Origin of the sequence: Actinomadura chibensis NBRC 106107 (genome assembly GCF_001552135.1) — a bacterium.
In the GTDB taxonomy this organism is placed as follows: Bacteria; Actinomycetota; Actinomycetes; order Streptosporangiales; family Streptosporangiaceae; genus Spirillospora; species Spirillospora chibensis.
Genome location: NZ_BCQP01000025.1, coordinates 55127 through 109988 on the forward strand (window position 1 = coordinate 55127; position 54862 = coordinate 109988).

The window sequence follows — 54862 nt, forward strand, 5'->3', positions numbered from 1 at the left end:
GGGACGATGGTCGACACGTGGGCGACCGTGGGCTCGTGCGCGCAGGTCGGCAAGAACGTCCACCTGTCCGGCGGGGTGGGCATCGGCGGGGTGCTGGAGCCGCCGAACGCCAAGCCGGTGGTCATCGAGGACGACGCCATGATCGGCAGCCGCTCCATGATCGTGGAGGGCGCGCGGGTGGGGCGCGGCGCGGTCATCGGCTCCGGGACGAACCTGTCCGCCTCGATGCCGGTCATCGACGTCGAGACGGGCGAGGAGGTCGCGCGCGGCCGCGTCCCCGACTGGTGCGTCGCGGTCGGCGGCACCCGCACGAAGGAGTTCAAGGGCGGCACGTTCGGCCTGCCCGCCGTGCTGATCCTGAAGCGCCTCGAAGAGGGCCAGCGCCACGACAAGGCGTCCCTCAACGAGATCCTGCGCGACCACGGCATCAACACTTGACCTCGGTGATCTTCAGGGGGCGGGCGGTGCGGACGGCGGCCGCGGCGGCGTAGCCGGAGCCGGGCGTCAGGTCGGCGAGGCGGACCGGGGACACGGCCGCCTCGCCCGTCCAGGAGACGACCTCGGCGGGCTCGTCCGGGGCGGACACGTGGATGTCCGACATCGGCGCGGCGAGCCCGTGGCCCGTGGATTTCAGCAGGGCCTCCTTGCGGCTCCAGTAGGCGTGGAAGCCGCGGACCTTGTCGTCCATGGCGGCGAGGGCCGCGCGCTCGGCCTCGGTGAGGACCATGTCGGCCAGCCGGTCGAGGTCGCGGTCGCGCTCCTGCTCCACGTCCACGCCGACCTCCGCGCCCTCGGCGAGGACGAGCACGACCCGGTCGCCCGAGTGGGAGAGCGAGAAGTCGACCTCGGCGCCGGGGAGGCGCGGCTTGCCGTGGGGGCCGCCGCAGTGCGGGCAGTCGGTCGTGAAGCGGATGCTCTTCGGGTCGAGGCCGACCGCCTCGGCGAGGGCGGTGCGGGCGAGGAAGCGCCCGGTGACGAAGCGGGCCTTGTCCTCGGCGAGGCGGAACCGCTCGTAGCGTTCGCGCTCGGCTTCGTCCAGCAGGTCGCGCATGTCGGGATCGTCGGCGGGCAGCGCCCACCGGACGGCGCACTCCAGCACAGGCATGTCCACGCTCGCAATGGTAGGACTTGAACATGGGCCTTGATCTGTTCTCGCACGTGACGGACCTGACCGCCGCCATCGTGGACGTCGAGTCGGTGAGCGGCGGGGAGCGGGCCCTCGCCGACGCCGTCGAGGAGGCGCTGCGGGCCGTGCCGCACCTGGAGGTGGTCCGCGACGGGAACAGCGTCGTCGCCCGCACCGGGCTCGGCCGCGCCGAGCGGGTCGTCCTCGCCGGGCACCTCGACACCGTCCCGCTGAACGGCAACCTGCCGTCGCGGGTCGAGGGCGACCGCCTCTACGGCTGCGGGACGACCGACATGAAGAGCGGCGTCGCGGTCGCGCTGCGGCTCGCCGCGACCGTCCCGGAGCCGACCCGCGACGTCACCTACGTCTTCTACGACTGCGAGGAGATCGAGGCCGAGCGGAACGGGCTGCGCAAGCTGGCCGCCGACCGTCCCGACCTGCTCGCGGGCGACTTCGCCGTGCTGATGGAGCCGACGGGCGGGCTGATCGAGGGCGGCTGCCAGGGCACGCTGCGCGCGGAGGTCACGGCGGAGGGGGAGCGGGCGCACAGCGCGCGCGCTTGGATGGGGTCCAACGCGATCCACTCGGCCGGACGGATCCTGGACGTTCTGCGCGCCTACGAGCCGACCCGTCCGGTGGTGGACGGCCTTGAGTACCACGAGGGCCTGAACGCCGTGTTCATCAGCGGCGGCGTCGCGGGCAACGTCATCCCGGACGAGTGCGTCGTCACCGTGAACTACCGGTTCGCGCCCGACAAGTCCGTCGCCGACGCGGAGGAGTACGTCCGGGGAATCTTCGCCGGCTTCCCGGTGAAGATCACCGACAGCGCGGCGGCGGCGCGGCCCGGCGTGACGCACCCGGCGGCGGCCGCGTTCGTCGCGGCGAGCGGGGCGGGCGTCCGCGCCAAGCTCGGCTGGACGGACGTCGCGCGCTTCGCGGAATTGGGCGTCCCGGCCGTCAACTACGGGCCCGGCGAGCCCACGCTCGCCCACACGAAGGACGAGTACGTCGAGATCCCGCTGATCGCGGACTGCGAGCGGCGCATGCGGACCTGGCTCGAAGGGCCCGCGACAGTGGCCCCATAGCGGTCGGGGCGCGCACTAACGTGGGCCCATGACATCGGAAACCACCTCCCACTCGCGCCGGCAGGGGCCGGCGATGCTGCGGGGACGGGCCGTCCCCCCGACCACCACCGACCAGCGCCTGCTCGACGGGCGCGGCCCGGCCGACTGGGTGCACGCCGACCCGTGGCGGGTGCTGCGGATCCAGGCGGAGTTCGTGGAGGGGTTCGGGCTCCTCGCCGAGCTGCCGAAGGCGGTCAGCGTGTTCGGCAGCGCCCGTACCAAGCCGGACAGCGCCGAGTACAAGCTCGGCGTCGAGATCGGCGCCCGGCTGCACGACGCGGGCTACGCGGTGATCACCGGCGGCGGCCCGGGGATCATGGAGGCGGCGAACAAGGGCTGCGACGAGAACGGCGGCCTGTCGGTCGGGCTCGGCATCGAGCTGCCGTTCGAGCAGCGGCTCAACGACCACCTCGACATCGGGCTGGAGTTCCGGTACTTCTTCGTCCGCAAGACCATGTTCGTGAAGTACTCGCAGGCGTTCGTGGTGCTGCCGGGCGGGTTCGGCACGCTGGACGAGCTGTTCGAGGCGATCACCCTCGTCCAGACCAAGAAGATCACCCGGTTCCCGATCGTGCTGGTCGGCACGGAGTTCTGGGGCGGGCTGCTGGAGTGGATCGAGAAGTCCATGCTGTCCAGCGGCAAGATCTCCCCGAACGACATGGACCTCCTCCACCTCACCGACGACCCGGAGGAGGTGGTCCAGATCATCATCGACGGCCACACCCGCGCCGAGCAGGAGATCGTCGAGCGGCGCTCGGTGGAGGCGGAGGCGCGGGAGGCCGGGACCGGCTGAGCCGGTTTCGGACCGCCTCCCGGCGGTAGTGATGGACGCGTGTCCGAGCGGAGCGGCGTCGAGGTCGGGGACGTGCGCGTGCACGCCTTCCGGGTCCCGACCGACGGGCCCGGCGGCGCGGAGGAGGACGGCACCCTCCGCTGGGACTCGACGACCATGGTCCTGGTGGAGGCGGACGGCGGCGGCCGCACCGGGATCGGCTACACCTACGGCGACGTCTCCGCCGCCGCGTTCGCGGAGTCGGCGCTCGCGCCGGTCGCGGCGGGCGGCGACGCGCTCGCCCCGGCCGCCGCGTGGCGGCGGATGTCCGCCGCGATCCGCAACGCCGGGCGTCCCGGGGCGGGCGCGATGGCGGTGTCCGCCGTCGACATCGCCCTCTGGGACCTCAAGGCGAAGCTTCTCGGGCTGCCGCTGTTCCGCGTGCTGCCGTCCTTCCACGACCGGGTGCCCGTCTACGGAAGCGGCGGGTTCACCAACTACCCGCTCGACCGGCTCGCGGGCCAGCTCGGCGGCTGGGTCGAGCAGGGGATAGGCCGGGTGAAGCTGAAGGTGTCCCGGCGGCCGGACGAGGACCCGCGGCGGCTGACCGCCGTCCGGGACGCGATCGGCGCGGAGGCCGAGCTGTACGCCGACGCGAACGGCGCGCTGACCCGCAAGGACGCGCTGTACTGGGCGCGGCGGCTGGCGGAGGAGTGGGACGTCCGCTGGTTCGAGGAGCCGGTCTCGTCCGACGACCTCACCGGGCTGCGGCTGGTGCGCGACCGGGGGCCGGGGCGGCTCGACGTCGCGGCGGGCGAGTACGGGTTCGTCCTGAAGGACTTCGCCGACCTGCTCGACGGACCGGCCGTCGACTGCCTGCAGGCCGACGTCACCCGCTGCTTCGGCGTCACCGGCCTCCTCCAGGTCGCGGGGCTCGCGGCGGCGCGGCAGACCGACCTGTCCGCGCACTGCGCCCCGGCGGTGTCGGCGCACGCGTTCTGCGCGGTCGAGCGGCTGCGCCACCTGGAGTACTTCCACGACCACGTCCGGGTGGAGGGCCTGCTCTTCGACGGGACGCTCCGCCCGGACGGCGGGGCGCTGCGCCCGGCGGCCGACCGTCCGGGGCTCGGCCTCGATGTCAGATGGGACGACGCGGAGCCGTACCGCGTGTGGGGTCGGCGGGCCGGGTGACGGGCGTCCGGCCCAGGTCGGTGCGGGACTCGATCGCGTGCAGGACGGCCGCCATGTCGGCGTCGCCGTGGCCGAGCGCGAGGGTCTCGCCGTAGAGGGCGTGGCAGACGTCCAGCAGCGGCGAGGCGACGCCGGACGCGCGGGCCGCCTCCGCGACGAGGCGGTTGTTGTCCAGGACGTTGACGATCGACGCCTGGACGCCGAAGTCGCGCTCGGCGAGCTTGCTCGCCTTCGCGCGGGACACGGTGCTCGCCATCGGACCGGCGTCGAGCACGTCCCGCAGGCGGCGCTCGTCCAGGCCGTGCCGGGCGGCGAAGTGGAACGCCTCCACGAGCCCGGTCACCATCGTGATCAGGTACAGGTTGACCGACAGCTTCATCAGCAGGGCGTTCGGGACCGTCCCGCACTCGAACGTCTCGTGGCACATCGGGGCGAGCAGCGGGCGGACGGCGGCGGCCGCCGCCGGGTCGCCCGCGAGCAGCGCCACCAGGCGCCCCGCCTCGGCGGGGCCGCGCGAGCCGGACACCGGGGCCTCGGCGTAGCGGCCCCCGGCGGCGCGCACGTCGGCTTCGAGGCCGCGCGAGTAGCCGGGCGACGTCGTCCCCATGTGGACGATCACGCGGTCGGCGACGTTCGCGGCGAAGGCGGGGGTGCCGCGCCCGAGGACGGCGTCGATCGCGGGGCCGTCGGCGAGCATGAGGAACACGACGCGGGACCGGCGGCACACCTCGGCGGGGCTCGCCGCCACCTGGGCCCCGGCGGCGCGGAGCGGCTCGCAGCGCGCGGCGGTGCGGTTCCAGACGACGAGCCCCGGGTGGGCGCGGGCGAGGTTGAGGGCCATGGGCTGCCCCATGACGCCCAGTCCGAGGAAACCGAGTCCGAGGGAACCAGGGTCCGATCCCACCATCGCCTCCGGCCGGGACGCAGCTTGCGGGTTATGACAACGGTCATGATAATGGCCCAGGTAAATGCCGCAAGAGGGGAATCGATGTCGTCCGAGTACGGGCCGCGCGAGCGGATGGTGTTCAGCGCGGCGCAGCTCATCCGCCGCGACGGGGTCACCGCGACGGGCCTGCGCGACGTCGCCCAGCACGCCGGGGCGCCGCGCGGCTCGCTCCAGCACTACTTCCCCGGCGGCAAGGAGCAGCTCGTCAATGAGGCCGTCGAATGGGCCGGGCGCTACGCGAGCAAGCGCGTCGCCAAGTTCATGGCGGGCATGGCGCGCCCGACGCCCGGACGGCTGTTCGAGGCCATGGTCCGGCAGTGGACCGACGAGTTCCGCACGGCGGGCTTCGCCAAGGGCTGCCCGGTCGCGGCGGCGACGGTCGACTGCGCCGACTCGACCGGCTCGACGCGGGAGGCGACCGCCGCCGCGTTCGCGAGCTGGCGGCGCCCGGTCGCGCGGGAGCTGGCCGGGATGGGCGTCCCGGACCGGCGCGCGGACGCGCTCGCCACGCTGATGATCGGCGCGCTGGAGGGCGCGATCCTGATGGCGCGGGCGGAGCGGAGCGTCCGGCCGCTGCGGGCCGTCGCCCGCGAGCTGGCCCCCTACCTGGACTCCTGCGCCGAGCCCTGAGCTCCCGCCGCGCGTGTACGCGCGCGCGTATGGAAGGCGTGAAGATCGCGTACGCGGGCGTAAGGAACGCGTCAAGAAGGGCAGGGAACAGGCGGAAAGGGTGTTTTCTGCAGGTGTGAACGGTCCCGCCCGGGCTGGGAGGATGGGCGCCATGGCGAGGGGGCAGCTCCGCATCTACCTGGGCGCCGCGCCCGGGGTGGGGAAGACCTACGCCATGCTGTCGGAGGCGCGGCGGAGGCTGGAGCGCGGCACGGACGTCGTCGTCGGGTACGTCGAGACGCACGGCCGCGCCCGCACCGCCGCGCTCCTGGACGGGCTGGAGATCCTCCCGCGCGCCACCCGGACCCACCGCGGCGCCGAGTTCACCGAGCTGGACGTCGAGGCCGTGCTGCGCCGCGCGCCCGACGTCGTCCTGGTGGACGAGCTGGCGCACACGAACGTCCCCGGCGGCAAGCACGCCAAGCGGTGGCGGGACGTCGAGGAGATCCTGGACGCGGGCATCGACGTGATCTCGACGGTGAACGTCCAGCACCTGGAGTCGGTCAACGACGTCGTGGAGAACATCACGGGGGTGCCGCAGCGGGAGACCGTCCCGGACGAGGTGGTCCGCAGCGCCGGGCAGGTCGAGCTGATCGACATGGCGCCGGAGGCGCTGCGCCGCCGGATGGCGCACGGCAACATCTACACGCCGGAGAAGGTCGACGCGGCCCTGTCCAACTACTTCCGGGTCGGGAACCTGACCGCGCTGCGCGAGCTGGCGCTGCTGTGGCTCGCGGGCAAGGTGGACGACCAGCTCGACCGGTACCGCAGCGAGCACGGCATCGGCGGCACCTGGGAGGCGCGGGAGCGGATCGTCGTCGCGCTGACCGGCGGCCCGGAGGGCGAGACGCTGCTGCGCCGCGCGACCCGGATCGCCGCCCGCTCCAAGGGCGCCGACCTGCTCGCCGTGCACGTCACCCGCGGCGACGCGCTGCGCGGCGCGCGGCCCCGCGACCTCGCCCGGCAGCGCGAGATCGTGGAGGGCCTCGGCGGGACGTTCCACCAGGTCGTCGGCGACGACATCCCGCGCGCCCTGCTGGAGTTCGCGCGCGCGGTGAACGCGACGCAGCTCGTCCTCGGGGTGTCGCGGCGGGGGCGGCTCGCGCAACTGCTGCGGCCGGGCATCGGGGTGACGACGACCGCGCGGTCCGGCGGCATCGACGTGCACATGGTCACGCACGACCAGGCGCACCGCGGCGTCATGCGTCCGGTGCGCGACGAGGGGCTGTCGCTCAACCGCCGCCTCGCCGGGTTCCTGCTCGCCGCGGGCGGGCTGCCGCTGCTGACGTTCGGGCTGGTGCACGCGCGGCCGACGCTGTCGCTGCCGTCGGACATCCTGTTCTTCCTCGCCGCCGTCGTCGGGATCGCGCTGGTCGGCGGGATGTGGCCCGCGCTGTTCACGGCGGTCGCCGGGTTCCTGCTGCTCAACTGGTACTTCACGCCGCCGATCAACCGGTTCACCGTCGCCGAGCAGGAGAACCTCGTCGCGCTCGCGGTGTTCGTGCTGGTCGGCATCGGGGTCAGCGTCGTCGTGGACGACGCCGCCCGGCGCTCGCGGGAGGCGGCGAAGCTCGGCGGCGAGGCGGGCCTGCTGTCCGCGCTCGCCGGGAACGTGCTGCGCGGCGAGCGCGCCCTCGACACCCTCCTCGGCCGGATGCGGGAGACGTTCGGGCTGACGTCGGTCACGCTGCTGGAGCGTCCCGTCCCGGCGACGCCGGACAGCCACGACGACCCGGCCGACTGGCGGATCGTCGCGACCGTCGGCGGGCGGCCGTGCACCGCGCCCGGCGAGGGCGACACCGAGATCCCCGCCGGGGACGGCCTCACCCTCGCGATCCGGGGCCGCCCGCTCCCGGCGGGGGACCGGCGGGTGCTGGAGGCGTTCGCCGTGCAGGCGGCGGGCGCGCTGCGGCAGCAGCGGCTGGAGGCGGAGGCCGAGCGGGCCCGTCCGCTGGAGGCCGCCGACCGGATGCGGACCGCCCTGCTCAACGCCGTCAGCCACGACCTGCGCACGCCGCTCGCCTCGGCGAAGGCGGCGGTCGACAGCCTCGGCACGACGTCCGTCGACTGGACGCCGGACGAGCGCGCCGAGCTGCTCGACACCGCCCGCCAGTCCCTCGACCGGCTCGACCGGCTGGTCGCCAACCTGCTCGACATGAGCCGGCTGCAGGCCGGGGTCCTCGGCATCGCCGCGCGGCCGCTCGCGCTGGACGAGATCGTCCCGCGCGCCCTGGACGACGTGAGGGACGGGGACCGGGTGAGCGTCCGGCTGGACCCCGGGCTGCCGGAGGTGGCGGCCGACCCGGCGCTGCTGGAGCGCGTCCTCGTCAACCTGATCGGGAACGCGCTGCGGCACAGCCCGCCCGGCGAGCCCGTCCTCCTCACGGCGGGCGCCATCAAGGACCGGGTGGAGCTGCGGATCGCCGACCGCGGGCCGGGCGTCCGGCCCCGCGACCGGGAGCGGATCTTCCAGCCGTTCCAGCGGCTGGACGACCGCGACAACCACACCGGGGTCGGGCTCGGCCTCGCGCTCGCCCGCGGGCTGACCGAGGCGATGGGCGGCGAGCTCGTCCCCGAGGACACGCCGGGCGGCGGCCTCACCATGATCGTCGCCCTTCCCGTACACGGGCGGGCGGCATGAGCCGGGTCCTGGTCGTGGACGACGAGCCGCAGCTCCTGCGGGCGCTGCGGATCAACCTGCGCGCCCGCGGCTACGCCGTGGACGTCGCCGCCGACGGCACCGCCGCGCTCCGCCAGGCCGGGGCGGCGCCGCCGGACCTCGTCGTCCTCGACCTCGGGCTGCCGGACATCCCGGGCGTGGACGTCATCCACGGGCTGCGCGGCTGGACGCGCGTCCCGATCATCGTCCTGTCCGGGCGGGCGGGCAGCCAGGACAAGGTGGAGGCGCTGGAGGCGGGCGCCGACGACTACGTGACGAAGCCGTTCGACATCGAGGAGCTGGTCGCCCGCATCCGCGCGGTGACCCGGCGCGTGTCGGTGGCGGGCGAGGTCGCGCGGGCGGACGTCGGCGAGCACACCGTCGACCTGGTGGGCAAGACGGTGTCCGGCGGCGTCCGGCTGACGCCGACCGAGTGGCACCTGCTGGAGATCCTCGTCCGCAACCCGGGCAAGCTGATCAGCCAGCGGCAGCTCCTCACCAGCGTGTGGGGGCCGTCCTACCAGCGCGAGACCCACTACCTGCGGCAGTACATGGCGCAGCTCCGCCGGAAGCTGGAGAAGGACCCGGCGCATCCCCGGCACCTGCTCACCGAGCCCGGGATGGGGTACCGCTTCCAGCCCTGACCAGCCCTGACCAGCCCTGACCAGCCCTGACCAGCCCGGACCCGCCCCATGCCTGATCTCCGTGAGGGGGGAAGGAACCCGTCCTGGAGGTGGGGGAGTGGACAGGAACACCAGGTTCAAGGCGGGGGCGGTGGCGGCGGCCGGGGTGCTGGCGCTCGCCGGGTGCAGCTCGGACGGCGGCGAGGCCGAGTCGACGGTCGCGCGGACGTCCGCGCCGGTCGGCGACTCGGCGTCGCAGTTGCAGGGGCAGTACGAGCGGGTCGTGGACGCCGTCCTGCCGTCCGTCGTGAAGATCGAGACGGACCAGGGGGAGGGCTCGGGCGTCGTCTTCGACGGGAACGGGAACATCGTCACGAACGCGCACGTGGTGGCCGGGGCGCGGCGGATCCAGGTGACGGCGGCGAGCGGCGGCGCCACCCTGACCGCGCAGCCGGTCGGCGCGTTCGCGGCCGACGACCTCGCCGTCGTCAAGGTCCAGGGCGGGACGCTCAAACCGGCGTCGTGGGGCGAGTCGGGGAAGGCGGAGGTCGGGCAGATCGTCCTCGCGATGGGCAACCCGCTGGGGCTCTCCGGGAGCGTGACGAACGGGATCGTGTCCGCCCTGCACCGGACGGTCTCGACCAAGGGCGAGGGCGCGTTCCAGGGCTCGACGATCGCGGACGCCATCCAGACCAGCGCGGCGATCAACCCGGGCAACAGCGGGGGCGCGCTCGTCGCGCTGAACGGGCAGGTGATCGGGGTGCCGACGGCCGCCGCCTCGGACCCGGCGATCGGCGGCGCGGCGGCCGGGATCGGCTTCGCGACGCCGAGCGACACGGTGAAGCGGATCGTCCCGCAGCTGATCCAGAGCGGGAAGGTGTCGAACTCGGGGCGGGCCGCGCTCGGCGTGACGGTGCGGACGATCGTCGACCCGGAGAGCGGGCGGCGGACGGCGGTCGCCGTCGTGCAGGTCGAGCGGAACAGCGGCGCGGCCGAGGCGGGGATCGCGGCGGGGGACCTGATCCTCTCGGTGAACGGGACGGCCACCCCCGACCAGACGGCGCTGTCGTCGGTGCTCGCGAACCTGAAGCCGGGCGACACGGTGAAGGTCGAGGTCCAGAAGCAGGACGGGACGAAGCGGCAGGTCCAGGTCAAGCTGGGCCAGCTCCCCGGCGGCTCCTGACCTCCCCCCGAACCGCTGGACGCCGGGGCCTGTACGGCAGTACAGTGTACGCGTGTACAGCCCACTGAACGCGTGTACAGGGACCCCGGATGCCGGGAGATGACCGGGCCGCGGACCTGACCGGCCGCGCCCGCATCCGCGACGCGGCGCTCGCCCAGTTCGCCGAGCTGGGCGAGCGGGGCGCGACGATCCGCGGGATCGCGAGGGCCGCCGGGGTGTCGCCCGCGCTCGTCCAGCACCACTTCGGGACGAAGGAGGCGCTGCGCCGGGCCTGCGACGAGTACGTCATCCAGGTCATCCGCGAGACGAAGGAGGAGGCGCTCGCGGGCGGGATGGGCGACTCCGGGTTCCTCGCCATCGCCATGCGGACCGCGCTGCCCGTCCAGCGGTACCTGGCCCGCGTCCTCGCCGACGACTCCCCGGCGGCGCGCACGCTGTTCGACGACGCCGTCGCCTACAGCGAGGACCTCCTCGCCCGCGGCGCGCCCGGGGTCGCCGCGCCGAACACCGACGACCCGCACGCCTACGCGACCGTGATGACCGCGATGAGCTTCGGCCTGATCGTCCTGCACGAGCACCTGTCGCGCGCCCTCGGCGGCGACGTCCTGATGGGCGACGGCTATCCGCGGATGGCGCTCGCGATGCTGGACGTCCTCGACGACCGGCTGCTCTCCCCGGAGCTGTCGGCGCAGGCCCGCGACGCCCTGAAAGCCCTCCGCGCCGCCGGAGGGCGGCCCCCCACCGAGGAGTGACGGTGACCGAGACGACGCCCCCCGTCCAGATATCCGGCCTGGTCAAGACCTTCGGCCGGACGCGCGCCCTCGACGGCCTCGACCTGACCGTCCGGTCGGGGGAGGTGCACGGCTTCCTCGGGCCGAACGGCGCCGGGAAGTCGACCACGATCAGGATCCTGCTCGGGCTGCTGCGCGCCGACGCGGGCACGGCCCGGCTGCTCGGCGGCGACCCGTGGCGGGACGCGACCGCGCTGCACCGGCGGCTCGCCTACGTCCCGGGCGACGTGACGCTGTGGCCGAACCTGTCCGGCGGCGAGGTCATCGACCTGCTCGGCCGGATGCGCGGCGGGACGAACCCGCGCCGCCGCGCCGAACTGCTCGACCGCTTCGAGCTCGACCCGCGCAAGAAGGGCCGCGCCTACTCCAAGGGCAACCGGCAGAAGGTCGGGCTGATCGCCGCGCTGGCGTCCGACGCCGAGCTGCTCCTGCTGGACGAGCCGACCTCCGGCCTCGACCCGCTGATGGAGGAGGTCTTCCAGGAGTGCGTCCGGGAGGAGCGGCGGGCGGGCCGGACGGTGCTGCTGTCGAGCCACATCCTGTCCGAGGTCGAGGCGCTGTGCGACCGGGTGACGATCATCCGCGGCGGCGCCGCGGTCGAGACCGGCACGCTGGCCGACCTGCGCCACCTCAGCCGCACGTCGATCCGCGCGGAGCTGGCCGGGCCGCCGGACGGGCTGCCGCTGCCCGGCGCGCACGACGTCCGGATCGACGGCACGACGATCACCTTCGAGGTGGACAACCCGCGGCTCGACGACGTCCTGCGGCAGCTCACCGAGGTCGGCGTGCGGAGCCTGACGAGCCGTCCGCCGACGCTGGAGGAGCTGTTCCTGCGGCACTACAAGGACGAGTTGCAGGAGACGGCCCGATGACCGGCGGTCTTGTCGGGACGGGCGGGCTGATCCGGCTGATCCTGCGGCGGGACCGGTTCCTGCTCCCGGGCTGGGTCGTCGTGATCGCGCTGATCCCGGTCAACTTCGTCGCGGCGACCGGCAGGCTCTACCCCGACGCCGCCGACCGGCTCCACTACGCGCGGACGACCGGCACGAACCCCACGTTCCTCGCCCTCTACGGGCGGCTCTTCAGCACCGATCTCGGCGGCATCGTCGCGCAGCGCTCCGGGTTCGTCCCGGTGGTGGTCGGGCTGATCAGCGCGCTGACGGTCGTCCGGCACACGCGCGCCGAGGAGGAGGCCGGACGCCGCGAGCTGCTCGGCGCCACCGTGACCGGGCGCGGCGCCGGGCTCGCCGCCGCGCTGATCGTGACGATGGCGGCCAACCTCGTCCTCGCCGCGCTGCTCACCGCCGGGACGACGGCCCAGGGCCTCCCGTTCGCCGGGTCGCTCGCGTTCGGCCTCCAGCTCGCGGCGGGCGGCTGCGTGTTCGCGGCGGTCGCGGGCGTCACCGCGCAGCTCGGCGAGAGCGCGGGCGCGGCGCGCGGCGCGGCGATCGCCGCGCTCGGCGGCGCGTTCGCGGTGCGGATGGCCGCCGACGTCGGCGGCGCGGGCAACTCCCTGTCGTGGCTCGGCTGGCTGTCCCCGTTCGGCTGGAGCAACCGGGCCCGCGCCTACGGCGGCGAGCGCTGGTGGACGTTCGCCCTGGTCGCGGCTCTGATCGCCGTCCTGGTCGCGGCGGCCGGGGTGCTGTCGGCGCGGCGCGACGTGGGCGCGGGCATCCTGCCGCCCCGGCTCGGCCCGGCCGCGGCCCCGGCCCGGCTGTCCGGGGCGTTCGGGCTCGGCTGGCGGCTGCAAAGTCGCGCGCTGTACGGGTGGCTCGCGGGGTTCCTCGCGCTCGGCGTCGTCTTCGGCGCCCTCGCCGGGGGCGTGGAGGACATGGTCAAGGACAACCCCGACCTCAAGGAGATATTCACCCGGCTCGGCGGCCGGTCGGCCATCACCGACGCCTACTTCGCCTCCGTGCTGAGCATCGTCGGGCTGATCGTCGCCGCGTACTCGGTGTCCGCCGCGCTGCGGCTGCGCGCAGAGGAGGCCGCGCAGCGGGCCGAGCCGCTGCTCGCCACCGCGACCGGACGGCTCAGATGGGCGTCCGGCCACCTGGTCTTCGCGGCGCTCGGGCCCGCCGCCGCGCTCGCCGTGGCGGGCGCCGCCGCCGGGATCACGCACGGCCTGAACAGCGGGGACGTCGGCGGGCAGCTCCCGCGCGTGCTCGGCGCGGCGATGGCGCAGCTGCCCGCCGTGTGGCTGGCCGGGGCGATCGCGGTCGCGCTGTTCGGGGCCGCGCCGCGGCTCGCGCCCGCCGCCTGGGCGGCGGTCGGGGTGTTCACGCTGATCACGATGTTCGGGGCGGGCCTCGACCTCAGCCGGTGGGCGCTGGACGTGTCGCCGTTCACGCACGTCCCGAAGCTCGGGCAGGGCTTCTCGATCGCGCCGCTCGGCTGGCTCACCGCGATCGCCGCCGCGCTGTCCGCGGTGGGGCTGGTCGGCCTGCGCCGCCGCGACATGGCCGGGCACTGACCCCGGAGGACGCGTTCACCGGGCCGTAGAATCGGCCCGGTGAGCGCTTCGAAACCCCTCGCCGTCTGCGTCTTCTGCTCCTCCAGCGGGACGATCGACCGCCGCCACGTCGACCTCGCCGCCGAGGCCGGGGCCGAGCTGGCCCGCCGCGGGCACAGCCTGGTCAGCGGCGGCGCCCAGGTGTCGTGCATGGGCGCCGTCGCCCGCGCCGCGCGGGCGGGCGGCGCCCGCACCGTCGGCGTGATCCCCGAGGGCCTCGTCGCCGTCGAGATCTCCGACGAGGACAACGACGAGCTGATCGTCACCCCCGACATGCGCGCCCGCAAGGGCGAGATGGACCGCCGCAGCGACGCGTTCCTCATCCTCCCCGGCGGCATCGGCACGCTGGAGGAGCTGTTCGAGGTGTGGACGGCCCGCGTCCTCGCCATGCACGAGAAGCCCATCGTGATCCTCGACCCGACCGGCGTGTACGACCCGCTCCGCGAGCTGATGCGCGGCCTCACCGAGCAGCACTTCGCCCGTCCGAAGATCTGGGACGCCATCGGCTGGACATCGTCCGTTCCGGAGGCGTTCGACCTGCTGGAGCGCTCCCAGCCCAGGATCGAGTTCTCGCCGGGCGACTACGCCGAAGCGGAACTCTGACCCGGCCCCCGCCGCGACCGAAGGAGACGAATGAACGCCGACGTGCCCGCCTCGCGGGAGCTCGCCGGGATCGCCGAGCTCGCCGCCCGCACCGCCGGGGGCCCGCTGCGGACCGCGTTCCGGTCCCGTCCGGAGGTCGACGTGAAGCGCGACTTCCACGACCCGGTCACCGAGCACGACCGGGCGGCGGAGGAGACCATCCGCGCGGTGCTCGCCGAGCACACGCCCGGCAGCGTCGTCGTCGGCGAGGAGGGCGGCGCGCGCGGCGGCGCGGGCTCCGACGTCCGCTGGTACGTCGACCCGATCGACGGCACCGCCAACTTCGCCGTCGGGCTGCCGTTCTTCTGCGTCTCGGTCGCCGCCGTCGCGGACGGCGAACTCGTCGCCGGAGTCGTCTACGACCCGGTGCGCGACGACATGTTCACCGCCTCCCTGGACGGCGCGACCTGCAACGGCGAGCCGATCCGGAGCCGGGGCGCGACCAGCGACGCGGCCGCCGTCGCCGCGTCGTCCTACCCCAGCGCGGCCGACCTGCGCGGCGCCGACCGCGACGAGACGCTCCGCCGCTTCGGCCGGATGGTGGACGCGTTCGCCACCCTCCGCAGGCCGGGCAGCGCCGCGCTCACCCTCGCCCACGTCGCCGCCGGGTGGACGGACGTGGCGTTCGACCCGTCCATCAACGCCTGGGACGTCGCCGCCGCGCTCCTGCTCGTCCGGCAGGCGGGCGGGACGTACCTGCCGCTCGGCGGGCGGGACGGCGACCCCGACTGGGAGGCCCCCGGCTACCTCGCCTGCGTCGCCGGGTTCGACCTCGCCGGGTCGGTGCTGACCGAGGTCGCCGGGCTGACCGCGATGGGCGCGGGCAGGTGACCCGCGCGGCCGACTGGATCGTCACCGACCTGGACGGCACGCTCGTCGAGCGCGACGGGACGATCGTGGAGCCGAGCCGCGCCGCGCTGCGCCGGTTCATGGACGCGGGCGGCACGGTCCTGATCGCGACCGGGCGCGGCGAGGAGTCCGCGCTGCCGTACTACCGGGCGCTCGACCCCGGCACCCCGGCGATCCTCTACAACGGCGCCCGCGTCGTGGACCTCGGCACCGGGGACGTCCTGCACCGGCGCACCCTGGGCGCGGCGGCGTGGACGAAGCTCGCGGACGGGTTCGGCGACCTGCCCGGCGGCGTCTGGCCGGTCGCGTTCGGCGGGGGCCGCGCGCACGCCCGTCCGGCGGACGTGGCCGCGTCGCCCGCGCTCCGCGACTACGCCCGCCGCGACGGCCTCGGCCTGCTGCCCGTCGCCTCCTGGGACGAGCTGCCGCCTGCCGACGTCATCAAGCTCATGCTGATCTGCGAGCGCCCCGAGCTGATGGGCGCGGCCGAGCGCGCCGTGACCGGGACGGTCTCCGGCGTCACGCTCGTCCGCTCCGAGACCAACTACCTGGAGGTCCTCCCGGAGGGCTCGTCCAAGGGCGCGGCGCTGCGGGAGCTCGCCGCCGCGCGCGGCGTGCCGCTGGGCCGGGTCGCGGCGATCGGGGACAACCCCAACGACCTCGACATGATCCGCGCGGCCGGGCTCGGCGCGGCGGTCGGCGACGCGGCGGAGGCCGTCCGGGCCGCCGCCGACGTCGTGGTCTCGACGTGCGCGGACGGCGGCGTCGCCGACCTCGTCGCCCGCGTCCTGCCCTGACCAGGGCGGCGGGGGGTCAGCGCTCGACGAGGGTGAGCGCGAACGAGTAGCGGCTCGCGCGGTAGACGTGCGTGCCGTACTCGATCGCGGCGCCCTTGTCGTCGTAGGCGGTGCGGGTCATGGTCAGCAGCGGGACGCCGCGCCGCTCGTCCAGCAGCCGCGCCTCGGCGGCCGTCGCGCCGCGCGCCCCGATCGTCTGGTTCGCGATGCGCAGGTTGACGCCCGTGCCGCGGAGCAGCTCGTAGAGGCCGTGCTCGGTCAGGTCGTCCCTGGTGAGCGCGATCAGGTCGCGGGGCAGGTAGTTGGTGAGCAGCGCGAGCGGCTCGTCGCCGGTGCGGCGCAGCCGCCGGATCCGGGTCACCTCGGTGCCCGCCGGGACGCCGAGCTCCTTCGCGACCCGCTCGTCCGCCGTCGCCGGGCCGAGTTCGAGGACGGACGTGCGCGGCTCCCGCCCGGCCGCGAGGAGGTCGTCGTGCAGGCTGGTCAGCTCGATCGGGCGGCGGATCTCCGACTGCACCACCTGGGTGCCGACGCCGCGCTTGCGGACGAGGAGCCCCCGGTCCACGAGATGCTGGATCGCCTGCCGTACCGTGGGGCGGGACAGCCCGCAGCGGTCCGCGAGCTCGACCTCGTTCTCCAGGCGGGTGCCGGGGGTCAGCTCGCCCGCCCGGATCGCCGCCTCCAACTGCTGGGCGAGCTGGTAGTACAGCGGCACGGGGCTGGTCCGGTCAACGGCCACCCGGGGTCGGTACACGCGGCGGCCTCCTCTCGTCCGGGGACGATCGTACCGCCGTCCGTGTGCTTAACTTATTACCTCCTAATGTCATGACAAAGGCTGGGGAGTGAGCAGATGATCAGAGATCGCGTCGCGGCCGCCCCGATCTCCTGGGGGGTGTGCGAGGTGCCCGGCTGGGGGCACCAGATGGCGCCGGGACGGGTGCTCGCGGAGATGCGCGACCTCGGCCTCGCCGCCACCGAGTTCGGCCCCGACGGCTTCCTCCCGGCGGGCGCCGCCGAGCGCGCCGCGCTGCTCGCCGCGCACGGGCTCCGCCCGGTCGGCGGGTTCGCGCCGGTCGTGCTGCACGACCCGGAGCGCGACCCGCTGCCGGAGGTGCGGCGGATCCTGTCCGGGTTCGGCGCGGAAGGCGGCAAAAGCGTGGAACGTTCCAATCCGGGGCTGACGCTCGTGCTCGCGGCGGTCCACGGCCTGGACGGCTACGACGAGCGCCCCGCGCTCGACGCCGCCGGGTGGACGGCCCTGCTCACCAACCTCGACCGGATCGCCGCGCTGGCCGCCGACCTGGGCGTCCGCGCCGTCCTGCACCCGCACGTCGGGACGATGGTGGAGCGCGCGGACGAGGTCGAGCGCGTCCTCGACGGCTCCGGCGTCCCGCTCTGCCTGGACACCGGGCACCTGCTGATCGGCGGCGTCGACCCGGTGGCGCTCGCCGCCCGCGCCACCGGCCGCGTCGCGCACGTCCACCTGAAGGACGTCGACGCCGCGCTCGCCGACGAGGTCCAGCGCGGCGAGGTGCGCTACACCGACGCCGTCCGGACCGGGATCTACCGGCCGCTCGGCGCGGGCGACATCGACATCGCGGCGATCGTCGGCTCCCTCGAAGGCGCCGGGTACGACGGCTGGTACGTCCTGGAGCAGGACACCGTCATCGACCACGAGCCCGCGCCGGGGGCGGGCCCGGCGGGCGACGTGCGCGCCTGCGTCGACTACCTCGCCGGGATGGCGGCATGAGCGGCGACGGCACCGTGTTCGACGTCATCACCATGGGACGGGTCGGCGTCGACCTGTACCCGCTCCAGTCCGGCGTGGGCCTGGACGAGGTCGAGTCGTTCGGCAAGTTCCTCGGCGGCAGCGCGACCAACGTCGCGGTGGCCGCCGCCCGGTACGGCCGCCGCTCCGCCGTCGTCACCCGGACCGGCGCGGACCCGTTCGGCCGGTTCGTCCGCCGCGCGCTCGGCGAGTTCGGGGTGGACGACCGGTTCGTCGCGGACGTCCCCGGCCTGCCGACGCCCGTCACGTTCTGCGAGCTGTTCCCGCCGGACGACTTCCCGCTGTACTTCTACCGCTTCCCGAAGGCCCCCGACCTGGAGATCCGGGCCGAGGAGCTGGACCGCGCGGCGATCGAGTCGGCCCGCGTGCTGTGGACGACGATGACCGGGCTGTGCGCCGAGCCGTCCAGGACGGCGACGCTCGCCGCCCTCGGCCTGCGCCGCGGCGCCGACATCACCGTTCTCGACCTCGACTACCGGCCCATGTTCTGGGAGTCGCCGGACGAGGCGCGGCGCTGGGCGGGCGAGGCGCTCGGGCACGCCACGGTCGCCGTCGGCAACCTCGCCGAGTGCGAGGTCGCGGTGGGGGAGCGGGACCCGGAGCGGGCGGCGCGGGCGCTGCTCGACCGGGGCGTGCGCCTGGCCGTCGTCAAGCGCGGGCCGGAGGGCGTGCTCGCGGTCGCGGCGGACGGCGCGACGGCCGAGTCGCCGCCGGTGCCGGTCGAGGTCGTGAACGGGCTCGGCGCGGGCGACGCGTTCGGCGGCGCGCTGTGCCACGGGCTGCTGTCCGGCTGGGACCTGCCGCGGATCATGGCGTTCGCGAACACGGCCGGGGCGATCGTCGCGTCCCGCCTCTCCTGCGCGGACGCCATGCCGGACGAGTCCGAGGTCACCGCGCTGATGGAGCGGGGGACCCCGGCGTGACCCTCGAAACGAACGCCGACACGAACGCGGACACGAACGCGGACACGAACGCGGACCGGGTCGCCCGGCTCGCCGAGACACGCGCGCTCCGTCCCGGCGCCATCGCCGAGGCGGCGGAGCGGCGCACGAAGCGCACCGAACCGCTCGGCGCGTCCGGGCGGCTCATGCTCGTCGCCGCCGACCACCCGGCCCGCGGCGCGCTCGCCGCCGGGCCCGACCCGCTCGCCATGGCCGACCGCGGCGAGCTGCTCGACCGGCTGTGCGTGGCGCTGGAGCGTCCTGGCGTGGACGGTGTGCTCGGCACGCCGGACGTGATCGAGGACTTGCTGCTGCTGGGCGTGCTGGACGGCAAGGTCGTGATCGGTTCGATGAACCGGGGCGGTCTGGCGGGGACGTCGTTCGAGATCGACGACCGCTTCACCGCCTACGACGCCGACGCCATCGCCGCGTCCCGGCTGGACGGCGGCAAGATGCTTCTCCGCATCGACGACTCCGACCCGGCGACCGCCCGGACGCTGGAGGGCTGCGCGCGGGCCGTGACGGCGCTCGCGGGGTATGGGCTCATGGCCATGGTCGAACCGTTCATCTCGCGCCGCGTGGACGGGCGCGTCCGCAACGACCTGTCGCCGGAGGCGATGATCCGGGCCGTGTCGGTCGCGTCCGGGCTCGGCGCGACGTCGGCGCGGACGTGGCTGAAGGTGCCGGTCGTCGAGGACATGGAGCGCGTGATGGCCGCGTCGACGCTGCCCGCGCTGCTGCTCGGCGGCGAGGTGTCCGCCGACCCGCGCAGGACGCTGGACGGCTGGCGCCGCGCGCTGCGGCTGCCGACCGTCCGCGGCCTGGTCGTCGGCCGCTCCCTTCTCTACCCCGCGGACGGCGACGTCGCCGGAGCCGTGGACGCCGCAGTGGAGGTGCTGTGAAGCATTACCTGCCCGCCGGGACGGCGGGCGACGACACCTACGACCTGGTCGTGACGCCGGAGTCGGCCGGATGGGGCTACTCGGCGCTGCGCGTCCTGAACCTGCCGGACGGCGGCGGGGTCCACGAGTTCGACACGGGCGAGTTCGAGACGATCGTCCTGCCGCTGGCCGGGTCGGGGACGGTCGAGTGTGACGGCGAGCGGTTCGCGCTGGCCGGGCGCGAGAGCGTGTTCAGCAGGGTCAGCGACTTCGCCTACGTGCCGCGCGACGCCCGCGTCCGGCTGGGCGGCCGGGGACGGTTCGCGCTCGCCGGGGCCCGCTGCGAGACGCGCCTCCAACCGCGCTACGTCCCGGCCGAGGACGTCCCGGTGGAGCTGCGCGGCGCGGGCGCGGCGAGCCGCCAGGTGAACAACTTCGGCACCCCGGACGGCTTCCCGTTCGCGGAGAAGCTGATCGCGTGCGAGGTCCTGACGCCGGGCGGGTGCTGGTCGTCGTTCCCGCCGCACAAGCACGACGAGGACCGTCCGGGCGAGTCGGTGCTCGAAGAGATCTACTACTTCGAGGTCGCGGGCGACTCGGGGATGGCGTACCAGCGCGTCTACGGGACGCCCGAGCGCCCGATCGACGTGCTCGCCGAGGTCCGCAGCGGGGACGCGGTGCTGATCCCGCACGGCTGGCACGGCCCGTCGATGGCCGCGCCCGGGCACGACCTGTACTACCTGAACGTGATGGCCGGGCCGGGGACCGAGCGGGCGTGGCGGATCTGCGACGATCCCGCGCACGCCTGGATCCGCGGCACCTGGGACGGGCAGCCGGTCGACCCCCGGCTGCCCCTGACGTCGGCGGAGGGACGATCATGAGGTTGACGGTCGGGCAGGCCGTGGTGCGCTTCCTGGCGGCGCAGCACTCCGAGCGGGACGGGGAGCGCCGCCGCTTCTTCGCGGGCTGCTTCGGGATCTTCGGGCACGGCAACGTCGCGGGGCTCGGGCAGGCGCTGCTGGAGCGCTCGGCCGACCTCCCGTACCTGATGGCGCGGAACGAGCAGGCGATGGTGCACGCCGCCGCCGGGTACGCGCGGATGCACGACCGGCTGGAGACGTTCGCCTGCACGACGTCCATCGGCCCCGGCGCGACGAACATGGTCACCGGCGCCGCGCTGGCGACGATCAACCGGCTGCCCGTCCTGCTGCTGCCGGGCGACATCTTCGCGACGCGGCGCGCCAACCCCGTGCTCCAGGAGCTGGAGGACGCCCGCTCCTACGACGTCTCGGTCAACGACTCGTTCAAGCCGGTGTCGAAGTACTGGGACCGCGTGAACCGTCCGGAGCAGCTGCCCGGCGCGCTCATGGCGGCCATGCGCGTGCTGACCGACCCGGCCGAGACCGGCGCGGTGACCCTGGCGCTGCCGCAGGACGTCCAGGCCGAGGCGTACGACTGGCCGGACGAGCTGTTCGAGCCCCGCGTGTGGCGGTTCGCGCGCCCGGTCCCGGAACCGGCCGCGCTGGACGAGGCGGCGGCCGTCCTGCGGACGGCGCGGCGTCCGCTGATCGTGGCGGGCGGCGGCGTGATCTACTCGCGGGCGACCGCCGAGCTGCGCGCGTTCGCCGAGCGCACCGGCATCCCGGTCGCGGAGACGCAGGCGGGCAAGGGCGCGCTGCCCTGGGACCACGACCGCGCGGTCGGCGCGGTCGGCGCGACGGGCTCCACGGCCGCGAACGCGCTCGCCCGCGACGCGGACGTCGTGGTCGGCATAGGCACCCGTTACAGCGACTTCACGACCGCGTCCCACAGCCTGTTCGCCGACCCGGGCGTGAGGTTCGTGAACGTGAACGTCGCCCGGCCGGACGCGGTGAAGCTCGGCGGCGTGTCCGTCGTCGCGGACGCCCGCGAGGGCATCCGGGCGCTGAACGCGGCCCTGAGCGGCTACGAGGTCCCGGTCGAGCACCGGGACAGGGCCCGCGTCCTCGCGGCCGACTGGAACGCCGTCGTGGACGACGCGTACGCCCGCGGCCACGGCGTCCCGCCCGCGCAGGCGGAGATCATCGGGATCGTCAACGCGGAGTCCGGGCCCCGGGACGTGGTCGTGTGCGCGGCCGGGTCCATGCCCGGCGACCTGCACAAACTGTGGCGCGCCCGCGACCCGAAGGGCTACCACGTCGAGTACGGCTTCTCCTGCATGGGCTACGAGATCGCGGGCGGGCTCGGGGTGAAGATGGCCGCGCCGGACCGCGAGGTGTTCGTCCTGGTCGGCGACGGCTCGTACCTGATGATGGCGCAGGAGCTCGCCACGGCCGTCGCCGAGGGCGTGAAGCTCGTCGTCGTCCTGGTGCAGAACCACGGCTACGCCTCGATCGGGAACCTGTCGGAGTCGGTCGGCGCGCGGCGGTTCGGCACCCGCTACCGGGCCCGCACCGCCACCGGGCTGGACGGCGACGTCCTCCCGGTCGACCTCGCCGCCAACGCCGCCAGCCTGGGCGCGGACGTCCTGCGCGCGGACGACGCCGACAGCTTCCGGGAGGCGCTGCGGACGGCGATCGCCTCGCCCCGGACGACGGTCGTGCACGTGGAGACCGACCCGCTCGTCCCCGCGCCGGACAGCGAGGCGTGGTGGGACGTCCCCGTCGCCGAGGTCGCCGAGCTGGACGACACCCGAGCCGCCCGCGCCCGCTACGACGACGAGCGCAAGGCCCAGCGCCGGTACCTGTGAGCGGACCGCCGGGTGGACCGCCGGGTGGACCGTGCGGACCGTCCGAAAAGAGCGGGCTCGCGGTTCCATTTGTCCGTTGAGTCAAGATTGTCCTGGGGGTTTGCCGCCCCGCCGGTGCTCGTTCACCGCCGGTTCAGGGGCGGCGACCAGGCTCCCGCGTGATGTCCTCACGTGAAGGAGTGCCCATGTCCGTGACCCGTCGCGGAGTCGTCAAGGGCGGCGCGGCCGGCGCGCTGTCCATCGCGCTCGCCGGAAGCCTGGACGGAATCTTCCAGACCTCCGCGGGCGCCGACACCGGAGAGGCGTACGGCTACGGCCCGCTGATCCCCGACCCGAAGGGCGTCCTGGACCTGCCCAAGGGCTTCTCGTACAAGACGCTGTCGGTGGAGGGCGACCCGATCTCCAACGGCGTGGTCGTCCCCGGGCACCACGACGGGACGGCGACCTTCCCCGTCCAGGGCGGTCACGGCCAGGGGCACGGCGGCAAGCACGGGAGCACGCTGCTCGTCCGCAACCACGAGCAGAGCAACAACGGCACCCGCGCCGTCGCGCCCGCCGCGCTGACCTACGACCCGGCCGCCAACGGCGGCACCACCACGCTGGAGGTCGACCGCGACGGGAACCTCGTCTCGCAGTACGTCAGCCTCGCCGGGACGGCCACCAACTGCGCCGGCGGCCGCACCCCCTGGGGGACGTGGCTGACCTGCGAGGAGACCGAGGGCTTCACGGGCCAGACCAAGTCCCACGGCTGGGTCTTCGAGGTCGACCCGTACGGGAAGAAGACGAAGCCGGTGCCGCTGACCGCGCTCGGCCGCTTCGCGCACGAGGCCGTCGCCGTCGACCCGCACACGCTCACCGCCTACCTCACCGAGGACGCGTCCAAGCCGTTCGGGCTGCTCTACCGGTTCCTCCCGCGCGCCCACCACGGCGGCTACCACGCCTACCAGGCGGGCGGGAAGCTGGAGGCGCTGAACGTCCCCGGCGTGCCCGACCTGTCGCTCGTCACCGAGCCCGGCACGCGGCTGCGCGCCCAGTGGCTGCCCGTCCCGGACCCGTCCGCCGCCGCGACCTCCACCCGCAAGCAGTTCGACACGGTCACGCGCAGCCAGAAGCTCGAAGGCGCCTGGTGGGGCCACGGCAAGGCGTACTTCGTGTGCAGCTACTCGAAGAAGTCCGACGGCGCGGCGGGCGACCACGCGGGCCAGGTCTGGACGTACGACCCGCGCGGGAACGAGATCGAGCTCCAGCTCATCTTCAAGCCGGGCGGCCGCTTCGACGGCCCGGACAACATCACCGTCTCCCCGTACGGCGGCGGCGTGATCCTCGCCGAGGACGGCGACGGCGAGCAGTACCTCATCGGCACCACGCGGAAGAACAAGCCGTTCGCGATGGCCCGCAACGCCCTCAACGACAGCGAGTTCACCGGTGTCACGTTCTCGCCGGACGGCCGCATCCTGTTCGCCAACCGGCAGTCCGACCCGGGCGCCACGTTCGCGATCACCGGCCCCTGGCACCGCCTCCGCGGCTGACCTTGTGGGGGGCGACCCCCACACCCCCGAGAAGCCGGCTGGACTCCCTCCACTCCGCTGGCGCTCCGTTCCGGGAGCCCAGCCGGTTAGGCGAGCCCCCGGCGGGCGACCGCCGGGGGCCTGACGCCCTGGATGGACGCCACCATGTCCAGCACCTGGCGCACGCCGTCCGCCTGCGCGGCGGGCACGCGGAACAGCGCCGCGCCCAGCCACGCGTAGACGGACGCGGCGGCGAGCAGCCTCGGATCGGGCTCCCGCGCGTCCGTCCCCAGCGTGACGAGGACCTCCGCGCCGGCGGCGGCGAGCCGCTCCACCTCGGCCGCCGGGGGCGCCGTTCCCGCGTCCACGGCGCCGTCCGGGACGGGCGCGTCCCATGCCACGACCTTCCGCTCTCGCAACCCCATGCCGCCAAGCGTGGCACGATCTGGGTCCGGGAATCGTCCTCGGGTAGGGGACACGGGGAGAAGGAGCTGATCGTGGTCGTGGTTCTCGTCCTGGCCGGCCTGGCCGTGCTGGGCGCCGTCGTCGCCCTCGCGATGGGCCGGGGCGGCGAGCTGGCCGGGACCCATCCCGACCATCCGCCGCTGCCGCTCGGCGCGGACGGCCGTCCTGTCACCGCGCCGGACGTCGTCCGCATCCGCCTGCCCCGTACCCTCTGGGGCTACCAGCCGCAGGTGACGGACGAGGCGCTGCGGCGGCTCGCGTCCGCGCTGTCCGAGCGCGACGCCCGGGTGGCCTCGCTCGAACGCCGCCTGCACGACATGCGCCACCGCCCGGGGGACGCCTCCGCCGAGCCGATCGGCGCGCTGCACGGGCTTGAGGATCCCGTCCCGAACGGCGCGCCGCCCGCGCCCCAGGAGGAGACGCGGGAGGACGCGCCCAGCGAGCAGGTCGGCGGGCCGGGGGAGGAGCGGCCGTGAGCGCGGTCGCCGTCCACGCGGAGGCGGTCTCGGCGGCTCCGGCCGACCGCCTCTTCGCCGTCCTCACCGACTGGCCCCGGCACGCCGACTGGATGCCGTTCACCCGCGCCGAAGGCGGCGACAAGGTGGGGGACGGGCTGCGCGCGTTCACGGGTATCGGCCCGGTCGGCTTCCTCGACACGATGGTGATCACCGACTGGCGGCCCGGCCGCCGGGTCGCGGTGAAGCACACCGGGCGGGTGGTGCGCGGCGAGGCGTGGTTCAAGGTCGTCCCCGAGGGGGCGGGGAGCCGCGTCGTGTGGGCCGAGCGCGTCGACCTTCCGCTCGGGCCGCTCGGCCGCGCCGGATGGCTGGCGGCCGGTCCCGTCGTGAGGGCGTTCATGCGGCTCGGGCTGCGCCGCCTCGCCGCCCTGGCGGAGACGCTCGACGACCGTTCTGTCGGAGGCGTGGGGTAGAACGGGACGGATGAGCACCGCGATCCCGGGCGACGACGGGCTGGCCCGCTGCCCGTGGGGCCTGTCAGCCCCCGACTACGTCGCCTACCACGATGACGAGTGGGGCCGTCCCGTCCGCGACGACGTGGGCCTCTACGAGAAGCTGTGCCTGGAGGCGTTCCAGTCGGGGCTTTCGTGGCTGACGATCCTGCGCAAGCGGGAGGCGTTCCGCGCCGCCTTCTGCGGGTTCGACCCCGAGAAGGTCGCCTCGTTCGGGCCGGACGACGTCGAGCGGCTGATGGCCGACGCGGGCATCGTCCGCAACCGCGCCAAGATCGACGCGACGATCGCCAACGCCCGCGCCGCCCTCGACCTGCCCGGCGGCCTCGCCGAGACCGCCTGGCGGTACGCCGACCCCGCCTCGCCCGCCTACACCGACATGGCCGACGTGCCCGCCTACACCGACGCGTCCAAGGCCCTCGCCAAGGAGCTGAAGAAGCACGGCTTCCGCTTCGTCGGCCCCACCACCGCCTACGCCCTCATGCAGGCGTGCGGCCTCGTCGACGACCACCTGACCGGCTGCCACCGCCACGGCGCCTACCGTCCCTGACCCCGCGCCCGGCCGGGTCACTCCGCCTTGGCGGCTTCGAGGACCGGGATCCCGGCGGCGCGGCGCGCGGGCAGCGCGGACGTCGCCAGCGTGACCGCCGCCGCGCCCGCCGTGACCAGCGCGACCAGCCACCACGGCGGGGCGGCCGAGAAGAACGAGCTGCCCGTCGCGAGGTGCATCACGAGGACGGTCCCGAGCGCCGAGCCGAACCCGAGCAGGACGCCCAGCAGCACGACCGTCGCCGCCTCCCACCGGACGATCGACCGGATCTGCGTCACCGTCGCGCCGACCGCGCCGAGCAGGCCGAACTCGCGGGTCCGCTCGCCGACGCTCATCGACACGGTCGTCGCCATCCCGAACAGGGCGAGGACGAGCGCCATCCCGATGAAGCCGTAGACGACCCGGAGGCCCTTCGTCATCCCGCTCGCGGCCGTCTTCACGTAGCCGGACCGGTCGAGCACCTCCACGCCGGGGACGCCCGCGACCGCGCGAGTCAGGCCGGCCTTCGTCCCGCCGCGCACGAGGACCGCCTGCGTGGCCGCGCCGGGGTCGAGGCCGTCCATGGTGGCCGACGACACCAGCGCCTGGTCGGCGAACAGGTGCGACGGGTCGTGGTAGGCGCCCGCCACGGTCAGCGCGACCCGGCCCCGCGCGGCGCGCACGACGATCCGCTGCCCCTTCCTGATCTTCTGCGCCTTCAGCACCGTGGAGGACAGGCCGATCTCGCCGGGCCGCAGCGGGCGCAGGTTCCCGCCGAGGTCGAGCACCGACGGCAGCGCCGCCGGGTCGGCCCCGGTCACCATCAGGTAGTACGGCTCCGGCTCCTCGTCCGGCAGCGGCTTCGGCGGCGGGTCGACGAGCCTCGCCTCCGTGGTCGTGAGCGCCATCGCGTGCGACACGCCCGGCGCGGCGGCGGCCCTGTCGGCCGTGTCGCGGGGCAGCGGCGCCGGTCCGGACGACGTCATCCCGGTCGCGGCGATCGCGTGGTCGGCCCGCATCACCCGCGTCCCGGCCTCCTCGAACCGGTCGTTCACCGACAGGACCATGAGCGCGGTCGTGGAGACCAGCGCGACGCCGAGCATCAGGGACGACGCCGCCGACGACACCCGGCGCGGGCTGCGGGTGATCGTGGCGCGGGCGAGCCGCCCGGCCTCGCCGCTGACCGCCGTGCCGATCCGGCCGACCAGGCCGCCGAGCGGGCCGACGAAGAACGGGGCGAGGACGGCGAGCGCCGCCACCACCGTCATGCACCCCATCAGCACCAGCATCGACGTGCCGACGGTGCGCTCGGGTCCCGGCGGCTCCTCGGACCGGATCGCGAAGATCGCCCCGAAGAACGTCCAGGAGCAGGCGAACACGGCGAGGGCGCCGAGCAGCCGGGGCCAGCGGCGCCCGGCCGTGTCGGCGGCGGCGGCGCGCAGCGCCCGCATCGGCGAGATCCGCGCGGCGCGGCGGGCCGCCCGCCACGCGGCGAGCTGGGTGACGAGCACCCCCGCCGCGGCGGGCGCGGCGAGCGCGATCCAGCCGAACTGGACGTCGGCCGCGCTGATGTCGAAGCCGTCCTGCGCGAACAGCCTCGTGAGCAGCCCCGCCACCGGGTACCCGGCGAGCACCCCGCCCGCGGACGCGACCAGGCCGAGCGCGAGCGCCTCCAGCCGGATCAGCCGCTTGATCTGCCGCGGCGTCGCGCCGATGGCGCTGAGCAGGGCGAGCCGCCGGGTCCGCTGCCGGACGAGCGTCCCGAACGTGTTCGCCACGACGAACAGCCCGACGAACACCGCGACGGACGAGAGCATCCCGATCACGCCGCCGAGCGACACCCCCGCCGACGCCAGCTCGGCGGACTGGGAGCGCCGCACGTCGGCCGCCGTCCGCACGGTGACGTCCTTGCCGCGCAGGTCGCGGGCCAGGTCGGCGCGCAGCGTCGCGGGCGCGACGCCGGGCGCGGCCTTCACCCACACGCCCTGCCAGACCCCGGCGGGCAGCCCGGCGGCCTGCCGGACGGTCTCCGGCGGCGCGAGCAGCAGGTCCCCGCTCGCGACCGCGCCGCGGCCCTGCACGGTGGCGACGCCGACGACCTTCCACGTCCGGCCCTGCTTCGGCAGCGTCACCTGGACCGGGTCGCCCACGTCGAGCTTCCCGGCGCGGGCGACGTGCCGGGTGACCACGACCTCGCCGTCGGCGGCGGGCGCGCGCCCCGACTCCAGGCGGTACGGGCTGAGGCGGGCGTCGGACGTCCAGGGGCGCAGGGTCGTCCCGGCCCCGGCCGGCGGCGTGATCGCCTTCCCGCCCTTCCCGGACGCGGTGACCGGGACCAGCGCGTCCCCGGCCGCCGCCGCGACGCCCGGGCGCCCCGCCACGTCGGCCAGCGCGACCCGGCCGTCCGGCGTCGCGTACGGGTCGCCCGGGTCGGACGTCCCGCCGAGGACGAGCACGTCCGAGCGGGAGTACTCGCTGGCGTCGCTGCCCGACACCGCCTCCTGCGCCCGCAGCGTGAACTGCAGCGAGCCCGCCATCAGGCCGATCGAGAACAGCGCCGCCAGCAGCGTGGCGAGCAGCCGGACCCAGCCCTCGGCGAACGAGCGGCGCGCGATGAGCCACATGCCGCTCAGCCCTCCATCCGCCGCATGGCGGCGTGGACCTGGTCGATCGTCGGCGCGAGCAGCTCCCGGACGATCATCCCGTCGGCGAGGAACAGCACCCGGTCGGCGTGCGCGGCGGCGACCGGGTCGTGCGTCACCATGATCACCGTCTGCCGGTAGGCGTCCACGGCGCCGCGCAGGAACCCGAGCACCTCGGCGCCCGAGCGGGAGTCGAGGTTGCCGGTCGGCTCGTCGGCGAACAGCACCTCGGGGCGCGTCAGCAGGGCCCGCGCGACCGCGACCCGCTGCTGCTGCCCGCCGGACAGCTCGCTCGGCCGGTGGTCCAGCCGCTCGCGCAGACCGAGCGCGTCGATGATCTCGTTGAACCACTGGCGGTCGGCGCGGCGGTTGCCGAGGCGTCCGGTCAGCCGGATGTTCTCCTCCGCCGTCAGCATCGGCAGCAGGTTGAACGACTGGAACACGAACCCGAGCCGGTCGCGGCGCAGCTTCGTCAGCCGCGTCCTGGACAGCTTGGTGATGTCGACGTCGCCGATGAGCACCGAGCCGGAGGACACGGTGTCCAGCCCGGCCATGCAGTGCAGGAACGTCGACTTGCCGGAGCCGGACGGCCCCATGATCGCGGTGAACCGGCCCCGCGGGAACGCCGCCGAGACGCCGCGCAGCGCGGTCACCGCGCCGTCGCCCGTCCCGTACGACTTGACCACGTCGCGAGCGGTCGCCACGAGGTCGTGGACGTGCCCGGCAGGGGGTGCGGCGGTCGTCTGTGTCATGCCGTCCAGCCAACCGCCCGGCACCCCCGCTCCACACTGGCGCACGCTCCCCACCCGCTGGTGGGGAAGGCCCCACCCGGCGGCGTGGGGCTAGCGGCCCTCGAAGACCGGCTTCTCCTTGTTCAGGAACGCGTCGGTCGCGTTGTGGTGGTCGCTCGTCTTCTCGCACTCGTCCTGGAGCTCGGCCTCCCGCTCCAGCGCGGCCGCGAGGTCGTGCGTCGCCGCGAAGTCGAGCGCCGCCTTGACCGCGCCGTAGGCGGCCGTCGGCCCGGCCGCGAGCCGCCGCGCCAGCTCCACGGACGCGGGGGCCAGCTCGTCCGCCGGGACGACCCGGTTCACGAGCCCGAGCTCCAGCGCCTCCGGCGCCGTCAGCGGCTCGCCCAGCAGGAGCAGCTCGGCGGCCTTCGCGCGGCCGACGAGGCGCTGCAGCGTCCACGACATGCCCGAGTCCGGGGCGAGGCCGATCCCGGTGAACGCGGTCGCGAACCGCGCCCGGTCGGACGCGACGACCAGGTCGCACGCCCACGCCAGCGACGCGCCCGCGCCCGCCGCCACCCCGTTCACGGCCGCCACCACCGGCTTGCGCATCCCGGCGAGCGCCAGCACGATCGGGTTGTAGTGCCTGCGGACGGTGTCGTCCAGGCCCTTCCCGGCGGCGAGGTTCGCGGCGTGCTCGCGCAGGTCCTGCCCGGCGCAGAAGGCGCGGCCCGCGCCGGTGAGGACCACCGCGCGGGCGGCCGGGTCGGCGGCGGCGCGCACCACGGTCGCGCGCAGCAGCTCCTTCATCTCGGCCGTCAGCGAGTTCATCCCGTCGGGACGGTTCAGGGTGATCGTCCCCACGCCGTCGGTCACGTCGTACAGCACGGTCTCAGCCATCGGCGGCCACCTTCACGCGTCGTCCCGGGTCCTCCGGAGATCTTCCCAGGCGGCCGCCGCCGAACCCGGAGGCGGGGGGCCCGGGAGGGGCCCGCGCGGCGTCCGCAACGCCCTGCCGGAGGGCGCCGAAACGCGTGTCCGCGACCCCCGTGAACACCCCGGACTTCTGATCTGGAGGCTGATCGTTACCACTTCGCGCCCGGAAGACGAGATAATGGACCACTACTGATGACGCGGATGCGACACGCGGCCACGCGGCCAACGGTGTGCGAGGCCGCGGCCCTACCCAGGAAGGGGATGTACGCATGGCGGCGATGAAGCCGCGGACGGGAGACGGTCCGCTTGAGGTGACCAAGGAGGGACGCGGAATCGTCATGCGGGTCCCCCTCGAAGGCGGCGGCCGCCTCGTGGTCGAGCTCTCCGCCGACGAGGCGAAGGAACTGGGCGAGGCCCTCAAGGACGTCGTGGGCTGAGACGTCGCGGGCTGAGGCCCTCCGCCGTTCCCGGTCTGGTCGGCGACGGTCCCGGCGGCTCCGCCGGGGCCCTTGCCGTCCCCGGGCCCGGCCCCGCTCGCTCGCCCGCCCGCCCGCAGCTTGAGCCGAGCTTGATCCGAGCGTGACCGACCACCGAGCTCCACCGGATCACGGAGCTCCACCGACCACGGGGGGAACCCGCCGCCATGCCCATCGAGACCCGCATCCACGGCGCCTCCGGCACCGTGTCGCAGACCGCGGCCGACCTCGGGGCCGAGGCGGTCGCGGTGCCCGTCCGGCCGGGCCCGGTCGCGCCCGCCGCCGAGGTCGCGGAGTCGCTGCCCTTCACGCTCGACGAGCTGCTCGACCTGCACCGCGCGAAGGGCGAGCCCGGCGAGATCACGGCCACCCAGGTCCGCGTCGGCGACCGGGTGCGCGAGCTGCTGCTGTACGGGGTCGGCGATGCCGCGCCGGCCGACCTGCGCAAGGCGGGCGCCGCGCTGGCCCGCCGCGGCCGGGGCCGGACGGCGCTGGTCGCCGGGGTCCCCGAGGGCGACCTCGCCGCCTTCGTCGAGGGCGCGCTGCTCGCCTCCTACGAGTTCAAGATCGGCGCGCCGCCCGCGCGGCGGGCGCTCGGCACGCTCGCCGTGCTGACCGAGGCCGGGCCCGAGGCCGCCGCGCCCGCGATCGAGCTCGGCGCCGTCCGCGCCCGCGCCACCGCGCTGGCCCGCGACCTCGCCAACACGCCGTCCCGCGAGAAGGACCCGTCCTGGCTCGCCGCGCAGGCCGAGCGGGTCGCCGCTGACGCGGGCCTCGCCGTCCGCGTGCGCGGCGAGAAGGAGTTGCTGGACGAGGGCTTCGGCGGCATCCTCGCGGTCGGCGCCGGATCGGCCCGCCCGCCCCGGCTGATCGAGCTGTCCTACCTCCCGGACGGCACGCCCGACCGGCACGTCGTGCTGGTCGGCAAGGGCATCACGTTCGACAGCGGCGGCCTGTCGCTCAAGCCGAACGACAACATGAAGACGATGAAGACCGACATGGCGGGCGGTGCGGCGGTCATCGCCGCGATGAGCGCGCTGCGCGGCCTCGGCGTCCGCGCCCGCGTGACGGGGCTGGTCGCCGCCGCCGAGAACATGCCGTCCGGGTCGGCGATGCGGCCGAGCGACGTGATCACCCACTACGGCGGGACGACCTCCGAGGTCCTGAACACCGACGCCGAGGGACGGCTCGTCCTCGCCGACGCCATCGCCTACGCCGCCGCCGAGCTGGCCCCGGACGCGATCGTCGACGTCGCGACGCTGACCGGTGCGGCCAAGGTCGCCCTCGGGCTCCGCCACGGCGCGCTGTTCGCCACCGACGACGACCTCGCCCGCGCGCTCACCGACGCGGGCGCGGCGGCGGGCGAGCCGGTCTGGCGGCTGCCGCTCGTCGCCGATTACCGCGCCGCGATCGACTCCGACGTCGCCGACATCAACAACATCGGGCGCGGCGGCTACGGCGGCGGGTCGATCACTGCGGCGCTGTTCCTGCGCGAGTTCACGGGCGGCGTCCCCTGGGCGCACCTCGACATCGCCGGGCCCGGCCGCGCCACGTCCGACGACGCCGAGATCAGCCGGGGCGCGACCGGCTTCGGAGCCCGGCTGCTGCTCCGCTGGCTGACCGCCTGAGCCCCCGGCTACTTGGTGCGGCGGTCGATCACCGGGACGCGGTGGAACCGCTTCGCCTGCTTGACGACCTGCGCGAGCGTCGCGTCCCAGCCCTGGTCCACCGCGAAGCACCACGGGACGGCCGCCGCCGTGGCCGGGACGTCCCGCATGGTCAGCGCGACGAGATGCGGCCGCTCCGACGTCCGCGCCAGCTCGGCCAGCTCCTCGGTGGGCAGGAAGACGAGGTAGTCCTGCTCGCCGCGGCGGGTGCCGCCGGCGCCGCGCCGCAGCGCCGCGATCGCCGCCACGTCCGGCCAGGGGAGCGTGCGGCCGGACCGGCGGGGGAGCGGCCAGCGGGCCGGGCGGCGCACCCCGTCCCCGGCGAGCTCCAGGACGGGACGCCGCGTCAGCATCCCCCCGGCCGACACGGCGAGCCCCGCCCCGAACATCGCGAGCCCGGCCGCGCCGAGCACCGTGGTCGTGACGCTGCCCACCCCGGCGCCCCGGACGATCCCGCCCGCGACGAACGCCACCGCCGCCAGGAACAGGATCAAGAACGCGACGAGCCGCCACGTTCCGCGCCAGGTCACCCGCTGCCGTACCGCGAAGACCTCGGACGGCTCAGGGGCCGGGCGGTCCGTGGTCAATCGCGCTTGACGGCGCACAGCAGGCCGTCGCCCACCGGGACGAGCAGCGGGACGAGCCGGTCGTCGTCCCGGATCATCCGGTGCACCTCGCGGATCGCCTCGACGTCGGGGTCGCGGCGGTCGGGGTCGGCGACCCAGCCGCCCCACAGCGCGTTGTCGAACGCGACGACGCCGCCCGGCCGCAGCAGCCGCAGCGCGTCCAGGAGGTACTCGGGGTACTCGCGCTTCTGCGCGTCGCAGAACACCATGTCGTAGGCGCCGTCGGTGAGCCGCGGCAGCACTTCGAGCGCCGGGCCGACGATCATCCGGGTGCGGAACGCGCCGAGCCCCGCCTCCCGGTACGCCTGCTTGGCCAGGCGCTGGTTCTCGGGGTCGATGTCGACGCTCGTGAGGACCGCGTCCTTCGGCATGCCGCGCATCAGCCAGACGCCGGACACGCCGCAGCCGGAGCCGACCTCCACGACCGTCCGGGCGCCGAGCAGGGTCGCGAGGAAGCGCAGCGCGGCGCCGCCCGCCGGGCCGATCGGGGACGCCCCGACCTCCTCGCCGCGGCGCCTCGCGTCGAGCAGCGGCTCGTCTTCCGGGAGGAACCCCTCCACAAAGGCCCGGGTGGCCTGATCGGCGTCGATGGCTGCCTCCTCAAGGGACCCCCGCCTGGCTCATGCTGGAAAGACCATATCGTTGACGGGGAACCAACCGGGGTTCCAGCGCGTTGTAGCCGCTGAAGGGATCTGTCCGCCGGACGGGTCGAACCCACGAGATCCGAGTCGGTCCAGCACCGCCCCAGCCCAGGCGAGACCGTGCCGTTCCAAGGCGAGACCTTGGCTACGAGAGAGGAACAGCCCGGCACCATGGGAGTCGCAGCACTCAGTTTCAGAAGCGCTGTGGGGGTCGGCCCCGGGCAGGGGATCGGTGGCGCCGCGCGCTCGCGTGAGAACGCCCCGGAAGCCGAATGGGCACCGCCGTCCTGGGACGAGGTCGTCCGCGAGCACGGCGCCCGCGTGTACCGGCTCGCCTACCGGCTGACCGGCAACCAGCACGACGCGGAGGACCTCACGCAGGAGGTCTTCGTCCGCGTGTTCAGGTCCCTGTCGAACTACACGCCGGGGACGTTCGAGGGCTGGCTGCACCGGATCACCACCAACCTGTTCCTCGACATGGCGCGGCGCCGCCAGCGCATCCGCTTCGAGGGGCTCGCCGACGACGCTGCCGAACGCCTCCAGGGCCGCGAGCCGACCCCGGCGCAGGCGTTCGACGACAGCAACTTCGACGCCGACGTCCAGGCCGCGCTCGACGCGCTGGCCCCCGAGTACCGCGCGGCCGTGGTGCTGTGCGACATCGAGGGCCTCTCCTACGAGGAGATCTCGGCCACGCTCGGCGTCAAGCTCGGGACCGTGCGCAGCCGCATCCACCGGGGCCGGGCCCAGTTGCGGGCCGCCCTGGAGCACCGCGCGCCGACGCGCCGGCGCCCCGGCACGCGCAACGAGTTCCAGCCCGTGGAGGCGGCGGAGGCCGTCGCGGGCCTCGGCCCGGCCGACGACGGCGAGCCGCCGCGCGCGGCGGACCCGGCCCTGCCCGGGCCCGTCCGGCCGCAGCCGGAGGGCGTGTAAAGCTGTGCTTACCGCGCGGGGCGGGACCGCGCGGGTGTGACAGGACGGTAACTACGGAGGGCGGCATGACCGCAGCGAAGCGAGGTTCATGGCGGTCCCCCGCCGGGGGTCTGGGGGGCGTCCCCCGGGAAGGCGGGGCGGCATGACCGCGGCGAAGCGAGGATCATGGCGGCCCCTCAGCGGGGGTCTCGGGGGCGCCCCCCGGAAAGGCAGGGGCGCGTGAGCTGTCTGGGGGAACGTCTGACCGCTCTGGTCGACGGTGAGCTGGGGCACGAGGAGCGCGACCGCGCGCTCGCCCATCTCGCGTGCTGCGACCGGTGCAGGGAAGAGGTCGCCTCGCTGCGCAGGCTCAAGGGCCGGCTGCGGGGGCTCTCGGAGACCCCGGCGACCGACGGCGCCGACGACCTGCCGTCCCCTGACTTCCTCCTCCGGTTGCGCTCGCTGCCCGCGTCCGGCGCGTCCGGGCCGTCCGGCGGGGTCCCCTCCGAGCAGGCGCCGACCGTCCCGGCCGCGGCGCGGCACTCCGCCCGGCCGCTGCGATCATCGACCCGCCCGGCCCGGCCGCCGTCCGGCGGGCGGCCGCGCGACAACCGCCCCGGCGGGCACGCCGCCGCGCTGCGCGTCCATCCCCGGCGCCGCTACCTGGTCATGGGCGCCGCGACGCTGTTCATCGGGCTCGGCGCCGCCTCGTACGCGGCGGGCGGCGGGCAGGATGCCCCCGCCGTCACCCCCGCGTTCGACCGGTTCGCCGTCGAGCACGCGCTGACCTCCGGCGACGCGCCGATGACCGACCCGCTCACCGACCCGGTCAACCAGGTCCAGGTCTCCCCGGGGCCGTGAGCGCCTCGACCCTCACCCGACCGGGACGGCGCACCTCCGTCCTCGCCTGCGGGCTCGCCTGCGGCCTCGCGCTGGCCGGGGCGCTCGCGGGCGACCCGGCCGCGGTCCGCCGGGTGCGCAGCGACCCGGGCGCGGTCGGCCTGCTGCGCGCCGCCGCCGACGCGGCGCGGCGCGTCCCCTACGAGGGGCGCCGGTTCCTCACGACGTGGAGCCGCAACCGGTCGAGCACGTCCCTGGTCGCGGTGTCGCACACGCCCGGCGAGGGCGTCCGCTACCGCTCCGGGACGGGCGGCTCGACCGGCTCGACCGGCGAGGTGCTGCGGCCCGACCCGGCGGGCGGCGGCGACGCCGGGCTCACGTCCGCGACGCTCGCCCTGCTGACCCGCAACTACTCGGTGGTGCGCGGCGCCGACACGACGGTCTGCGGGCGCCGCGCCCGCGTCGTCGAGGCCCGCCGCGCGGACGGCACCGCCGCCGGACGCTTCTGGATCGACGCCCAGACCGGCATCGTGCTGCACCGCGAGCTGATCGACGCGACCGGCCACCCGGTGGTCGTCAGCGGCTTCACCGAGATCAGCTACACCGTCCCGGCGAAGGTCGCCGCGCCCTACGGCCTCGGCGGCACCCGCGGCGGGATCTCCCGGTTCCCCGGCTCCGGCACCGACGCGGCCCGCGCCGGGCACGTCGCCGCCCTGTGGGGCGACCGGTTGGACCGCGCCGACCTCGCGGGGCTCCGCGAGCGCGGCTGGCCCCTGCCGAAGGACCTGCCGGGGCACCTCGCCCTCTACGAGGCGCGCCGCGAGACGCCCGGCGACGACGGGCCCGTCCACCTCAGCTACTCCGACGGGCTCGCGTCGGTGTCGGTGTTCGTGCAGCGCGGGCACCTGGACGAGCGCGCCATGACCGGCTGGCGGCGCGGCGTCCGGGGCGGCCGGACGGTGTTCCGCCGCGAGGAGCTGCGGCGCTGGGCCGTCTCCGCGGGCGACGGCTACGTCTACACCGTGCTGACCGACGCCCCGCAGAGCACCGCGGTGGCCGTCGCGGCGAGCATGCCGGGCGGCTCCACCCCGTTCTGGACGCGGGTTTCCCGGGGCGCGCACCGCCTCGCGAGCTCGGTGAACCCGTTCGACTGATTCCGCGTCGAAGCGAATGATCACGCGGGCCGGGCCTTTGCCCTAAGGTCTTATGCTCGCCACATGCCATTCGGGGCACGATGAGCACGGATGACGAGAACCATGCTCGGTAGGAGAGATGGGGATGACGGAAGACAACCGCGGGCCCGTCGGGGCGCCCTTGGGGGACGACGACCCCGTCCCCGGCCGGGAGCCTGAACGGCAGGAGGCGGCGGCTCCTCCCGAGACGGTGACCGACCAGGAGCTCCCCCTGGACCAGCCGGTGGACGACCCCGAGCCCGGCCAGGCGCCCGGCGCGGAGGCTGCCTCCGGCTCCGGCCCCGAACCGGCTTCCGCGGCCGCCGCCGACGACGACCCGGAGCCCGGCCGCGACCGCGCGGCCGACAACGGCTCCGACCGGCTCGTCGCGGGCGGGTTCGCCCCGCCGGACGGCCCGCCCGGACCGCCGGACACCAGCGAGGACGTCCTGTCCAACGGCTCCACCGCCTCGGCCGGCTCCCGGGGACCGCAGGGCTCCTCCGGCTCCCCGTCCGACCTCGGACCGCAGGAGGTGCCGGTGCAGGACGCCCCGCCCCACGACATGCCGCAGCCCCCGCCGCCCGTCCCGCTCGACAAGCCCGCCGCGGACTCCTCCGCCGAGCGCGGGCGGCCCGGGTTCGTCCCCTACGACCAGGACCCGCGCGCGGCGCAGCACGGCCAGCCGTACGGCGGCTGGCCGCAGCAGTCCCACCACGCGCCGCCCCCGCCCGGGGGCGGTCCGGGCGGCCCGCCGATGGGCCCGCCGCCCGCGCCGATGGGCCCCCCTCCCGGACCCGGCGGCCCCGGCGGCCCTGGCGGTCCCGGGCCGCGGCCGATGGCCGGGTACGGGATGCCGCCCGGCGGGCCGAACTGGGCGCCGGTGCCCGCGCTTCCGTCCGCCTCGCGCGGCGGTCCGGGCCTCGGCCTGCTCGCCGTCGTCGCGCTGATCATCGCGCTGGTGGCGGGCGCGGTCGGCGCCGGGGTCGGCGTGATCGCGACCGGCGACGACGATGACGGCGGCTCGGTCAGCCTCGGCGGCAGCGACAGCAGCGACACCAAGGTGCAGGCCCGTCCGCCGGACTCGGTCGCCGGGGTGGCGCAGCGGGTGCTGCCGAGCGTCGTGATGATCCGCGTGCAGTCCTCGCAGGGCGAGGTCGGCGGGACCGGCTTCATCGTCAACGGCGGCTACGTCGTCACCAACAACCACGTCGTCGCGGGCGCCGGCGGCGGGCAGATCCAGATGGTCTTCAACGACAAGAAGACGCTGCCCGCGACGGTCAAGGGCGCCGACCCGAGCTCGGACGTCGCCGTCCTCAAGCCCGAGGGCCAGCACTCGCTGCCCGCGCTCGCCGTCGGCGACTCCAGCAAGATCGCGGTCGGCGACCCGGTGATCGCGATCGGCTCGCCGCTCGGCCTGCAGGGCTCGGTCACGACCGGCATCGTCAGCTCGCTGAACCGCGCGGTGCCGACGCAGGGCGAGGGCGGCGGCGACGCGTCCTACCTGAACGCGATCCAGACCGACGCCGCGATCAACCCCGGCAACTCGGGCGGCCCGCTGGTGGACGCCAAGGGCCGCGTGATCGGGATCAACACCGCGATCGCGACGCTCGGCGGCCAGGGCCTCGGCGGCGAGCAGCAGAGCGGCAGCATCGGCCTCGGCTTCGCGATCCCGATCAACCAGGGCAAGCGGATCGCCGAGGAGATCATCAGGACGGGCAGCGTGAAGCAGGCCAAGCTCGGCGTCCTCCCCGACCCCCGGTACCAGGACGGCGGCGCCCGCATCATGCCGCAGCCGGTCAACAACCAGGACCCGGTCACCAAGGGCGGCCCGGCGGACAAGGCGGGCCTGAAGCCCGGCGACGTGATCACGGCCATCGACGACCGTCCGATCGAGGACGCGACCGACCTGATCGCGCAGATCCGCAGCCGCGCCCCCGGCGACAAGATCAAGGTGACGTACCAGCGGGGCGGCAAGGAGAGCAGCGTCGAGGTGACGCTCAGCGCCGACTGAGAGTGATCCCGGGGGATTCGCCCCCGGAAGTGGCGTGGACGTTGTTCAGGTCCGGTTCATCCGGGCGCGGGATACGCTGTGGGGACCGGTCCGCCGCGCGGCCGGTCCCCTTCGGCGGTGTGTGGAGGACGCGTGTTCGACGTCGGGCTCGGTGAGATGGCGGTGCTGGTCGTCCTCGCCCTGGTCATCTTCGGTGACAAGCTGCCGCAGGTCGCCGGGCAGGCGGGCCGGATGCTGCGGCAGTTCCGGGAGATGGCGAACAGCGCCAAGGCCGACCTGCAGGAGGGCCTGGGCCCGGAGTTCAAGGACTTCGACATCACCGACCTGCACCCGAAGACGTTCGTCCGCAAGCACCTGTTCGAGGACGAGGACGGCTTCGTGAACGGCAAGGACGGCGGCCTCTTCGACAACGAACCGTCCTACGCGACGGCGGCGAGCGGCTCGGAACTGGACTTCGGCGAGCGGCCGCCGTTCGACAACGAGGCCACCTGAGCCCGGTCCCGGAACGACGACGCGAAAGCCCCGCCGGGCGGACCCGGCGGGGCTTTCGCGTGGTCGGCCTTCGCTTTGCGTGCCGTCCCTCTTGGCCTTCCCTGCCCGATTCCGGGGCCCGGCTCCCGGGCCCGCGGCCGGAGGTCAGCGCTTCTTCGGGGAGATGCCGAGCGACATCCCGGCGAGGCCGCGGGAACGTCCCGCGAGCTTGTCGGCGATGGTGCGCAGCTCCTTGGCGGCGCCCGAGTCGGGGTCGGACAGGACGAGCGGGACGCCCTCGTCGCCGCCCTCCCGCAGCCGCGGGTCGATCTCCACCTGGCCGAGCATCGGGACGCGGGTGCCGAGCGTCTTCGTCAGCGCGTCCGCGACCGTCTGGCCGCCGCCCTCGCCGAAGATGTTCTGCCGCTCCCCGCAGTGCGCGCAGGTCAGGTACGCCATGTTCTCGATCACGCCGACGACCTGCTGGTGGGTCTGCGCGGCGATGGCGCCCGCCCGCTCGGCGACCTCGGCGGCCGCCTGCTGCGGGGTCGTGACGACGAGGATCTCCGCGGACGGCAGCAGCTGCGCGACGGAGATCGCGATGTCGCCGGTGCCGGGCGGCAGGTCCATCAGCAGGATGTCGAGGTCGCCCCAGTAGACGTCCGCGAGGAACTGCTGGAGCGCCCGGTGCAGCATCGGCCCGCGCCACACGACCGGCTGGTTCCCGGCGGTGAACATGCCGACGGAGATGACCTTCACGTCGTGCGCGGACGGCGGCATGATCATGTCCTGGACCTTGGTGGGCGGCGCGTCCACACCGAGCATCCGGGGCACCGAGTGGCCGTAGATGTCGGCGTCGACGACGCCGACCTTGCGGCCCTGCGCGGCGAGCGCGGCGGCCAGGTTCACGGTGACCGACGACTTGCCGACGCCGCCCTTGCCGCTCGCCACCGCGTACACCTTGGTCAGCGAGTTCGGCTTCGCGAACGGGATCTCCTTGGCGGGCTCGCCGCCGCGGAGCTTGGTCTGCAGGTCCTTGCGCTGCTCCTCGCTCATCACGTCGAGGTCGACCCGCACGGACGTGACGCCCGTGAGCTTCGACACGGCCTCGGTGACGTTCTTCGTGATCGTGTCCTTCATGGGACACCCGGCCACGGTCAGGTAGACGCCCACGCGGACGGCGCCGTCCGCCGCGATGTCGACGTCCTTGACCATGTCGAGCTCGGTGATCGGCTTGCGGATCTCAGGATCGAGCACCGTGGCGAGCGCCGCGGTCACCTGCTCGGTCGTCAACTGGGAGGCCATGCACCCATGGTATGAACCCGGGCGGCCTCCCTGTTAATCAGGGGGTCCGGCGTACGATCGAGCCGTGACCGACGGCACCCTGCCCGCCACCGAGCTGAGCGTCTGGCGCGCCATGCTGCGCGCCCACGCGCGGATCGCCCGCCGGCTGCAGGCCGACCTGCTGGCCCGGCACGGTCTCGCGCCGGGCTCCTACGACGTGCTCACGAACCTCGGCGAGGCCCCCGGAGGGCGCCTCCGGATGAACGACCTCGCCGACCGCGTCCTGCTCTCCCGCAGCGGCCTGACGAGGCTCGTCGACCGGATGGAGCGGGCGGGGCTGGTCGTCCGGCAGTCCTGCCCGAGCGACGCCCGCGGCCTCTACGCCGTGCTGACCGCCGCCGGGCGGGACCGGCTCGACGAGGCCACCCCGACCTACCGCCGGGGCGTCCGCGACTACCTGCTCGGCCACCTGGACGAACCCGACCTGCGCACCCTCGGGCACCTGCTCGACCAGCTCACCGACGACCAGCTGACCGACGACGAGGTCCCCGCCCGCGCCTGACCGCGCGGGGCCCGGGTCAGGGCGTCGGATGGTCCTTGGCGTCCATCTCCCGCATGATCTGCTGGAGCTCGGAGCGGAGGAAGTCGCGGGTGACGACCTCGTTCAGCGCCACCCGCAGCCCGGCGATCTCCCGGGTCAGGTACTCGGTGTCGGCGATGGTGCGCTCGTTGCGCGACCTGTCCTGCTCGTACTGGACGCGGTCCCGGTCGTCCTGCCGGTTCTGCGCGAGCAGGATCAGCGGCGCCGCGTAGGACGCCTGCAACGACAGCATCAGCGTCAGGAAGATGAACGGGTACGGGTCGAACCTCAGGAAGGCGGGCGCGAGGAAGTTCCAGCCGAGCCAGAGGGTCACGAACACCGTCATGTAGACGAGGAACCGCGCCGTCCCGAGGAACCGCGCGATGCGCTCGGACAGCCGTCCGAACGACTCGGGGTCGTAGTGCACCCGCGGGACGAGCGTGCGGCGGACCTCCCTCGGCTGGTCCAGGCGGGCCGTCATCTGGCGTGTCGTCATCACGTGTCCCCCCGGAGGGCCTCTTCCTCGGGATCCGAGGACTCCTCGGCGGCGGCGTCCATCGCCGCCTCCCGCCAGTCCTCGGGCAGCAGGTGGTCGAGGACGTCGTCGATCGTCACCGCGCCGAGCAGGTGGCCGTTCTCGTCCACGACGGCGCCCGCGACGAGGTTGTAGGTGGCGAGGAACATCGCCACCGCCTCCAGCGACATGACCGGCCGCAGCGGGTCGAGCTCGGCGTCCACGATGCCGCTGACCAGCGTCGGCGGCGGCTCGCGCAGCAGCCGCTGGAAGTGCACGGTGCCGAGGTAGCGGCCGGTCGGCGTCGCGGTCGGCGGGCGGCACACGTACACCTGCGCCGCGAGCGCCGGGTTGAGGTCGGGACGGCGGATCAGCGCGAGCGCCTCGGCGACCGTCGCGTCCGGCGCGACGATCACCGGGTCGGTGGTCATCAGCCCGCCCGCCGACTGGTCGGGGTAGGTGAGCAGGCGGCGGACGGGCGCCGCGTCCTGCGGCTCCATCAGCGTCAGCAGCCGCTCCCGCTGCTCGGTCGGCAGCTCGCCGAGCAGGTCGGCGGCGTCGTCCGGGCCCATCGCCTCCAGGACGTCGGCGGCCCGCTCCACGCCGAGCTTGCCGAGGATCTCGACCTGGTCGTCCTCGGGGAGCTCCTCCAGGATGTCGGCGAGCCGCTCGTCGTCCAGCGCGAGCGCGACCTCCGTCCGCCGCTTCTCCGGCAGCTCGTGGACGATGTTCGCGAGGTCGGCGGGCTTCATCCGCTCGAACGCGGCGATCAGCCCGGCCGCGCCCTGGCCGTGCTCGACGGCGGAGAAGCCCTCCAGCTCGTCCCAGTCGACGACCAGGCTCTCGCCGCGCTTGCGCAGCCCGCGCCCGGTGCGGCGGCGGACGGCGACCTTCCCGATCAGCCAGTCGCGGGTGCGGGTCGGCTCCATCGCCACGTCCACCACGGAGACCTCCTCGCCGCCGTCGCGGAACCGGACCGTCCGGTCGAGCATCTCGGCGAGGACGAGCGTCTCGGACTCGCGCTTCTGGAACCGCCGCACGTTCAGCCGCCCGTCGAAGATCACCGCGTCCGCCTCGATCACGGTGACCCGGGTGATCGGCAGGAACACGGTGCGGCGCGTCGCGAGCTCCACGACCAGCCCGAGCACCCGCGGCGGGCGCGGCGCGAGGCGCAGCGCGACCACGACATCGCGGACCCGGCCGACCTGGTCGCCGGACGGGTCGAACACCGCGATGCCCGCGAGCCGGGCGATGAACACCCGCGTCGGAGCTCCGCTCATGGCCTGGACACTACCCATGATCTACGCGCCGACCCGGACGCCCGGGGGTGGTCGGGGACCCCGGGGGAGGCATGAGAAGGTGGCGTCATGACCGACGTCCTGGTGGAGGATTTCGAGGAGCATCGGGGCCTGCTGTTCGCGGTGGCGTACCGGATGCTGGGCACGGCCGCCGACGCCGAGGACGCCGTCCAGGACGCGTGGCTGCGCTGGTCGGCCGCCGACCGGTCCGGGGTCGAGGACCCGAAGGCCTACCTCGTCCGGGTCACCACGAACGTCGCGCTGGACCGGCTGAGGTCGGCGCAGAGCCGCCGCGAGACCTACGTCGGGCCGTGGCTGCCGGAGCCGATGCTGACCTCCCCGGACGTCGCCGAGGACGCCGAGCTGTCGGAGTCGGTGTCGATGGCGATGCTCGTCGTCCTGGAGACGCTGAGCCCGCTGGAGCGGGCCGTGTTCGTCCTCAAGGACGTGTTCGGCTTCCCGTACGCGGAGATCGCCGCGGCGCTGGATCGTTCCGAGGCGTCGGTGCGGCAGCTCGGCACCCGCGCCCGCAAGCACGTGGAGGCGCGGCGGCCCCGCTACCAGGCCGGGGGCGCGGAGCGGCGCGCGGCCACCGAGCGGTTCCTCGACGTCGTCCTCGGCGGCGACATCAACCGGCTCATGGAGGTGCTCGCCCCCGACGTCACCCTGTGGACGGACGGCGGCGGCAAGGTCCGGGCGGCCCTCCGGACCATCACCGGTGCGCGGAAGGTCGGCCGCTGGCTGGCCGGGATCGTCGGGCGCCCGTACGCGGGCGTCGAGCCCGCCGACATGAGCTTCCGCCGCGCGGACCTCAACGGCGAGCCCGCCCTCATCGTGGACGGCCCGGACGGCCCGATCGGCGCCGCCACCGTCGAGATCGACGACGCGGGCCGGATCCACGCGATCCACCTCGTCGCTAACCCCGACAAGCTCAAGTCGATCGCCGAGGGCCGCAGCCTGCCCATGTGACGGGCACGACGGGCCGCCGGGCACGACGGGCCGCCGGGCTACCGGTCGGCGGCGCGGCGCCTGCGGCCGAGCAGGCGGGGCGGGGCGCCCGCCGTCGTCGCCGGGGTCGGGACGGGACGCACCGCCGCGTACCCGTCCGCCGCCGTCACGACCTCCTCGACCGGGGTCAGCCGGACGATCCACGACTCGGCCGCCCAGCGCTCCACCTGCCCCTCGTGGGACGCCGCGTTCAGCCGCTCCTTGGCGAGCAGGGGCGCCACGGCGTCCCACAGCTCGGAGCCCGGCTCGACCGGCTCGGCGTCGGCGCTGAACGAGATCAGCCGCCCGCCCTTGTCCTTGCTCCGCAGGATCACGGTGACCTGCGCCGACTCCGGCAGGCCGGGCAGCGGCTGCTCGCCGTCCCCGCCGGTCAGCACGTAGGCGGACCCCTCGTGCCACACGTGCCAGGCGGCCCTCGGCTGCGGCAGGCCGGGCAGGTCCAGCCACATCAGCCCGGATTTCCTGGCCGCCTCCTCCACCAGCGCGGCGTTCAGCTCACCCATGCCGAAAGCGTCTCACACCAGGTCGATAGCATCCGGGCCATGCGCGTTCGACGTACCACCCTCGCAGTCCCGGCCAGCAACCCCCGTTTCGTCGAGAAGGCCCAGGGCCTCCCCGCGGACGAGATCCTCCTCGACCTGGAGGACGCGGTAGCCCCGTCCGCGAAGGAGGACGCCCGCCAGACGGTCGTCGCCGCGCTGAACGAGGGCGACTGGTCCGGCAGGACGCGGGCAGTGCGCATCAACGACCTCGACACCCACTGGGCCTACCGGGACGTGATCGACGTCGTGGAGGGCGCGGGCGCGAACCTCGACGTCATCATGCTGCCCAAGGCGGAGGACGCGTCGTACGTCCGGTGGCTCGACCGGCTCCTCACCCAGATCGAGCGGGCGAAGGGCCTGCCGGTCGGGCGCATCGGCATCGAGGCGCAGGTCGAGACCGCCCGGAGCATGGTCGAGATCGACGCGATCGCCGCGTCGTCGCCGCGCCTGGAGTCGCTCGTCCTCGGTCCCGGCGACCTGATGGCGTCCCTGAACATGAAGACGCTCGTCGTGGGCGAGCAGCCGCCCGGGTACACCGAGGGCGACGCCTACCACTACATCCTCATGAAGATTTTGATGGCGGCCCGCGCCAACGACCTCCAGGCCATCGACGGGCCGTACTTCAACGTCCGGGACGTGGACGCGTTCACCCGGGTCGCGCGGCGCTCGGCCGCCCTCGGGTTCGACGGGAAGTGGGTGCTGCACCCGACCCAGATCGAGGCCGGGAACGCCGTGTTCTCCCCCGAGCAGGACGACTACGACCACGCCGAGCTGATCCTGGAGGCCTACCAGCGCGCCGTCGACGAGGGGCGCGGCGCCGCCACCCTCGGCGACGAGATGATCGACGAGGCGTCCCGCAAGATGGCGCTCGTCGTCGCCGCGAAGGGACGCGCCGCCGGGCTGACCCGCACCCGGAAGGAGTGAGCGCGGGAACTGGGGCACCGTACGATTCGTCCCACGTACGCGAAGGCTCACGGGGGAGGTCGGACGTGTCAGAACCAGGGGGCTCGGACGGTTGGGCGCCGCTGGACCCCGACCTCGACGGCGCCGCGCGCGAGCCGGAACGTCCTGAACCGCCGCCGCAAGCGCCGTATCCGCCGCAGCCGTACGCCTACCAGGAGCCATACGCACCGGCCACCCACGGGCAGTACGGGCAGCCGTACGGCGGCCAGCCGTACGGGGCGCAGTACCCGCCGCCGTACGGGGCCGGGTACGCCCCGCCGACGCCGTTCCGGACGTCCTGGACGGAGGACGCGCCGTCCGGTACCCCGTTCCACCGGCTGGCGCGCACCCCGCTGCACCGGTGGTGGCGTCCGCTCGCCGGGTCGCTGGCGATCGTCGCCGGGGGCATGGCGCTCGCGCTCGTCGTCATGATCGTCGGGATGATCGTCCGGACGGTGGCCGAGGGCGGCGTGCCGGAGACCGGCGCCGACTCCGTCTTCGGCGACGACACCGCCGACCTCGCGTTCGACCTGGGCTCGCTCGCCCTGTTCCTGCCCGTGGCGCTGCTCGCCGCCTGGGGGATCCAGCGGCGGCGGCCCGGCACGCTGTCGTCCGTCGCGGGACGCCTGCGCTGGCGCTGGATGCTGGCCTGCTGCGGCCTCGCCGTCCTGTTCTGCGCCGTGTCGTTCGGGACGTCGATCCTCGCGGGCGGCGCCGTGGACGACCAGTCGTCCGGCGACGAGCACTGGGTCGGCTGGGGGCGCTTCCTCGCCCCCGCGATCGTCATCGTCCTGCTGGTGCCGTTCCAGTCGGCGGCGGAGGAGTACGTGTTCCGCGGCTGGCTGCTCCAGGCCGTCGGCGCCTGCACGCTGGAGAACGCCAGGGGACGCGTCGGACGCGCGTTCAGCGCCGTCCTGCGCACCCCGTGGCCCGGCATCGTCGTCGGGTCGGCGCTGTTCACCTCGGGCCACGGCTACACCGGCTGGGGCATCCTCGACATCTTCTTCTTCGGCGCGGTGGCGGCGTGGCTGGCGGTGAAGACGGGCGGGCTGGAGTCCGGCATCGCGCTGCACGTGTTCAACAACCTGATGGCGTTCCTCTTCCCGGCCGCGATCGGCGAGCTGGACATCGAGCAGGGCGGCGTGCCGTGGCAGGTCGTCGCCGCCGACATCGTCCCGATGGCGCTGTACGCGGCGGCCGTCGTGTGGCTGGCGCGGCGGATGAGGATCCAGACCGTCACCGCGGGTTCGCGGGACGACGTCCCGATCACGCCGCCCCCGCACCCGACCCCGGTGTCATAGCAGGCCCCACAGCACGAGGGCGTCCACGAGGCCGGGCGTGACGGGCAGTTCGGGGATGCGCTCGGGCGGGACCCAGTCCGCCTCCGCCGCGTCGTCGCCCGCGCGGAGCGTCCCCCCGGTGACCGCCGCCGTGTAGTCGTAAATCTCGTAGACGACGCCGCAGGGGCCGGGACGCTCGACCGTCCCGGCGAGGGCGAGGGGCTCCACGTCGAGGCCGGTCTCCTCGCGCAGCTCCCGCGCGAGGGCGGCGGCGTCGTCCTCGCCCGGCTCGACCCGGCCGCCGGGGATGGACCAGAGGCCCTCGCCCGGCGGGCGGCCGCGCCGGACCATCAGCAGCCGGCCGCGGTCGTCCCGGACGACCGCTCCCACGCAGCGCACTCGCATGACCCCATTTTGACGCCCCTTTTCCGCGCGTCCGCCCGCCCCGCCTTGACGATCCGGGACGCGGCCGCGCAGGGTGGGTAGTCATGAGGGCGGAGCCCACATGCCCGCGCTGCGCGGGCCCCCTGCACGAGCCGGGCCTCTGGTCGAGCGACTGGACCTGCGACGTGCACGGCGCCGTCCTGCCGAGGCAGCCCGCCAGGCGACCCGGCCCGGACGGGCTGGCCGCCGTGCTGCGCGAGACGCGGGTCCCCGTCTGGACGCCCTGGCCCCTTCCGCAGGGCTGGCTCGTCACGGGGTTCGCCACGGTCGGGGACGACCGCTCGGGCGCGCGCGCGACGGCCGTCGCCCTGTCCGGGCCGGGGCTGCTCAGCGGCCCCGCCGACATGGTGCTGATCGCCGAGGAGCCCGGCGTCGGGCTCGGCGCCCACTTCGCCGGGCTGGCGGGCCCCGACCCCGGCGAGCGGTTCGACGGCAGCCCGCCGCACGTGAAGCTCGACGTGAGCGGCCCGGCCGCGACCTACGACCACTCGCTGCCGATGTGGGCGGTCGACGGGCGCCCCGACCGCGCCGTCTACGTCGGCGAGGCGATGGGAAACTGGCTGTGGGCGGTGCTCTGGCCCGCCGACGCGGGCGTCCTCATGCTCGACAAGCAGAACCTCCTCGACCTCCGGGAGCCCGGCATGGAGATCGACCTTCCCTACGGCGCGTTCAGCCCCCGGCTCGACGACTGACGCCGGGGGGCCGACCGATGCGCATCGACCTGCACAGCCACAGCGCCATGTCCGACGGGACGCGCCCGCCCGCCGAGGTCGTCCGGCGGGCCCGGGAGCGGGGCGTGGACGTGCTCGCGCTCACCGACCACGACACCGTCGCCGGATGGGACGAGGCCGCCGCCGCGCTCCCGGACGGCCTGACCCTCGTCCCCGGCATCGAGCTGTCCTGCAAGCTGGACGGCCGGAGCCTGCACATGCTCGGCTACCTGTTCGACCCGTCCGAGCCCGTGCTCGCCGCCGAGCTGGCGAGGATCCGCGACGACCGGGTGATCCGCGCGCGGGGCATGGTCGAGCGCCTCCGCGAGCTGGGCGTGGACGTCACCTGGGACATGGTCCGCGGCCTGGCGAGCGGCGAGGCCGTCGGACGCCCGCACATCGCCCGCGCCATGATCGAGGCGGGCGCCATCCGGACGGCCGACGAGGCGTTCACCGACGACTGGATCGCCCAGGGCGGCCGCGCCTACGTCGAGCGGTACGCGCTCGACCCGGAGGAGGCGATCGGGCTCGTCCGCGCGGCCGGGGGAGTGTGCGTCCTCGCGCATCCGCGGGCCCGCCGCCGCGGCTACGTGTTCGGGGACGACGCCGTCGAGCGCCTCGCCGCCGAGGGCCTCGCCGGGATCGAGGTCGACCACCCCGACCACGCCCCCGACGACCGCGCCCGGCTGCGCGACCTCGCCGCCGCGCTCGGCCTCGCCGCGACCGGGTCCAGCGACGACCACGGGGCGCTGACCGGCGACCGGCTGGGCGCCGAGACGACCGACCCGGACGCCTTCGCGCAGCTGGCGGAGGCCGCGTCCGTTGATGATCTCCGCGACCCCTACCGGAGGCCCGAAGCACGGTAGGGTGCGAGGCGTGGAAGCGCGCATCGAACAGGTGGTGACGTCGGGCACGCTGACCCTTGACGACACCGACCACGACGTCGAGAACAACACCTACATCGTCGGCGACGACGACGAGGTGATCGTCATCGACCCGGCGAACGACGCCGAGGCCATCCTCAAGGAGGTCGGCGACCGCGAGGTCATGGCCGTCCTGCTCACCGACGGCAACGAACACCGTCTGAGCGTGGTGCTCGAAGTCGCCGCCGCCGGGGAGGAGGACGAGGAGAACTGGGCCCCGATCGCGCTGCACCGCGCGGACCGGCTGCTCTGGCGTGACTACTTCGGCCGCCTCGCCAAAGAGGAGGAGGACGAGGACGACGCCAAGGCGCTGCGCTCCCTCGAACCCGACATCTGGCTTGAGGACGGCGGGATCTTCGAGATCGCCGACGCCCAGCTGGAGATCGTCCACACGCCGGGCCACACCCCCGGCAGCGTGTGCGTGATCAGCGAGCAGATCGGCGTGCTGTTCGCGGGCGACACCCTGCACCGCGGCCGTCCGGGCTCGATCGGCGGCGTCTACGAGGACCTGCGCAAGCAGCTCAACTCGATCGGCGCCCTGCTCACTCCGCTGCCGAAGGACCTGCGGATCCTGCCCGCCCAGGGCGAGGAGACCACGGTCGGCGACGAGGACTCCCGCTGGGAGACGTGGGGCGCGCTGGCGCAGGAGTCCGACGACTAGCGTGGAGCAGCTCGGCTTCGAGGGCATGCCGCGGCGGCTCTACACGTGCACGCCGTCGAGGCTGAACACCTGGCTGGACTGCCCCCGGCGGTACCGGATGACCTATCTCGACCGTCCGATGCCGCCGAAGGGCCCGCCGTGGGCGCACAACAGCGTGGGCGCGAGCGTCCACAACGCCCTGGCGGGCTGGTGGCGGCTGCCGGTGCGCGAGCGCACCCCCGAGTCGGCCGGGCGGCTCCTCGTCCGTGGCTGGCTGACCGACGGCTTCCGCGACGACGCCCAGTCCGCCGAGTGGCGGGAGCGGGCCCGCGAGATGACCGAGCGGTACGTCGCGGGGCTCGACCCGTCCGACGAGCCGCTCGGCGTGGAGCGGACCGTCGCGACCCGCACCGACCGCATCGCCGTGTCCGGGCGCATCGACCGGCTGGACGCCCGCGGCGCCGAGCTCGTCGTCGTCGACTACAAGACGGGGCGGCACGTCCTCACCGCCGACGACGCGCGCGGCTCGCTGGCCCTCGCGCTGTACGCGATCGCCGCGGCGCGGGTGCTGCGCCGCCCGTGCCGCCGGGTGGAGCTGCACCACCTGCCGTCCGGCGAGGTCGCCGCGTGGGAGCACACCGACGAGTCGCTGGCCCGGCACCTGCGCCGGGCCGAGTCGATCGCCGGGGAGGCCGCCGACGCCGACGAGGGGTACCGGGCCCGCGTCCCGAGGCCGCGCCCCGCGGGCGACGTCGACCACGCGCCGCACGACGACCTGTTCCCGCCCCGTCCCGGCTCCCTGTGCTCGTGGTGCGACTTCGCCCGGCACTGCCCCGAGGGCCAGGAGGCCGCCCCGCGCAAGGAACCCTGGGCGGCCCTCCCCGTGGACGTCTCCTGAGCCCGGCTAGGCCGCGGTGAGGGTCCTGCGGGCGTCCGGCCAGCGGCGCGGGTCGCGGAGGCCGTAGAGGCCCTTGCGGACGTCGTAGCCCTCGGCGGCGAGCCGCTGCCTGGCGCGTTCCAGCATGTCCCGGGTGTTCTTGGCGAAGGCGTAGTCGTGCAGCCGCTCCGGCAGCGTGTTCATCGCCAGCCGGAACGAGCGCAGCGCCGCCGTCACCGCCGGGCGGGGAAGCTCGGGAAGCGCCCCGTACATCTCGCGGGCCCAGTCGGGCAGCGAGTAGTAGCAGAGCGCGCCGAACGGGAAGTACCCCGGCTTCCCCGGCGCGAGGTACTTGAGGTTCTCCGGCATCGCGGGCCACATCAGGAACCGCACCGTGGCCGCCGCCTCCTCGGTGACCCGCAGCTTCGGACGCGTCTCGGCGAGGTAGGCCTCCATCTCGGCGACGCTGCCGGGGACGTCCTCCGCGTGCAGCCCGACGTAGGTCGCGGTGTGGCGCTGCTCGTCCAGGTACCGGTCGGCCATGGCGCGGGTCAGCGGCAGCCCGGCCCGCCGCGCCACGTCCAGGTACGAGGACACCTCGGCGCAGTGCACCCAGAGGAGGAGTTCGGGCTGGTCGAGCCGCTCCTTCTTGCCCGTGTCGTGGTTGAGGATGCGCAGGCTCCGGTGGATCCGCCGGACGCGGTAGGCCAGCTCGTCGATCTCCTCGTGCGTCCCGAACGTGGAGACGCCGACGAAGTCGGCGGTGCGCTGGAGCCGCCCGAACGGGTCCTCCTGGAAGTTCGAGTTCTGCCACACGCCCCACATCGCCATGGGGTGCAGCGCTTGGAGCATGAGCCCGCGCACCCCGCCGATCCACATGGTCCGGTCGAGGTGGACGCGCCACGTGACGCTCTCGGGGGGCTGGACGGTCGCGGGCATCCTGGGTCACACCTCCATGAGACAAACTCAAGTAAGTGTGTCATTACTGACCCGCGACCGCGACACCGGGGCCCGGTGAGGCCCGTCACGCTCCGGGCGCCGCCTAGACGGGCGTCCGGTCGAGCAGCTCGCGCAGACGGTCGGCGAACCGGGCCGGGTCCTCGGTGAAGCCGATGTGGTCGCCCGGGAACAGCGTCGGCTCGATCCCGAGGTGGGCGGCCAGCGCCCGCGACGCCCGGTCGCACAGCTGCCCCGCCGACGCCTCGCCGATCCCGATGACCAGCCGGTCCCGGACGGCGCGCAGCGCGTCGAGGTCGGGCGTCCAGCGGACGGTCCCGCGCATCTCGTGCGCGAACCAGCGCCGCTCGTCGGCCACCTGCCGGGGGTCGCGCTCCCCGCCGAACATCTGCTCCAGCACCGGGTCGGGCAGGTCGATGCCGGACGTCGCCATGAACTTGCGCCACGCCCCGATCACGTCGCCGTCGAGGTAGGTGGCGATCAGGTCGTCGGTCGCCTTGAGCAGCGCCTCGGCGTCCGGCAGGACCCGGTCGAGCGGCGGCTCGTGCGCGATCACCGTGCTGACCCGCGCCGGGTGCGACTGCGCCAGCGCGAGGACGGTGCACGCGCCGCCGCTCGTCCCGAAGACGGTCGCCGGGCCCGCGCCCACCTCCGCGATCAGCCGGGCCAGGTCGTCCGCGCGCAGCGGCGGGGTCGAGTCCTCCTCGGGGTCGTCGACGGGGCTGCGGCCGATGCCGCGCGGGTCGGTCGTGAGGACGGTGCGGTCGGCGGCGAGCAGGTCGGCCAGTGGCTCGAACGCCGCGGCGTCCATGGGCGCGCCGACGAGCGCGACGAGCGGCCCCCGGCCGCGCACCTCGTAGTGCAGGCGGGCGCCGGGAACGCGCAGGGTACGGACGGACGTCATCGGGTCTCCTCCAGGGATCGGCGGTCGGAGGTGCAGACCTCCGGCCCCGCCGGAACTCATCGCCCGGACGGAGACCCGGCGCGGCGGCCCCGCTCAGCGGACGGCGGTGCCCGCGATGAAGGCCGTCCCGACCGTCCGGACGCGCGCCGTCCAGCCCCAGCCCGCGAGATCCCGCACGAGCCGTTCCGGCTCGTGGAAGACCTTCACCACGCGGTGCTCGCTGCCGTCGGCCAGCGTCCGCCGGACGGCGGGCGCGGGCTGCCCGTCGAGGACCTCCTCGAACGCGGCCTCGCCCGGCCCGTTGTCGAGGAAGACGGCGGTGCCGCCGGGGGCCAGGGCGTCCGCGACGGTCCGCCAGAAGCCCGCGAGCCGTCCGGGCGGGACGTGCGACAGCCAGAACGCGAAGAAGACCGTGTCGTACCGCCGTTCCGGCCGCCACTCGAAAAGGTCGGCGCGGCCGAACGCCACGTTCGGCGACGTCACCCGCCCCCGCGCGATGGCGAGCGCCTCGGGCGCGGCGTCGAGCGCGGTGACCGACCGGGCCCGCGCGGCGAGGGAGCCCGTCCACTGGCCGGTGCCGCAGGCCAGCTCCAGCACGTCCCCGGCGACCGGCAGCTCCTCGAACACCGGCCGCAGTTCCGCGATGTCGTCGCGCTCCTCGTACTCCCGGTCGTACTCGGGCGCGCGGGCCCGGTAGTAGGCGATCTGCTCCTGGACCATGGCGTCCGCGTCCATGCCGACACGGTAACCCGATCATGGACGTCCGGCCATGCCCCTGGGCGCGTCAGTCGGCCCGTCAGTGCGCCCGTCAGTGGGCGGCGAGGTGCTCGTCCTTGAGCCCGCTCCGGATCTCCTCGCGCAGCTCGGGCGTGTCCTCGTGGCCGTGGACGGAGGCCGCGTGCTCGGCGGCGGCGCGGACGACCTCGTCCTCCTCGCCGCTGATGGTGAGCGTGCAGCCCGACTCGCTCGGCATGTCCCGGCAGTCGGCGACCTTCCGCATCGTTCCTCCTCCCGCACCGCATCGCCAGAGTTACCCCTCTTCCCGTCAAGCGTTACATATCCCCAGGTGAGCGGGAAGTGAGGCGCGGCCACGTCCCGGCCAAGTCTCGGTCACGCGGGGACAGGGCCGCCCCGGCGCGCGGTCGGTCGCGCCCGGGACGGCTGGTCGGAGCCGGGCTCAGGCCGCGGAGACCACGCTCTCGATCCACTCCCGGTGGGCGGTCACGTCCGTGTAGATGCCCTTGCCGGTGCTGCAGTCGGGCAACTGCGGGGCCGGCTTGTCCGGGTCGTACGGCAGCGCCTCCACCCGGCTGAACGCGCCGATGAGCCGCCACCCCGCCGGGGTGCCGCGCAGCAGGGGCCCGCCGGAGTCGCCGAAGCAGGCGCCGGACCTGGTGTCCGGGTTGCCCGTGCACACCTCGGCGGCCGCGTCGATCGGCGCGACGATGTTCACGCAGGCCGACGGCTCGCGGATCGCCGAGTCGAGCTGCTGCAGGACGTCGGGCGCGTCGGCGCACCCGGTGTTCGGGCCGGGCGAGGCGCAGCCCCAGCCGATCAGCCGGACCGGGGTGCCGGTGGGCTGCCGCGCGTCCAGCGGGACGGGCGCGTTCGCGACCGGCCGGTCGAGCCGGACCAGCGCCACGTCGAACGCGGTCTCGGTGCGGTCGGGGTGGACGACGATCCGGTCGGCCCCCCGGACGCCGCCGCCCTCGTCCTTGCGCAGGCTTCCGACGCGCAACTGGAGATCACCGGGCTGCTTGCTCTGGACGCAGTGCGCGGCGGTGACGACCCATCGGTCGGTGATCAGGCTGCCGCCGCAGAAGTGCCCGCCCGAGGGGTCCTGCAGCGACACCATGAAGGAGTACGGCTCGGTCGCGTCCTCGCCGCCGATGATGGTGGCGGTGACGTCGCCCGGTCCGGGCGGGTCGGGGTCGGCCAGCGCGCTCGGCGCGGTCGTCCCGAGACAGAGCGCCGCCGCGGCCGGCGCGATCAGCGCCAGGCGAAGTTTGCGCACGGTGGGTGTCCTTCCGGTGCGTCCGGGCGGCGCGGCCGAGGGGCTCGTCCGGCGCCGCGGGACCATCCGTTGATGATCTTGCACCCGACGCTAGGGGCCGCCCGCCTCGCGGACGATCCAGCGGGCCCGCCCATTCCCGGTGCAGCGGGCACCACCACCCGGTGCCGGGCGCCACCGGCTAGAGGGCGGCGCGGTGGCCTTCGAGGAGGGCGCGGGAGTCGGCGGGGGAGAGGGTGACGTCTTCGAGGAGCTTCCAGGTGTCCCACAGGTCGGCCTGGGCGGCGTCGATGCCGAGCGCGGTGTGGACGAGCGAGATCCGGTCGGTGACGCCCGGGAACTCCAGGACGTCGAAGGACCCGTTGAGCCCCGCGTGGACCCCGTTGGACGTCGGGATCACCCGGACGGTCGACCGCCCGTCGGCGGCGAGGTCGAGCAGGTGGGTGAACTGGGCGCGCATGACGTCGGCGGGGCCGCCGTGGTGCTCCAGCATGTAGCCGTCGAGGATGACGTCCAGGGTGCGGGGCCTGCCGGACGGGGCGTGCTGCTGCCGGTTGCGCAGGAGGTCGAGCTCCTCCTCGACGTTCAGCCGGGGGACGTGGTGCTGGAAGAGCAGCCGGGCGTACTCCTCGCAGCGGACGAGCTCCGGCATCCGCGCGATGCCGAACGTGTGGATGATCGGGGACTCCGACTCGACGGTGTAGATGTCGCGGACGAGGGCCTTCAGCCGTCCGACGTGCCGCGCGAGCCACGGCGGCCCGGCCGGGCGGGACGCGAGGTCGACGAGGACGTCGCGGACCCGCGGCGGCGCGCCGTAGGCGTCCAGGATCTCGCCGACCTGCGCGGGCGTGACCTCGCCGAAGCCGGTCTCGACGCGGGCGAGCCAGTTGGCGTCACGGCCGAGCAGGGACGCGGCCTCCGGATAGGACAGTTCGAGGATCTCCCGGATCTTCCGCAGGTGCTGCCCCAGGCTCCGGGCATTGATGTTGGGGGCTCGGTAATCCACCGGCATACGCCCAGCCTAGGCCGAATCCGGCTCCGGTGCGCACACTTCCCGTCGCCGAGCGTGCACATCTCGGATGTCCGTCTGGTGGACGTCCGGTGTCCGGCCCTGGACGCGGCGGCTCCGGCCTC

Annotated in this window: 59 protein-coding genes (2 of these 59 cut by a window edge); 38 read left to right on the top strand and 21 right to left on the bottom strand. The window is 74.6% G+C overall.

What is annotated here, in order from left to right:
- Positions 1-438, top strand: partial view of a 2,3,4,5-tetrahydropyridine-2,6-dicarboxylate N-succinyltransferase gene (locus tag ACH01S_RS14870; protein ID WP_067891068.1) — the 3' portion only. Its footprint begins 399 nt before the window's first position; the window shows 438 of its 837 coding nt (coding positions 400-837); the start codon falls outside the window, past its left edge; its stop codon occupies positions 436-438.
- Here the strand turns inward: ACH01S_RS14870 and ACH01S_RS14875 are convergent.
- On the bottom strand, positions 428-1105 hold the full coding sequence (locus tag ACH01S_RS14875; RefSeq protein ID WP_083980706.1) for a 4'-phosphopantetheinyl transferase family protein: 678 nt from the start codon (positions 1103-1105) through the stop codon (positions 428-430). The genes ACH01S_RS14870 and ACH01S_RS14875 overlap by 11 nt on opposite strands.
- A 29-nt stretch (positions 1106-1134) precedes the next feature.
- Here ACH01S_RS14875 and dapE point away from each other — a divergent pair, with 29 nt between their 5' ends.
- From dapE to ACH01S_RS14890, 3 genes are read left to right on the top strand one after another with little or no spacing between them, the layout of a single operon-like run.
- Entirely contained in the window at positions 1135-2211 is a 1077-nt protein-coding gene (dapE, locus tag ACH01S_RS14880) for a succinyl-diaminopimelate desuccinylase (RefSeq protein WP_067891075.1), read from the top strand.
- Between the two features lie 28 nt (positions 2212-2239).
- On the top strand, positions 2240-3043 hold the full coding sequence (locus ACH01S_RS14885) for an LOG family protein (protein ID WP_067891080.1): 804 nt from the start codon (positions 2240-2242) through the stop codon (positions 3041-3043).
- A 39-nt stretch (positions 3044-3082) separates the two neighbouring features.
- Complete coding sequence (locus tag ACH01S_RS14890) at positions 3083-4213, top strand: enolase C-terminal domain-like protein (RefSeq protein WP_067891084.1); 1131 nt, start codon at positions 3083-3085, stop codon at positions 4211-4213.
- On the opposite strand, the gene ACH01S_RS14895 is transcribed toward ACH01S_RS14890, so the two are convergent.
- Positions 4161-5120, bottom strand: coding sequence for an NAD(P)-dependent oxidoreductase (locus tag ACH01S_RS14895; protein ID WP_067891087.1), 960 nt, complete (start codon positions 5118-5120; stop codon positions 4161-4163). The two genes, ACH01S_RS14890 and ACH01S_RS14895, sit on opposite strands and share 53 nt — an antisense overlap.
- An 81-nt stretch (positions 5121-5201) precedes the next feature.
- On the opposite strand from ACH01S_RS14895, the gene ACH01S_RS14900 reads away from it, so the two are divergent.
- The 10 genes from ACH01S_RS14900 to ACH01S_RS14945 all read left to right on the top strand — a co-directional run bounded on the left by ACH01S_RS14900 (position 5202) and on the right by ACH01S_RS14945 (position 15884).
- A complete protein-coding gene (locus ACH01S_RS14900) occupies positions 5202-5789 on the top strand; it encodes a TetR/AcrR family transcriptional regulator (protein WP_067891090.1) in 588 nt (195 codons plus the stop codon).
- A gap of 151 nt (positions 5790-5940) precedes the next feature.
- Positions 5941-8469: a DUF4118 domain-containing protein gene (locus tag ACH01S_RS14905; RefSeq protein ID WP_067891095.1), complete on the top strand. Its 2529-nt coding sequence runs from the start codon at positions 5941-5943 to the stop codon at positions 8467-8469.
- Positions 8466-9131 carry a response regulator gene (locus ACH01S_RS14910; RefSeq protein ID WP_067891098.1) on the top strand — a complete coding sequence of 222 codons (666 nt, stop codon included), beginning with the start codon at positions 8466-8468 and terminating at the stop codon, positions 9129-9131. Before ACH01S_RS14905 ends, ACH01S_RS14910 begins: the two co-directional genes overlap by 4 nt.
- Before the next feature lie 97 nt (positions 9132-9228).
- Positions 9229-10293: a S1C family serine protease gene (locus ACH01S_RS14915; protein ID WP_067891102.1), complete on the top strand. Its 1065-nt coding sequence runs from the start codon at positions 9229-9231 to the stop codon at positions 10291-10293.
- A gap of 89 nt (positions 10294-10382) precedes the next feature.
- Entirely contained in the window at positions 10383-11045 is a 663-nt protein-coding gene (locus ACH01S_RS14920; RefSeq protein ID WP_067891105.1) for a TetR/AcrR family transcriptional regulator, read from the top strand.
- 2 nt (positions 11046-11047) lie between these two features.
- Positions 11048-11956: an ABC transporter ATP-binding protein gene (locus tag ACH01S_RS14925; RefSeq protein WP_067891109.1), complete on the top strand. Its 909-nt coding sequence runs from the start codon at positions 11048-11050 to the stop codon at positions 11954-11956.
- Positions 11953-13557: an ABC transporter permease gene (locus tag ACH01S_RS14930; RefSeq protein ID WP_067891112.1), complete on the top strand. Its 1605-nt coding sequence runs from the start codon at positions 11953-11955 to the stop codon at positions 13555-13557. Before ACH01S_RS14925 ends, ACH01S_RS14930 begins: the two co-directional genes overlap by 4 nt.
- Positions 13558-13596: 39 nt before the next feature.
- Positions 13597-14199 carry an LOG family protein gene (locus ACH01S_RS14935; protein WP_067891116.1) on the top strand — a complete coding sequence of 201 codons (603 nt, stop codon included), beginning with the start codon at positions 13597-13599 and terminating at the stop codon, positions 14197-14199.
- Between the two features lie 30 nt (positions 14200-14229).
- Positions 14230-15069: an inositol monophosphatase family protein gene (locus ACH01S_RS14940; RefSeq protein ID WP_067891121.1), complete on the top strand. Its 840-nt coding sequence runs from the start codon at positions 14230-14232 to the stop codon at positions 15067-15069.
- Positions 15066-15884, top strand: a complete 819-nt coding sequence (locus tag ACH01S_RS14945; RefSeq protein WP_067891126.1) for an HAD hydrolase family protein — start codon at positions 15066-15068, stop codon at positions 15882-15884. Before ACH01S_RS14940 ends, ACH01S_RS14945 begins: the two co-directional genes overlap by 4 nt.
- Positions 15885-15900: 16 nt before the next feature.
- Here ACH01S_RS14945 and ACH01S_RS14950 read toward each other — a convergent pair whose 3' ends face one another.
- Positions 15901-16623, bottom strand: coding sequence for a GntR family transcriptional regulator (locus tag ACH01S_RS14950; protein ID WP_083980696.1), 723 nt, complete (start codon positions 16621-16623; stop codon positions 15901-15903).
- 111 nt (positions 16624-16734) lie between these two features.
- Between ACH01S_RS14950 and ACH01S_RS14955 the strand changes: the two genes are divergently transcribed.
- The 6 genes from ACH01S_RS14955 to ACH01S_RS14980 all read left to right on the top strand — a co-directional run bounded on the left by ACH01S_RS14955 (position 16735) and on the right by ACH01S_RS14980 (position 23752).
- A complete protein-coding gene (locus tag ACH01S_RS14955; protein WP_067891132.1) occupies positions 16735-17634 on the top strand; it encodes a TIM barrel protein in 900 nt (299 codons plus the stop codon).
- On the top strand, positions 17631-18596 hold the full coding sequence (gene iolC / locus ACH01S_RS14960) for a 5-dehydro-2-deoxygluconokinase (protein ID WP_067891135.1): 966 nt from the start codon (positions 17631-17633) through the stop codon (positions 18594-18596). The genes ACH01S_RS14955 and iolC overlap by 4 nt, the downstream gene beginning before the upstream one ends.
- 101 nt (positions 18597-18697) lie before the next feature.
- Positions 18698-19516, top strand: a complete 819-nt coding sequence (locus tag ACH01S_RS14965; RefSeq protein WP_067891372.1) for a Cgl0159 family (beta/alpha)8-fold protein — start codon at positions 18698-18700, stop codon at positions 19514-19516.
- Positions 19513-20376, top strand: a complete 864-nt coding sequence (iolB, locus tag ACH01S_RS14970; RefSeq protein ID WP_067891138.1) for a 5-deoxy-glucuronate isomerase — start codon at positions 19513-19515, stop codon at positions 20374-20376. Before ACH01S_RS14965 ends, iolB begins: the two co-directional genes overlap by 4 nt.
- A complete protein-coding gene (iolD, locus tag ACH01S_RS14975; protein ID WP_067891141.1) occupies positions 20373-22223 on the top strand; it encodes a 3D-(3,5/4)-trihydroxycyclohexane-1,2-dione acylhydrolase (decyclizing) in 1851 nt (616 codons plus the stop codon). The genes iolB and iolD overlap by 4 nt, the downstream gene beginning before the upstream one ends.
- Positions 22224-22408: 185 nt before the next feature.
- On the top strand, positions 22409-23752 hold the full coding sequence (locus ACH01S_RS14980) for an alkaline phosphatase PhoX (RefSeq protein WP_067891143.1): 1344 nt from the start codon (positions 22409-22411) through the stop codon (positions 23750-23752).
- A gap of 86 nt (positions 23753-23838) precedes the next feature.
- Here the strand turns inward: ACH01S_RS14980 and ACH01S_RS14985 are convergent, their stop codons facing one another.
- Entirely contained in the window at positions 23839-24156 is a 318-nt protein-coding gene (locus tag ACH01S_RS14985) for a hypothetical protein (protein WP_067891146.1), read from the bottom strand.
- Positions 24157-24228: 72 nt separating this feature from the next.
- On the opposite strand from ACH01S_RS14985, the gene ACH01S_RS14990 reads away from it, so the two are divergent.
- Genes ACH01S_RS14990 through ACH01S_RS15000 form a run of 3 tightly spaced genes read left to right on the top strand, consistent with a single transcriptional unit; the run spans position 24229 to position 25716 of the window.
- Complete coding sequence (locus tag ACH01S_RS14990) at positions 24229-24672, top strand: hypothetical protein (RefSeq protein ID WP_083980697.1); 444 nt, start codon at positions 24229-24231, stop codon at positions 24670-24672.
- Positions 24669-25127, top strand: coding sequence for an SRPBCC family protein (locus ACH01S_RS14995; protein ID WP_067891151.1), 459 nt, complete (start codon positions 24669-24671; stop codon positions 25125-25127). The genes ACH01S_RS14990 and ACH01S_RS14995 overlap by 4 nt, the downstream gene beginning before the upstream one ends.
- 10 nt (positions 25128-25137) lie before the next feature.
- Positions 25138-25716 (top strand): DNA-3-methyladenine glycosylase I, encoded by a 579-nt coding sequence (locus ACH01S_RS15000; RefSeq protein ID WP_067891154.1) that lies wholly within the window; start codon positions 25138-25140, stop codon positions 25714-25716.
- A 17-nt stretch (positions 25717-25733) separates the two neighbouring features.
- Here ACH01S_RS15000 and ACH01S_RS15005 read toward each other — a convergent pair whose 3' ends face one another.
- From ACH01S_RS15005 to ACH01S_RS15015, 3 genes are all read right to left on the bottom strand, one after another.
- A complete protein-coding gene (locus tag ACH01S_RS15005; RefSeq protein ID WP_067891157.1) occupies positions 25734-28319 on the bottom strand; it encodes an FtsX-like permease family protein in 2586 nt (861 codons plus the stop codon).
- 5 nt (positions 28320-28324) lie between these two features.
- A complete protein-coding gene (locus ACH01S_RS15010; RefSeq protein ID WP_067891166.1) occupies positions 28325-29089 on the bottom strand; it encodes an ABC transporter ATP-binding protein in 765 nt (254 codons plus the stop codon).
- A gap of 90 nt (positions 29090-29179) precedes the next feature.
- Positions 29180-29965 carry an enoyl-CoA hydratase-related protein gene (locus ACH01S_RS15015; protein ID WP_067891169.1) on the bottom strand — a complete coding sequence of 262 codons (786 nt, stop codon included), beginning with the start codon at positions 29963-29965 and terminating at the stop codon, positions 29180-29182.
- 305 nt (positions 29966-30270) lie between these two features.
- Here ACH01S_RS15015 and ACH01S_RS42225 point away from each other — a divergent pair, with 305 nt between their 5' ends.
- Together ACH01S_RS42225 and ACH01S_RS15020 are read left to right on the top strand one after the other, a co-directional pair.
- Positions 30271-30438, top strand: a complete 168-nt coding sequence (locus ACH01S_RS42225) for a DUF3117 domain-containing protein (RefSeq protein ID WP_083980698.1) — start codon at positions 30271-30273, stop codon at positions 30436-30438.
- Between the two features lie 206 nt (positions 30439-30644).
- On the top strand, positions 30645-32105 hold the full coding sequence (locus ACH01S_RS15020; RefSeq protein WP_067891172.1) for a leucyl aminopeptidase: 1461 nt from the start codon (positions 30645-30647) through the stop codon (positions 32103-32105).
- 8 nt (positions 32106-32113) lie between these two features.
- Here ACH01S_RS15020 and ACH01S_RS15025 read toward each other — a convergent pair whose 3' ends face one another.
- The gene (locus tag ACH01S_RS15025; protein ID WP_067891175.1) at positions 32114-32731 is read right to left on the bottom strand and encodes a hypothetical protein; all 618 of its coding nucleotides are present in this window, start codon (positions 32729-32731) and stop codon (positions 32114-32116) included.
- Complete coding sequence (locus ACH01S_RS15030; RefSeq protein WP_067891178.1) at positions 32728-33330, bottom strand: O-methyltransferase; 603 nt, start codon at positions 33328-33330, stop codon at positions 32728-32730. The genes ACH01S_RS15025 and ACH01S_RS15030 overlap by 4 nt, the downstream gene beginning before the upstream one ends.
- A gap of 252 nt (positions 33331-33582) precedes the next feature.
- Between ACH01S_RS15030 and sigE the strand changes: the two genes are divergently transcribed.
- The 5 genes from sigE to ACH01S_RS15055 all read left to right on the top strand — a co-directional run bounded on the left by sigE (position 33583) and on the right by ACH01S_RS15055 (position 38835).
- Positions 33583-34341, top strand: coding sequence for an RNA polymerase sigma factor SigE (gene sigE / locus ACH01S_RS15035; protein WP_370671571.1), 759 nt, complete (start codon positions 33583-33585; stop codon positions 34339-34341).
- A gap of 219 nt (positions 34342-34560) precedes the next feature.
- A complete protein-coding gene (locus tag ACH01S_RS43525) occupies positions 34561-35181 on the top strand; it encodes an anti-sigma factor family protein (RefSeq protein WP_067891181.1) in 621 nt (206 codons plus the stop codon).
- On the top strand, positions 35178-36314 hold the full coding sequence (locus ACH01S_RS15045) for a MucB/RseB C-terminal domain-containing protein (RefSeq protein WP_067891184.1): 1137 nt from the start codon (positions 35178-35180) through the stop codon (positions 36312-36314). The genes ACH01S_RS43525 and ACH01S_RS15045 overlap by 4 nt, the downstream gene beginning before the upstream one ends.
- Before the next feature lie 124 nt (positions 36315-36438).
- A complete protein-coding gene (locus ACH01S_RS15050; RefSeq protein WP_083980711.1) occupies positions 36439-38343 on the top strand; it encodes a S1C family serine protease in 1905 nt (634 codons plus the stop codon).
- A 132-nt stretch (positions 38344-38475) separates the two neighbouring features.
- Positions 38476-38835 carry a sec-independent translocase gene (locus ACH01S_RS15055; protein ID WP_067891187.1) on the top strand — a complete coding sequence of 120 codons (360 nt, stop codon included), beginning with the start codon at positions 38476-38478 and terminating at the stop codon, positions 38833-38835.
- Positions 38836-38979: 144 nt separating this feature from the next.
- On the opposite strand, the gene ACH01S_RS15060 is transcribed toward ACH01S_RS15055, so the two are convergent.
- A complete protein-coding gene (locus tag ACH01S_RS15060; RefSeq protein ID WP_067891190.1) occupies positions 38980-40119 on the bottom strand; it encodes an Mrp/NBP35 family ATP-binding protein in 1140 nt (379 codons plus the stop codon).
- Between the two features lie 64 nt (positions 40120-40183).
- Here ACH01S_RS15060 and ACH01S_RS15065 point away from each other — a divergent pair, with 64 nt between their 5' ends.
- Positions 40184-40660: a MarR family winged helix-turn-helix transcriptional regulator gene (locus ACH01S_RS15065; protein ID WP_246236635.1), complete on the top strand. Its 477-nt coding sequence runs from the start codon at positions 40184-40186 to the stop codon at positions 40658-40660.
- Positions 40661-40676: 16 nt separating this feature from the next.
- Here the strand turns inward: ACH01S_RS15065 and ACH01S_RS15070 are convergent, their stop codons facing one another.
- Together ACH01S_RS15070 and ACH01S_RS15075 are read right to left on the bottom strand one after the other, a co-directional pair.
- Positions 40677-41174, bottom strand: a complete 498-nt coding sequence (locus ACH01S_RS15070; RefSeq protein ID WP_067891193.1) for a DUF1003 domain-containing protein — start codon at positions 41172-41174, stop codon at positions 40677-40679.
- Positions 41174-42472 carry a magnesium transporter MgtE N-terminal domain-containing protein gene (locus tag ACH01S_RS15075; protein ID WP_067891196.1) on the bottom strand — a complete coding sequence of 433 codons (1299 nt, stop codon included), beginning with the start codon at positions 42470-42472 and terminating at the stop codon, positions 41174-41176. The genes ACH01S_RS15070 and ACH01S_RS15075 overlap by 1 nt, the downstream gene beginning before the upstream one ends.
- 87 nt (positions 42473-42559) lie before the next feature.
- Between ACH01S_RS15075 and ACH01S_RS15080 the strand changes: the two genes are divergently transcribed.
- Positions 42560-43459, top strand: coding sequence for an RNA polymerase sigma-70 factor (locus ACH01S_RS15080; protein WP_067891199.1), 900 nt, complete (start codon positions 42560-42562; stop codon positions 43457-43459).
- 38 nt (positions 43460-43497) lie between these two features.
- On the opposite strand, the gene ACH01S_RS15085 is transcribed toward ACH01S_RS15080, so the two are convergent.
- The gene (locus ACH01S_RS15085) at positions 43498-44001 is read right to left on the bottom strand and encodes a hypothetical protein (RefSeq protein ID WP_067891202.1); all 504 of its coding nucleotides are present in this window, start codon (positions 43999-44001) and stop codon (positions 43498-43500) included.
- Positions 44002-44040: 39 nt separating this feature from the next.
- On the opposite strand from ACH01S_RS15085, the gene ACH01S_RS15090 reads away from it, so the two are divergent.
- A complete protein-coding gene (locus tag ACH01S_RS15090; RefSeq protein WP_067891205.1) occupies positions 44041-44964 on the top strand; it encodes an HpcH/HpaI aldolase/citrate lyase family protein in 924 nt (307 codons plus the stop codon).
- 65 nt (positions 44965-45029) lie between these two features.
- Positions 45030-46283, top strand: coding sequence for a CPBP family intramembrane glutamic endopeptidase (locus tag ACH01S_RS15095; protein WP_083980699.1), 1254 nt, complete (start codon positions 45030-45032; stop codon positions 46281-46283).
- On the opposite strand, the gene ACH01S_RS15100 is transcribed toward ACH01S_RS15095, so the two are convergent.
- A complete protein-coding gene (locus ACH01S_RS15100; RefSeq protein ID WP_067891208.1) occupies positions 46278-46667 on the bottom strand; it encodes an NUDIX hydrolase in 390 nt (129 codons plus the stop codon). The genes ACH01S_RS15095 and ACH01S_RS15100 overlap by 6 nt on opposite strands.
- 83 nt (positions 46668-46750) lie before the next feature.
- Here ACH01S_RS15100 and ACH01S_RS15105 point away from each other — a divergent pair, with 83 nt between their 5' ends.
- Genes ACH01S_RS15105 through ACH01S_RS15120 form a run of 4 tightly spaced genes read left to right on the top strand, consistent with a single transcriptional unit; the run spans position 46751 to position 49877 of the window.
- Complete coding sequence (locus tag ACH01S_RS15105) at positions 46751-47398, top strand: DUF6758 family protein (RefSeq protein ID WP_067891211.1); 648 nt, start codon at positions 46751-46753, stop codon at positions 47396-47398.
- A gap of 17 nt (positions 47399-47415) precedes the next feature.
- A complete protein-coding gene (locus ACH01S_RS15110; RefSeq protein WP_067891214.1) occupies positions 47416-48282 on the top strand; it encodes a PHP domain-containing protein in 867 nt (288 codons plus the stop codon).
- A gap of 10 nt (positions 48283-48292) precedes the next feature.
- A complete protein-coding gene (locus ACH01S_RS15115) occupies positions 48293-49000 on the top strand; it encodes an MBL fold metallo-hydrolase (protein WP_067891217.1) in 708 nt (235 codons plus the stop codon).
- Between the two features lies 1 nt (position 49001).
- Positions 49002-49877: a RecB family exonuclease gene (locus ACH01S_RS15120; RefSeq protein ID WP_067891220.1), complete on the top strand. Its 876-nt coding sequence runs from the start codon at positions 49002-49004 to the stop codon at positions 49875-49877.
- Positions 49878-49883: 6 nt separating this feature from the next.
- Here the strand turns inward: ACH01S_RS15120 and ACH01S_RS15125 are convergent, their stop codons facing one another.
- From ACH01S_RS15125 to ACH01S_RS15155, 7 genes are all read right to left on the bottom strand, one after another.
- A complete protein-coding gene (locus tag ACH01S_RS15125; protein WP_067891223.1) occupies positions 49884-50795 on the bottom strand; it encodes an oxygenase MpaB family protein in 912 nt (303 codons plus the stop codon).
- A gap of 103 nt (positions 50796-50898) precedes the next feature.
- On the bottom strand, positions 50899-51717 hold the full coding sequence (locus ACH01S_RS15130) for an alpha/beta fold hydrolase (protein ID WP_067891226.1): 819 nt from the start codon (positions 51715-51717) through the stop codon (positions 50899-50901).
- Between the two features lie 93 nt (positions 51718-51810).
- The gene (locus ACH01S_RS15135) at positions 51811-52452 is read right to left on the bottom strand and encodes a class I SAM-dependent methyltransferase (RefSeq protein WP_067891229.1); all 642 of its coding nucleotides are present in this window, start codon (positions 52450-52452) and stop codon (positions 51811-51813) included.
- Between the two features lie 73 nt (positions 52453-52525).
- Positions 52526-52717, bottom strand: coding sequence for a DUF1059 domain-containing protein (locus ACH01S_RS15140; RefSeq protein ID WP_067891232.1), 192 nt, complete (start codon positions 52715-52717; stop codon positions 52526-52528).
- A gap of 177 nt (positions 52718-52894) precedes the next feature.
- Positions 52895-53731 carry a S1 family peptidase gene (locus ACH01S_RS15145; RefSeq protein WP_169809266.1) on the bottom strand — a complete coding sequence of 279 codons (837 nt, stop codon included), beginning with the start codon at positions 53729-53731 and terminating at the stop codon, positions 52895-52897.
- A 178-nt stretch (positions 53732-53909) separates the two neighbouring features.
- Positions 53910-54740 (bottom strand): helix-turn-helix domain-containing protein, encoded by an 831-nt coding sequence (locus tag ACH01S_RS15150; protein WP_067891235.1) that lies wholly within the window; start codon positions 54738-54740, stop codon positions 53910-53912.
- A 120-nt stretch (positions 54741-54860) separates the two neighbouring features.
- On the bottom strand, positions 54861-54862 hold a 2-nt sliver of the coding sequence (locus tag ACH01S_RS15155) for an alpha/beta fold hydrolase (protein ID WP_067891238.1). The gene runs 880 nt beyond the window's last position; just 2 of its 882 coding nucleotides fall inside the window; its start codon lies beyond the right edge, outside the window; only part of the stop codon is in view: it crosses the right edge, with 2 bases visible at positions 54861-54862.

What these genes read in the sequence shown, in the direction of transcription:
- ACH01S_RS14875 (WP_083980706.1), bottom strand. Translation starts at nt 1,105, where the DNA reads ATGCCTGTGCTGGAGTGCGCCGTCCGGTGGGCGCTGCCCGCCGACGAT.
- dapE (WP_067891075.1), top strand. Translation starts at nt 1,135, where the DNA reads ATGGGCCTTGATCTGTTCTCGCACGTGACGGACCTGACCGCCGCCATC.
- ACH01S_RS14885 (WP_067891080.1), top strand. Translation starts at nt 2,240, where the DNA reads ATGACATCGGAAACCACCTCCCACTCGCGCCGGCAGGGGCCGGCGATG.
- ACH01S_RS14895 (WP_067891087.1), bottom strand. Translation starts at nt 5,120, where the DNA reads ATGGTGGGATCGGACCCTGGTTCCCTCGGACTCGGTTTCCTCGGACTG.
- ACH01S_RS14900 (WP_067891090.1), top strand. Translation starts at nt 5,202, where the DNA reads ATGTCGTCCGAGTACGGGCCGCGCGAGCGGATGGTGTTCAGCGCGGCG.
- ACH01S_RS14905 (WP_067891095.1), top strand. Translation starts at nt 5,941, where the DNA reads ATGGCGAGGGGGCAGCTCCGCATCTACCTGGGCGCCGCGCCCGGGGTG.
- ACH01S_RS14910 (WP_067891098.1), top strand. Translation starts at nt 8,466, where the DNA reads ATGAGCCGGGTCCTGGTCGTGGACGACGAGCCGCAGCTCCTGCGGGCG.
- ACH01S_RS14920 (WP_067891105.1), top strand. Translation starts at nt 10,383, where the DNA reads ATGCCGGGAGATGACCGGGCCGCGGACCTGACCGGCCGCGCCCGCATC.
- ACH01S_RS14930 (WP_067891112.1), top strand. Translation starts at nt 11,953, where the DNA reads ATGACCGGCGGTCTTGTCGGGACGGGCGGGCTGATCCGGCTGATCCTG.
- ACH01S_RS14940 (WP_067891121.1), top strand. Translation starts at nt 14,230, where the DNA reads ATGAACGCCGACGTGCCCGCCTCGCGGGAGCTCGCCGGGATCGCCGAG.
- ACH01S_RS14955 (WP_067891132.1), top strand. Translation starts at nt 16,735, where the DNA reads ATGATCAGAGATCGCGTCGCGGCCGCCCCGATCTCCTGGGGGGTGTGC.
- iolC (WP_067891135.1), top strand. Translation starts at nt 17,631, where the DNA reads ATGAGCGGCGACGGCACCGTGTTCGACGTCATCACCATGGGACGGGTC.
- iolD (WP_067891141.1), top strand. Translation starts at nt 20,373, where the DNA reads ATGAGGTTGACGGTCGGGCAGGCCGTGGTGCGCTTCCTGGCGGCGCAG.
- ACH01S_RS14980 (WP_067891143.1), top strand. Translation starts at nt 22,409, where the DNA reads ATGTCCGTGACCCGTCGCGGAGTCGTCAAGGGCGGCGCGGCCGGCGCG.
- ACH01S_RS14985 (WP_067891146.1), bottom strand. Translation starts at nt 24,156, where the DNA reads ATGGGGTTGCGAGAGCGGAAGGTCGTGGCATGGGACGCGCCCGTCCCG.
- ACH01S_RS15000 (WP_067891154.1), top strand. Translation starts at nt 25,138, where the DNA reads ATGAGCACCGCGATCCCGGGCGACGACGGGCTGGCCCGCTGCCCGTGG.
- ACH01S_RS15005 (WP_067891157.1), bottom strand. Translation starts at nt 28,319, where the DNA reads ATGTGGCTCATCGCGCGCCGCTCGTTCGCCGAGGGCTGGGTCCGGCTG.
- ACH01S_RS15010 (WP_067891166.1), bottom strand. Translation starts at nt 29,089, where the DNA reads ATGACACAGACGACCGCCGCACCCCCTGCCGGGCACGTCCACGACCTC.
- ACH01S_RS15015 (WP_067891169.1), bottom strand. Translation starts at nt 29,965, where the DNA reads ATGGCTGAGACCGTGCTGTACGACGTGACCGACGGCGTGGGGACGATC.
- ACH01S_RS42225 (WP_083980698.1), top strand. Translation starts at nt 30,271, where the DNA reads ATGGCGGCGATGAAGCCGCGGACGGGAGACGGTCCGCTTGAGGTGACC.
- ACH01S_RS15020 (WP_067891172.1), top strand. Translation starts at nt 30,645, where the DNA reads ATGCCCATCGAGACCCGCATCCACGGCGCCTCCGGCACCGTGTCGCAG.
- sigE (WP_370671571.1), top strand. Translation starts at nt 33,583, where the DNA reads ATGGGAGTCGCAGCACTCAGTTTCAGAAGCGCTGTGGGGGTCGGCCCC.
- ACH01S_RS15050 (WP_083980711.1), top strand. Translation starts at nt 36,439, where the DNA reads ATGACGGAAGACAACCGCGGGCCCGTCGGGGCGCCCTTGGGGGACGAC.
- ACH01S_RS15060 (WP_067891190.1), bottom strand. Translation starts at nt 40,119, where the DNA reads ATGGCCTCCCAGTTGACGACCGAGCAGGTGACCGCGGCGCTCGCCACG.
- ACH01S_RS15070 (WP_067891193.1), bottom strand. Translation starts at nt 41,174, where the DNA reads ATGACGACACGCCAGATGACGGCCCGCCTGGACCAGCCGAGGGAGGTC.
- ACH01S_RS15075 (WP_067891196.1), bottom strand. Translation starts at nt 42,472, where the DNA reads ATGAGCGGAGCTCCGACGCGGGTGTTCATCGCCCGGCTCGCGGGCATC.
- ACH01S_RS15080 (WP_067891199.1), top strand. Translation starts at nt 42,560, where the DNA reads ATGACCGACGTCCTGGTGGAGGATTTCGAGGAGCATCGGGGCCTGCTG.
- ACH01S_RS15085 (WP_067891202.1), bottom strand. Translation starts at nt 44,001, where the DNA reads ATGGGTGAGCTGAACGCCGCGCTGGTGGAGGAGGCGGCCAGGAAATCC.
- ACH01S_RS15090 (WP_067891205.1), top strand. Translation starts at nt 44,041, where the DNA reads ATGCGCGTTCGACGTACCACCCTCGCAGTCCCGGCCAGCAACCCCCGT.
- ACH01S_RS15100 (WP_067891208.1), bottom strand. Translation starts at nt 46,667, where the DNA reads ATGCGAGTGCGCTGCGTGGGAGCGGTCGTCCGGGACGACCGCGGCCGG.
- ACH01S_RS15105 (WP_067891211.1), top strand. Translation starts at nt 46,751, where the DNA reads ATGAGGGCGGAGCCCACATGCCCGCGCTGCGCGGGCCCCCTGCACGAG.
- ACH01S_RS15110 (WP_067891214.1), top strand. Translation starts at nt 47,416, where the DNA reads ATGCGCATCGACCTGCACAGCCACAGCGCCATGTCCGACGGGACGCGC.
- ACH01S_RS15125 (WP_067891223.1), bottom strand. Translation starts at nt 50,795, where the DNA reads ATGCCCGCGACCGTCCAGCCCCCCGAGAGCGTCACGTGGCGCGTCCAC.
- ACH01S_RS15130 (WP_067891226.1), bottom strand. Translation starts at nt 51,717, where the DNA reads ATGACGTCCGTCCGTACCCTGCGCGTTCCCGGCGCCCGCCTGCACTAC.
- ACH01S_RS15135 (WP_067891229.1), bottom strand. Translation starts at nt 52,452, where the DNA reads ATGGACGCGGACGCCATGGTCCAGGAGCAGATCGCCTACTACCGGGCC.
- ACH01S_RS15140 (WP_067891232.1), bottom strand. Translation starts at nt 52,717, where the DNA reads ATGCGGAAGGTCGCCGACTGCCGGGACATGCCGAGCGAGTCGGGCTGC.
- ACH01S_RS15150 (WP_067891235.1), bottom strand. Translation starts at nt 54,740, where the DNA reads ATGCCGGTGGATTACCGAGCCCCCAACATCAATGCCCGGAGCCTGGGG.